The 57,671-nt window shown below is 57.3% G+C and carries 52 protein-coding genes (2 of these 52 running past the window's edge); 34 read left to right on the forward strand and 18 right to left on the reverse strand.

Translation table 11 applies throughout. The annotated features are described in order from the left end of the window. From murC to lpxC, 6 genes are all read left to right on the forward strand, one after another. Positions 1-1,300: the 3' portion of a UDP-N-acetylmuramate--L-alanine ligase gene (gene murC, locus AC559G_RS07630; protein WP_438596726.1), read on the forward strand. Its footprint begins 176 nt before the window's first position; 1,300 of the gene's 1,476 nt are visible here — the last part of the coding sequence; its start codon lies off the left edge, out of view; its stop codon occupies positions 1,298-1,300. Further along, positions 1,293-2,213 carry a D-alanine--D-alanine ligase gene (locus tag AC559G_RS07635; protein WP_498912089.1) on the forward strand — a complete coding sequence of 307 codons (921 nt, stop codon included), beginning with the start codon at positions 1,293-1,295 and terminating at the stop codon, positions 2,211-2,213. Before murC ends, AC559G_RS07635 begins: the two co-directional genes overlap by 8 nt. A 1-nt stretch (position 2,214) precedes the next feature. After that, positions 2,215-3,084 (forward strand): cell division protein FtsQ, encoded by an 870-nt coding sequence (ftsQ, locus tag AC559G_RS07640; protein WP_438596728.1) that lies wholly within the window; start codon positions 2,215-2,217, stop codon positions 3,082-3,084. Further along, positions 3,081-4,337 carry a cell division protein FtsA gene (gene ftsA / locus AC559G_RS07645; RefSeq protein ID WP_095845982.1) on the forward strand — a complete coding sequence of 419 codons (1,257 nt, stop codon included), beginning with the start codon at positions 3,081-3,083 and terminating at the stop codon, positions 4,335-4,337. Before ftsQ ends, ftsA begins: the two co-directional genes overlap by 4 nt. Positions 4,338-4,413: 76 nt before the next feature. Further along, positions 4,414-5,568: a cell division protein FtsZ gene (gene ftsZ, locus AC559G_RS07650; RefSeq protein ID WP_095845981.1), complete on the forward strand. Its 1,155-nt coding sequence runs from the start codon at positions 4,414-4,416 to the stop codon at positions 5,566-5,568. A gap of 103 nt (positions 5,569-5,671) precedes the next feature. Further along, the gene (lpxC, locus tag AC559G_RS07655) at positions 5,672-6,589 is read left to right on the forward strand and encodes a UDP-3-O-acyl-N-acetylglucosamine deacetylase (RefSeq protein ID WP_438596729.1); all 918 of its coding nucleotides are present in this window, start codon (positions 5,672-5,674) and stop codon (positions 6,587-6,589) included. Between the two features lie 20 nt (positions 6,590-6,609). On the opposite strand, the gene AC559G_RS07660 is transcribed toward lpxC, so the two are convergent. After that, positions 6,610-7,137: a DUF721 domain-containing protein gene (locus AC559G_RS07660; RefSeq protein WP_462615141.1), complete on the reverse strand. Its 528-nt coding sequence runs from the start codon at positions 7,135-7,137 to the stop codon at positions 6,610-6,612. A 26-nt stretch (positions 7,138-7,163) separates the two neighbouring features. On the opposite strand from AC559G_RS07660, the gene secM reads away from it, so the two are divergent. The 3 genes from secM to mutT all read left to right on the forward strand — a co-directional run bounded on the left by secM (position 7,164) and on the right by mutT (position 11,219). Then, a complete protein-coding gene (gene secM, locus AC559G_RS07665) occupies positions 7,164-7,697 on the forward strand; it encodes a secA translation cis-regulator SecM (protein WP_498912090.1) in 534 nt (177 codons plus the stop codon). 90 nt (positions 7,698-7,787) lie between these two features. Further along, entirely contained in the window at positions 7,788-10,499 is a 2,712-nt protein-coding gene (gene secA / locus AC559G_RS07670) for a preprotein translocase subunit SecA (protein WP_498912091.1), read from the forward strand. A gap of 315 nt (positions 10,500-10,814) precedes the next feature. After that, positions 10,815-11,219, forward strand: a complete 405-nt coding sequence (gene mutT / locus AC559G_RS07675; protein WP_498912092.1) for a (deoxy)nucleoside triphosphate pyrophosphohydrolase — start codon at positions 10,815-10,817, stop codon at positions 11,217-11,219. A gap of 37 nt (positions 11,220-11,256) precedes the next feature. Here the strand turns inward: mutT and yacG are convergent, their stop codons facing one another. From yacG to coaE, 3 genes are read right to left on the reverse strand one after another with little or no spacing between them, the layout of a single operon-like run. Beyond that, positions 11,257-11,448: a DNA gyrase inhibitor YacG gene (gene yacG / locus AC559G_RS07680; protein WP_279028202.1), complete on the reverse strand. Its 192-nt coding sequence runs from the start codon at positions 11,446-11,448 to the stop codon at positions 11,257-11,259. Positions 11,449-11,499: 51 nt separating this feature from the next. Beyond that, positions 11,500-12,252 (reverse strand): cell division protein ZapD, encoded by a 753-nt coding sequence (gene zapD / locus AC559G_RS07685; protein ID WP_438597672.1) that lies wholly within the window; start codon positions 12,250-12,252, stop codon positions 11,500-11,502. Next, positions 12,249-12,872, reverse strand: coding sequence for a dephospho-CoA kinase (coaE, locus tag AC559G_RS07690; protein WP_498912093.1), 624 nt, complete (start codon positions 12,870-12,872; stop codon positions 12,249-12,251). The genes zapD and coaE overlap by 4 nt, the downstream gene beginning before the upstream one ends. Positions 12,873-13,209: 337 nt before the next feature. Here coaE and AC559G_RS07695 point away from each other — a divergent pair, with 337 nt between their 5' ends. After that, the gene (locus AC559G_RS07695) at positions 13,210-14,253 is read left to right on the forward strand and encodes a GMP reductase (protein ID WP_462615144.1); all 1,044 of its coding nucleotides are present in this window, start codon (positions 13,210-13,212) and stop codon (positions 14,251-14,253) included. Positions 14,254-14,297: 44 nt separating this feature from the next. Here the strand turns inward: AC559G_RS07695 and hofC are convergent, their stop codons facing one another. The 5 genes from hofC to nadC form a co-directional block, all read right to left on the reverse strand. Beyond that, positions 14,298-15,497, reverse strand: coding sequence for a protein transport protein HofC (gene hofC, locus AC559G_RS07700; RefSeq protein WP_498912094.1), 1,200 nt, complete (start codon positions 15,495-15,497; stop codon positions 14,298-14,300). Beyond that, a complete protein-coding gene (gspE, locus tag AC559G_RS07705) occupies positions 15,497-16,927 on the reverse strand; it encodes a type II secretion system protein GspE (RefSeq protein ID WP_498912188.1) in 1,431 nt (476 codons plus the stop codon). Before gspE ends, hofC begins: the two co-directional genes overlap by 1 nt. Continuing rightward, positions 16,927-17,367 (reverse strand): prepilin peptidase-dependent pilin, encoded by a 441-nt coding sequence (ppdD, locus tag AC559G_RS07710; RefSeq protein WP_498912095.1) that lies wholly within the window; start codon positions 17,365-17,367, stop codon positions 16,927-16,929. Before ppdD ends, gspE begins: the two co-directional genes overlap by 1 nt. Positions 17,368-17,637: 270 nt before the next feature. After that, positions 17,638-18,999, reverse strand: coding sequence for an esterase-like activity of phytase family protein (locus tag AC559G_RS07715; protein WP_498912096.1), 1,362 nt, complete (start codon positions 18,997-18,999; stop codon positions 17,638-17,640). 153 nt (positions 19,000-19,152) lie between these two features. Beyond that, a complete protein-coding gene (gene nadC / locus AC559G_RS07720) occupies positions 19,153-20,052 on the reverse strand; it encodes a nicotinate-nucleotide diphosphorylase (RefSeq protein ID WP_498912097.1) in 900 nt (299 codons plus the stop codon). 275 nt (positions 20,053-20,327) lie between these two features. On the opposite strand from nadC, the gene ampE reads away from it, so the two are divergent. Beyond that, positions 20,328-21,182, forward strand: a complete 855-nt coding sequence (ampE, locus tag AC559G_RS07725; protein ID WP_498912098.1) for a CobD/CbiB family protein — start codon at positions 20,328-20,330, stop codon at positions 21,180-21,182. Positions 21,183-21,224: 42 nt separating this feature from the next. On the opposite strand, the gene hemL is transcribed toward ampE, so the two are convergent. After that, positions 21,225-22,514, reverse strand: coding sequence for a glutamate-1-semialdehyde 2,1-aminomutase (gene hemL, locus AC559G_RS07730; protein ID WP_498912099.1), 1,290 nt, complete (start codon positions 22,512-22,514; stop codon positions 21,225-21,227). A 267-nt stretch (positions 22,515-22,781) separates the two neighbouring features. Here hemL and erpA point away from each other — a divergent pair, with 267 nt between their 5' ends. Then, on the forward strand, positions 22,782-23,129 hold the full coding sequence (gene erpA, locus AC559G_RS07735; protein ID WP_095845965.1) for an iron-sulfur cluster insertion protein ErpA: 348 nt from the start codon (positions 22,782-22,784) through the stop codon (positions 23,127-23,129). An 86-nt stretch (positions 23,130-23,215) separates the two neighbouring features. Here erpA and btuF read toward each other — a convergent pair whose 3' ends face one another. Then, positions 23,216-24,061, reverse strand: coding sequence for a TroA family protein (gene btuF, locus AC559G_RS07740; RefSeq protein ID WP_498912100.1), 846 nt, complete (start codon positions 24,059-24,061; stop codon positions 23,216-23,218). Position 24,062: 1 nt separating this feature from the next. After that, the gene (gene mtnN / locus AC559G_RS07745; protein WP_498912101.1) at positions 24,063-24,764 is read right to left on the reverse strand and encodes a 5'-methylthioadenosine/S-adenosylhomocysteine nucleosidase; all 702 of its coding nucleotides are present in this window, start codon (positions 24,762-24,764) and stop codon (positions 24,063-24,065) included. Between the two features lie 130 nt (positions 24,765-24,894). Between mtnN and dgt the strand changes: the two genes are divergently transcribed. Beyond that, positions 24,895-26,412, forward strand: a complete 1,518-nt coding sequence (gene dgt / locus AC559G_RS07750) for a deoxyguanosinetriphosphate triphosphohydrolase (RefSeq protein ID WP_498912102.1) — start codon at positions 24,895-24,897, stop codon at positions 26,410-26,412. Between the two features lie 194 nt (positions 26,413-26,606). Further along, complete coding sequence (gene degP, locus AC559G_RS07755; protein ID WP_498912103.1) at positions 26,607-28,043, forward strand: Do/DegQ family serine endoprotease; 1,437 nt, start codon at positions 26,607-26,609, stop codon at positions 28,041-28,043. 94 nt (positions 28,044-28,137) lie between these two features. On the opposite strand, the gene barA is transcribed toward degP, so the two are convergent. Further along, positions 28,138-30,894, reverse strand: a complete 2,757-nt coding sequence (barA, locus tag AC559G_RS07760) for a two-component sensor histidine kinase BarA (protein ID WP_498912104.1) — start codon at positions 30,892-30,894, stop codon at positions 28,138-28,140. Positions 30,895-30,968: 74 nt separating this feature from the next. Here barA and rlmD point away from each other — a divergent pair, with 74 nt between their 5' ends. The 6 genes from rlmD to queE all read left to right on the forward strand — a co-directional run bounded on the left by rlmD (position 30,969) and on the right by queE (position 39,637). Then, positions 30,969-32,318 carry a 23S rRNA (uracil(1939)-C(5))-methyltransferase RlmD gene (gene rlmD, locus AC559G_RS07765; protein WP_498912105.1) on the forward strand — a complete coding sequence of 450 codons (1,350 nt, stop codon included), beginning with the start codon at positions 30,969-30,971 and terminating at the stop codon, positions 32,316-32,318. Positions 32,319-32,332: 14 nt separating this feature from the next. After that, complete coding sequence (relA, locus tag AC559G_RS07770) at positions 32,333-34,567, forward strand: GTP diphosphokinase (protein WP_095845958.1); 2,235 nt, start codon at positions 32,333-32,335, stop codon at positions 34,565-34,567. 63 nt (positions 34,568-34,630) lie between these two features. Then, positions 34,631-35,425, forward strand: coding sequence for a nucleoside triphosphate pyrophosphohydrolase (gene mazG / locus AC559G_RS07775; protein WP_438596516.1), 795 nt, complete (start codon positions 34,631-34,633; stop codon positions 35,423-35,425). A gap of 337 nt (positions 35,426-35,762) precedes the next feature. Further along, entirely contained in the window at positions 35,763-37,400 is a 1,638-nt protein-coding gene (pyrG, locus tag AC559G_RS07780) for a glutamine hydrolyzing CTP synthase (protein WP_438596398.1), read from the forward strand. 82 nt (positions 37,401-37,482) lie between these two features. Beyond that, complete coding sequence (eno, locus tag AC559G_RS07785; protein ID WP_279029811.1) at positions 37,483-38,781, forward strand: phosphopyruvate hydratase; 1,299 nt, start codon at positions 37,483-37,485, stop codon at positions 38,779-38,781. Positions 38,782-38,965: 184 nt separating this feature from the next. Then, complete coding sequence (gene queE / locus AC559G_RS07790; RefSeq protein WP_498912106.1) at positions 38,966-39,637, forward strand: 7-carboxy-7-deazaguanine synthase QueE; 672 nt, start codon at positions 38,966-38,968, stop codon at positions 39,635-39,637. 30 nt (positions 39,638-39,667) lie between these two features. Here the strand turns inward: queE and queD are convergent, their stop codons facing one another. Next, positions 39,668-40,030 (reverse strand): 6-carboxytetrahydropterin synthase QueD, encoded by a 363-nt coding sequence (queD, locus tag AC559G_RS07795; RefSeq protein WP_498912189.1) that lies wholly within the window; start codon positions 40,028-40,030, stop codon positions 39,668-39,670. A gap of 411 nt (positions 40,031-40,441) precedes the next feature. On the opposite strand from queD, the gene cysJ reads away from it, so the two are divergent. From cysJ to AC559G_RS07810, 3 genes are all read left to right on the forward strand, one after another. Then, positions 40,442-42,247, forward strand: a complete 1,806-nt coding sequence (gene cysJ, locus AC559G_RS07800) for a sulfite reductase flavoprotein subunit alpha (RefSeq protein WP_498912107.1) — start codon at positions 40,442-40,444, stop codon at positions 42,245-42,247. Then, positions 42,247-43,962 carry an assimilatory sulfite reductase (NADPH) hemoprotein subunit gene (gene cysI / locus AC559G_RS07805; RefSeq protein WP_498912108.1) on the forward strand — a complete coding sequence of 572 codons (1,716 nt, stop codon included), beginning with the start codon at positions 42,247-42,249 and terminating at the stop codon, positions 43,960-43,962. The genes cysJ and cysI overlap by 1 nt, the downstream gene beginning before the upstream one ends. Positions 43,963-44,494: 532 nt before the next feature. Further along, positions 44,495-45,229 (forward strand): phosphoadenylyl-sulfate reductase, encoded by a 735-nt coding sequence (locus AC559G_RS07810; RefSeq protein ID WP_438599930.1) that lies wholly within the window; start codon positions 44,495-44,497, stop codon positions 45,227-45,229. 36 nt (positions 45,230-45,265) lie between these two features. Here AC559G_RS07810 and AC559G_RS07815 read toward each other — a convergent pair whose 3' ends face one another. Next, positions 45,266-46,330, reverse strand: coding sequence for a Zn-dependent exopeptidase M28 (locus AC559G_RS07815; protein ID WP_498912109.1), 1,065 nt, complete (start codon positions 46,328-46,330; stop codon positions 45,266-45,268). A 340-nt stretch (positions 46,331-46,670) separates the two neighbouring features. Here AC559G_RS07815 and cysG point away from each other — a divergent pair, with 340 nt between their 5' ends. The 5 genes from cysG (at position 46,671) to AC559G_RS07840 (ending at position 51,514) form a co-directional block, all read left to right on the forward strand. Beyond that, entirely contained in the window at positions 46,671-48,101 is a 1,431-nt protein-coding gene (gene cysG / locus AC559G_RS07820) for a siroheme synthase family protein (RefSeq protein ID WP_498912110.1), read from the forward strand. Between the two features lie 10 nt (positions 48,102-48,111). Next, a complete protein-coding gene (cysD, locus tag AC559G_RS07825) occupies positions 48,112-49,020 on the forward strand; it encodes a sulfate adenylyltransferase subunit CysD (RefSeq protein ID WP_498912111.1) in 909 nt (302 codons plus the stop codon). 11 nt (positions 49,021-49,031) lie between these two features. Beyond that, a complete protein-coding gene (gene cysN / locus AC559G_RS07830; RefSeq protein ID WP_498912112.1) occupies positions 49,032-50,468 on the forward strand; it encodes a sulfate adenylyltransferase subunit 1 in 1,437 nt (478 codons plus the stop codon). Position 50,469: 1 nt separating this feature from the next. Further along, on the forward strand, positions 50,470-51,099 hold the full coding sequence (gene cysC, locus AC559G_RS07835) for an adenylyl-sulfate kinase (protein ID WP_498912113.1): 630 nt from the start codon (positions 50,470-50,472) through the stop codon (positions 51,097-51,099). Between the two features lie 97 nt (positions 51,100-51,196). After that, complete coding sequence (locus AC559G_RS07840; RefSeq protein ID WP_438599174.1) at positions 51,197-51,514, forward strand: DUF3561 family protein; 318 nt, start codon at positions 51,197-51,199, stop codon at positions 51,512-51,514. 54 nt (positions 51,515-51,568) lie between these two features. On the opposite strand, the gene AC559G_RS07845 is transcribed toward AC559G_RS07840, so the two are convergent. The 3 genes from AC559G_RS07845 to AC559G_RS07855 all read right to left on the reverse strand — a co-directional run bounded on the left by AC559G_RS07845 (position 51,569) and on the right by AC559G_RS07855 (position 53,909). Next, positions 51,569-52,291 (reverse strand): amino acid ABC transporter ATP-binding protein, encoded by a 723-nt coding sequence (locus AC559G_RS07845; protein WP_438599175.1) that lies wholly within the window; start codon positions 52,289-52,291, stop codon positions 51,569-51,571. Then, positions 52,275-53,042 carry an amino acid ABC transporter permease gene (locus tag AC559G_RS07850; RefSeq protein ID WP_498912114.1) on the reverse strand — a complete coding sequence of 256 codons (768 nt, stop codon included), beginning with the start codon at positions 53,040-53,042 and terminating at the stop codon, positions 52,275-52,277. The genes AC559G_RS07845 and AC559G_RS07850 overlap by 17 nt, the downstream gene beginning before the upstream one ends. Before the next feature lie 96 nt (positions 53,043-53,138). Next, the gene (locus AC559G_RS07855; protein ID WP_095845940.1) at positions 53,139-53,909 is read right to left on the reverse strand and encodes a basic amino acid ABC transporter substrate-binding protein; all 771 of its coding nucleotides are present in this window, start codon (positions 53,907-53,909) and stop codon (positions 53,139-53,141) included. 262 nt (positions 53,910-54,171) lie between these two features. On the opposite strand from AC559G_RS07855, the gene ftsB reads away from it, so the two are divergent. The 6 genes from ftsB to AC559G_RS07885 form a co-directional block, all read left to right on the forward strand. After that, positions 54,172-54,489 carry a cell division protein FtsB gene (ftsB, locus tag AC559G_RS07860; RefSeq protein WP_279024848.1) on the forward strand — a complete coding sequence of 106 codons (318 nt, stop codon included), beginning with the start codon at positions 54,172-54,174 and terminating at the stop codon, positions 54,487-54,489. Positions 54,490-54,492: 3 nt separating this feature from the next. Next, the gene (ispD, locus tag AC559G_RS07865) at positions 54,493-55,200 is read left to right on the forward strand and encodes a 2-C-methyl-D-erythritol 4-phosphate cytidylyltransferase (RefSeq protein ID WP_438599176.1); all 708 of its coding nucleotides are present in this window, start codon (positions 54,493-54,495) and stop codon (positions 55,198-55,200) included. 120 nt (positions 55,201-55,320) lie between these two features. Then, complete coding sequence (ispF, locus tag AC559G_RS07870; RefSeq protein ID WP_095845937.1) at positions 55,321-55,794, forward strand: 2-C-methyl-D-erythritol 2,4-cyclodiphosphate synthase; 474 nt, start codon at positions 55,321-55,323, stop codon at positions 55,792-55,794. A gap of 4 nt (positions 55,795-55,798) precedes the next feature. Then, a complete protein-coding gene (gene truD, locus AC559G_RS07875; protein ID WP_498912115.1) occupies positions 55,799-56,845 on the forward strand; it encodes a tRNA pseudouridine(13) synthase TruD in 1,047 nt (348 codons plus the stop codon). After that, complete coding sequence (gene surE / locus AC559G_RS07880) at positions 56,826-57,587, forward strand: 5'/3'-nucleotidase SurE (protein ID WP_438599179.1); 762 nt, start codon at positions 56,826-56,828, stop codon at positions 57,585-57,587. Before truD ends, surE begins: the two co-directional genes overlap by 20 nt. Beyond that, positions 57,581-57,671, forward strand: the 5' end (the start) of a protein-coding gene (locus tag AC559G_RS07885) for a protein-L-isoaspartate O-methyltransferase (protein WP_498912116.1). It continues 536 nt past the right edge of the window; the window shows 91 of its 627 coding nt (coding positions 1-91); it begins with the start codon at positions 57,581-57,583; its stop codon lies beyond the right edge, outside the window. Before surE ends, AC559G_RS07885 begins: the two co-directional genes overlap by 7 nt.

Below are 57,671 nucleotides of genomic sequence, written 5' to 3' on the forward strand. Positions count from 1 at the left end.
GTTGAGCGAACTGGGGGCGACGATCTATTTCCATCACCGCCCGGAGAACGTTCAGGACGCTAGCGTGGTGGTGGTTTCCACGGCGATCCCGGCGGACAACCCGGAAATCGTCGCCGCCCGCGAGGCGCGTATTCCGGTGATCCGCCGCGCTGAAATGCTGGCCGAGCTGATGCGTTTCCGTCATGGCATCGCCATCGCCGGGACGCACGGCAAAACTACTACCACGGCGATGGTGTCGAGCATTTATGCCGAGGCCGGGCTGGACCCGACCTTTGTCAACGGTGGGCTAGTGAAGGCCGCAGGCACCCATGCGCGCCTGGGCTCCAGCCGTTACCTGATTGCGGAAGCGGATGAGAGCGACGCGTCGTTCCTGCATTTGCAGCCGATGGTGGCGATTGTCACCAACATTGAAGCCGACCATATGGATACCTACCAGGGCGACTTCGAGAATTTGAAGCAGACGTTCATTAATTTTCTGCACAACCTGCCGTTTTACGGCCGTGCGGTAATGTGCGTGGACGATCCGGTGGTGCGTGAACTCCTGCCGCGCGTGGGGCGCCATATCACCACCTACGGTTTTAGTGAAGATGCCGATGTGCGCGTAGAAGGCTATCAGCAAATTGGGCCGCAGGGGCACTTTACCCTGAGCCGTCAGGATAAGCCGCTGTTGACGGTGACGCTGAATGCGCCGGGCCGCCATAACGCGCTGAACGCCGCCGCTGCGGTGGCGGTGGCCACCGAAGAAGGGATCGACGACGACGACATCCTGCGTGCGCTGGCGGGGTTCCAGGGCACCGGGCGCCGCTTCGATTTCCTCGGCGAGTATCCGCTGGAGTTAGTGAATGGCCAACCGGGCAGCGCGATGCTGGTGGATGATTATGGCCACCACCCGACTGAAGTTGATGCGACGATCAAAGCGGCGCGCGCCGGCTGGCCGGAAAAACGGCTGGTGATGATTTTCCAGCCGCACCGTTACACGCGTACGCGCGATCTGTACGACGATTTCGCTAACGTGTTGTCGCAGGTGGATGTGTTACTGATGCTGGATGTGTATCCGGCGGGCGAAGCCCCGATCCCGGGCGCCGACAGCCGCTCGCTGTGCCGCACTATCCGCAACCGCGGCAAGCTGGATCCGATTTTGGTTTCCGACGCGGCGACTGTGCCGGAAACGTTGGCGCAACTGCTGCAGGATGACGATCTGGTATTGGTGCAGGGGGCGGGCAACGTCGGCAAAATCGCGCGTAAGCTGGCCGAGCAGAAGCTGCGGCCGATAAAAAACGAGGAGGCGAGCCATGGCTGACAAAGTTGCCGTTTTGCTGGGCGGCTCCTCCGCTGAACGCGACGTGTCGCTTCAATCCGGCGCGGCAGTGCTGGCGGGCTTGCGCGAAGCGGGTGTTGATGCCCACGGCGTCGATCCGCAGGATTTTCCGGTAACCGAGCTGAAAGCGCACGGTTTTACCAAAGTCTTTATCGCCCTGCACGGGCGCGGCGGTGAAGACGGCACTCTGCAAGGGGCGCTGGAGTTTCTCGGCCTGCCCTATACCGGCAGCGGCGTGATGGCTTCGGCGCTGACCATGGATAAATGGCGCAGCAAGCTGGTATGGCAAGCGCTGGGTTTGCCCATCGCGCCGTATGTGGCCCTGCAACGCCAGGCCTTCACCGGCGCGGCCCGGGAAGCGCAGTTGGCGGCTATTGCGGCGTTGGGGCTGCCGCTGATAGTGAAGCCGAACCGTGAAGGTTCCAGCGTCGGGATGAGTAAGGTGAGCGAGCCTGAGGCGCTGGAAGCGGCCTTGGCCGCGGCTTTCCAGCACGACGACGATGTGCTGGTGGAAAAATGGCTCAGCGGCCCGGAATACACCGTGGCGTTTTTGGGGGAGCAAATGCTGCCTTCGATTCGTATTCAGGCGGCCGGGGTATTTTACGATTACCAGGCCAAGTACGTAGCCGAAGATACGCAGTACTTCTGCCCAAGCGGCCTGAATGCCGAACAGGAAGCCGAACTGGCCGCCCTGTCGCAGCGCGCGTACCGTGCGTTGGGCTGCAGCGGCTGGGGCCGGGTTGATGTAATGCAAGATAGCGATGGCCGCTTCTATCTGCTGGAGGTAAATACTTCGCCAGGCATGACCAGCCATAGCCTGGTGCCGATGGCGGCGCGCCAATATGGTTTGAGTTTTCCGCAGTTGGTAGCGGAAATTTTGGAATTGGCCGACTGATATGTCGCAAGCTGCCCTGAATGTGCGCGAGCGTGAGGCGGATAACAACCCACGCCGCAGCAATGGAACCCAGTTGGCCGGAATTATTTTCCTGCTGATGGTGTTAGGAACAATTTTGTGGAGTGGTTGGGCGGTGGTTGGTTGGATGAAGGACGCAAGCCGCCTGCCGCTGTCACGGTTGGTGGTGACCGGCGAACGCCATTACACCACCAACGATGATATTCGCCAGGCGATCCTGGCGCTGGGATCGCCGGGGACGTTCATGACGCAGGATGTCAACGTCATCCAGCAGCAGATTGAACGGCTGCCGTGGATTAAGCAGGCCAGCGTGCGCAAGCAGTGGCCGGATGAGCTGAAAATCCACCTGGTGGAATATGTCCCGGCGGCGCGTTGGAATGACTTGCACATGGTGGATGCCGAGGGCAAGTCGTTCAGCGTCCCGGCAGAACGTGTCGGCAAGCAGAAATTGCCGTTGCTCTATGGTCCGGAAGGGAGCGAGCAAGACGTTCTGGAAGGCTATCGGACCATGAGTAGCGTGTTAGCGGCCAACAGGTTTTCGCTGAAAATGGTGGCGATGAGCGCCCGCCATTCCTGGCAGTTGGCTTTGGATAACGATGTTCGGCTGGAACTGGGACGTGACGATCGCATGGGGCGTCTGCAGCGCTTTATCGGGTTATATCCGGTATTGGTGCAGCAGGGGCAGGCAGAGGGCAAACGCGTCAGCTATGTCGATCTGCGCTATGAATCAGGCGCCTCGGTTGGTTGGTCTCCGCTGCCGCTGGATCAACAGCAGCAAACGGATGGCTCGGCGACGCGCGATCGGCAAAACAGTAATCAGCAACAGAATCAGGCACAGGCAAAACAACAATGATCAAGTCGACGGACAGAAAGCTGGTAGTTGGACTGGAGATCGGTACGGCAAAAGTCGCCGCATTGGTAGGGGAAGTTCTGCCCGATGGCATGGTCAATATTATCGGTGTGGGTAGCTGCCCGTCCCGCGGGATGGACAAGGGGGGCGTAAACGACCTGGAATCGGTAGTGAAGTGCGTACAGCGCGCGATCGACCAGGCGGAGCTGATGGCGGATTGCCAGATTTCCTCGGTTTATCTGGCGCTTTCCGGCAAGCATATCAGCTGCCAGAACGAAATCGGCATGGTGCCGATTTCCGAAGAAGAAGTAACGCTTGAAGATGTTGAGAACGTGGTTCATACCGCCAAGTCGGTACGCGTTCGCGATGAGCATCGCATCCTGCATGTGATCCCGCAGGAATATGCGATCGACTATCAGGAAGGCATCAAAAACCCGGTAGGGTTGTCCGGCGTGCGTATGCAGGCCAAGGTGCACCTGATTACCTGCCATAACGATATGGCGAAAAACATCGTGAAAGCGGTTGAACGTTGTGGTCTGAAAGTTGACCAACTTATTTTCGCCGGTCTGGCCGCCAGCTATGCGGTGCTGACCGAGGATGAGCGCGAGCTTGGCGTTTGTGTTGTGGACATTGGCGGTGGCACCATGGATATGGCGGTGTACACCGGCGGCGCGTTGCGCCACACCAAAGTGATCCCATACGCCGGCAACGTGGTCACCAGCGATATCGCCTATGCCTTCGGCACGCCGCCGACAGATGCGGAAGCGATCAAAGTTCGGCACGGTTGTGCGCTTGGATCGATTGTTAGCAAGGATGAGAGTGTAGAGGTGCCTAGCGTCGGGGGCCGCCCTCCGCGTAGTCTGCAAAGACAGACACTGGCTGAAGTGATTGAGCCGCGCTACACCGAACTGTTGAATCTGGTCAACGACGAGATTTTGCAATTGCAGGAGCAGCTACGTCAGCAGGGGGTGAAGCACCATCTGGCAGCGGGTATTGTGCTGACCGGTGGCGCCGCCCAGATTGATGGCCTGGCAGCCTGTGCGCAACGGGTGTTTCATACCCAGGTACGCATCGGCCAACCCTTGAACATCACGGGTCTGACGGATTATGCGCAGGAGCCTTACTATTCGACCGCGGTCGGGCTGCTGCACTATGGAAAAGAGTCTCACCTTAATGGCGAGACGGAAGTAGAAAAACGCGCCTCAGTGGGCAGTTGGTTTAAACGTATCAATAGCTGGCTGAGAAAAGAGTTTTAATGTTTCAACAAAGAGATCATGCTGATTTACATCTTCTTATGATCTCGCAGCGACAGGCACAAAACGGAGAGAAACTATGTTTGAACCAATGGAACTAACCAATGACGCGGTGATTAAAGTCATCGGCGTCGGCGGTGGCGGCGGCAACGCCGTTGAACACATGGTGCGCGAGCGCATCGAAGGTGTCGAATTCTTTGCCGTTAACACAGACGCTCAGGCGCTACGTAAAACGGCTGTGGGCCAAACCATCCAGATTGGTAGCGGTATTACCAAAGGGTTGGGGGCTGGCGCAAACCCCGAAGTAGGGCGTAATTCCGCGGAAGAAGACCGCGAAGCCCTGCGCTCTGCGCTGGAAGGCGCGGACATGGTCTTTATCGCAGCCGGCATGGGCGGCGGCACCGGTACCGGCGCTGCGCCAGTGGTAGCCGAAGTGGCGAAAGATCTGGGTATTCTGACAGTGGCCGTGGTTACCAAGCCTTTCAACTTCGAAGGCAAGAAACGCATGGCGTTCGCTGAGCAGGGTATCGCTGAGCTGTCCAAACACGTGGACTCCCTGATCACCATCCCGAACGATAAACTGTTGAAAGTTCTGGGCCGTGGCATCTCTCTGCTGGACGCGTTCGGCGCGGCCAATGACGTGCTGAAAGGCGCTGTGCAGGGTATTGCCGAACTGATCACCCGTCCGGGCCTGATGAACGTCGACTTTGCCGACGTGCGCACCGTGATGTCCGAAATGGGCTACGCGATGATGGGTTCCGGCGTGGCCTGTGGCGAAGATCGTGCGGAAGAAGCGGCGGAAATGGCAATTTCCAGCCCGCTGCTGGAAGATATCGATCTGTCTGGTGCGCGCGGCGTGCTGGTTAACATCACGGCTGGCTTCGATCTGCGTCTGGACGAATTCGAAACCGTGGGTAACACCATCCGTGCATTCGCTTCCGACAACGCGACCGTGGTTATCGGTACATCTCTGGATCCAGAGATGAACGACGAACTGCGCGTTACCGTTGTTGCGACTGGTATCGGCATGGACAAACGTCCTGAAATTACCCTGGTGACCAACAAACAGGCCAGCCAGCCGGTAATGGATCATCGTTATCAGCAGCACGGTATGTCGCCGCTGCAACAGGAAGTGAAGCCTGCTGCCAAAGTGGTCAACGATCAGAACGCGCAGCCAAACAAAGAGCCTGATTATCTGGATATTCCTGCGTTCCTGCGTAAGCAGGCGGATTAAGAATATCCTGAGAATTTGGTATCTCCGCTCTTTGTGCTAAAATGTCCCACCGGTCATGCTGTATCATTGGCCGGTAGGATGAATAACATTGCGAGATAACACGATGATCAAACAAAGGACATTAAAACGTATTGTTCAGGCGACGGGTGTCGGTTTGCATACCGGCAAGAAAGTCACGCTGACAATGCGCCCAGCGCCGGCGAATACCGGGGTCATCTATCGTCGCACTGACTTGAATCCACCGGTTGATTTCCCGGCTGATGCAAAATCCGTGCGAGATACCATGCTCTGTACTTGTCTGGTGAATGAGCATGATGTGCGTATTTCTACCGTTGAGCATCTGAATGCGGCTTTGGCCGGGTTGGGCATTGACAACATCATTATTGAAGTCGACGCCGCCGAAATCCCGATCATGGACGGCAGCGCTAGCCCATTCGTTTTCCTGCTGTTGGACGCAGGGATTGAAGAACTGAGCTCAGCGAAGAAATTCTTGCGCATTAAAGACACCGTGCGCGTAGAAGATGGCGACAAGTGGGCAGAACTGTCCCCGCATAACGGGTTCCGCCTCGACTTTACCATCGACTTCAACCACCCGGCGATTGATGCCAGCTCACAACGTTATCGTCTGGATTTTTCCGCCGATTCGTTCGTGCGCCAGATCAGCCGTGCGCGTACCTTCGGTTTCATGCGTGACATCGAGTACCTGCAGTCGCGTGGTTTGGCGCTGGGCGGCAGCTTTGACTGCGCCATCGTGGTGGATGACTACCGCGTGCTGAACGAAGACGGCCTGCGCTTTGAAGACGAATTCGTTCGCCACAAAATGCTCGACGCCATCGGCGATCTGTTCATGTGCGGCCACAACATTATTGGTTCGTTCACCGCATATAAATCTGGTCATGCGCTGAACAACAAACTGTTGCAGGCTGTGCTGGCAAAACAGGAAGCCTGGGAATACGTTACGTTCCAGGACGAAGCCGAAATGCCGCTGGCATTCAAGGCACCGTCGACCGTTTTGGCATAAGCTTGGCCTGATATCGCTGATTATTGATCGCGACTGGTAGTTTTGGCACTCTCTCCGGCCAACGCTGCCAGTCGTTCCAACGTTTTGCGCAATTTTTCCGGGCTGCGGCTCGCTAATCCCCTCAACTGTTCCGCACTTTCCTGGCTCAAATGCCGCAACGGCGCAGCTGGTTTTTCGCCGCCTGGTTTTTTCTTCGCCGCATCGGCCTGTTGATTACTGCCTTTTACCATCAGCGCGGGATTAATCCTGATGTCGATCGACGACAATGATGGTAGAATTTGCCCCCGTAGTGCAGATAATAAATTAGGCTGTTCGTAGCGCAAGCGCATCATCCAGCTGGCATTTGCCGTTTCTAGCACTAAAATACCCTGTCTGAAGTTTGCGACACGGCACCAGGGGTGCAACTGGGCTGGCAATAGCCCCTTCACTGCCCGGTTGAGTTTCAGCAGCGCGATAGCGCGTTGTTGAACATCGTGTAGCGGCCCTTTGTTCGCTGCGGACGCCTCAGTAAACAGGAAATCTAATAATTGTGGACGGCTATCGCGCATGATGAGCTCCGGCGGATTATAAACTCGTGATCGGTATTCTAAATCGTTGGCGACAATTTGGCAGACGTTATTTTTGGCCTCATCTCCTGCTGGGGATGGTAGCGGCCACGCTTGGCGTCCCGCAAAATTTGTCTGGCTGCCCTGAGCAGGCCGCGTTACCGAGCAATTCGTCCAGCGTTAACCGCCAGAACTCCGCCAGCGGTGCCTTTAACAGCCTGGCGTTGCTGCAGGATGTGCATCGTCGCCCTACCTTTGGCGTCGACTACTGGCACCAGCATGCGCTTCGCACCGTCATTCGTCACCTTTCTTTTGCTCTGGCGCCGCAGGTTGTCTATGCGCGTGCGCAGGAAACCGAAGCGCAAGCCGCCGAGCCGTTACAGGTAGCCCAGGCCCAACTGGCGCTGCTTTCCACCCTGAATGCGCTGCTGACGCATGAGCCCAAACCGCCAACCATCGTTCGCGATACCCGCCATGCGGTGCTGCCACCCTTCGCGCAGCACCAGGCCGGCTTGTGGCTGGCGCAGGTGCAGGGGATCCGCGCTGGGCCTGCTGCAGCCTGATCATCTTTGCCCGCGTGGGCGACCCTATCCTTAATGAACAACGGTAATTGATGGCCCGTTATGGCCGTCATTCAAGAGACAGTAAACATCATGTTAGTGAAATTATTGACCAAAGTTTTTGGCAGCCGCAACGACCGTACGCTGCGCCGTATGCGTAAAGTGGTTGAGCAGATTAACCGTATGGAACCGGACATGGAAAAGCTGTCCGATGAACAGTTAAAAGCCAAGACCAGTGAGTTCCGTGAGCGCCTGAAAAAAGGCGAAGTGCTGGAGAATCTGTTGCCGGAAGCATTCGCCGTGGTGCGCGAAGCCAGTAAACGCGTGTTCGGCATGCGCCACTTCGACGTACAGCTGCTGGGCGGCATGGTGCTCAACGATCGCTGCATTGCGGAAATGCGTACCGGTGAAGGTAAAACCCTGACGGCGACCCTGCCGGCATACCTGAATGCGTTGAGCGGCCGCGGTGTACACGTGGTTACCGTCAACGACTACCTGGCCCAGCGCGATGCGGAAAACAACCGCCCGCTGTTTGAATTCCTCGGCCTGACCGTGGGTATCAACCTGCCGGGCATGCCAGCGCCAGCCAAACGTGAAGCCTACGCCGCCGATATTACCTACGGCACCAACAACGAATACGGCTTTGACTATCTGCGCGACAACATGGCGTTCAGCCCGGAAGAGCGCGTGCAGCGCCCGCTGCACTATGCGCTGGTGGATGAGGTCGACTCCATTCTTATCGATGAAGCGCGTACTCCGCTGATCATCTCCGGCCCGGCTGAAGACAGCTCTGAGATGTACATCAAGGTCGACAAACTGATCCCTAAACTGATCCGCCAGGAAAAAGAAGACTCTGACACTTTCCATGGCGACGGCCACTTTTCGGTGGATGAAAAAGCGCGCCAGGTGCACTTGACCGAGCGCGGTTTGATTCTGATCGAAGAGCTGCTGGTGGGCGCCGGCATTATGGATGAAGGCGAATCGCTGTATTCCCCGGCCAATATCATGCTGATGCACCATGTTACCGCCGCATTGCGTGCTCACGTGTTGTTTACCCGCGACGTTGACTACATTGTGAAAGATGGCGAAGTCATTATCGTTGATGAACACACCGGCCGTACCATGCAGGGCCGCCGCTGGTCTGACGGCCTGCACCAGGCGGTGGAAGCTAAGGAAGGGGTGGAAATTCAAAATGAAAACCAGACCCTGGCTTCGATCACCTTCCAGAACTATTTCCGTCTGTACGAGAAGTTGGCCGGGATGACCGGTACCGCAGACACCGAAGCGTTTGAGTTCAGCTCGATCTACAAGCTGGATACCATCGTGGTGCCGACCAACCGCCCGATGATCCGTAAAGACATGCCGGATCTGGTCTACATGACCGAGAAAGAGAAAATCGCGGCGATCATCGAAGATATTCGTGAACGTACCGCCAAAGGCCAACCGGTGCTGGTAGGTACTATCTCGATCGAGAAATCCGAAGTGGTTTCCCGCGAACTGGCGAAGGCCGGTATCGACCATAAAGTGCTGAACGCCAAATTCCACGCCATGGAAGCGGATATTGTGGCTCAGGCCGGCCAGTCCGGTGCGGTGACCATCGCCACCAACATGGCAGGGCGTGGTACCGATATTGTGCTGGGTGGCAGCTGGCAGAGCGAGATTGCGCAGTTGGAAGCTCCAACCGAAGAGCAGATCGAAGAGATCAAGCAGGCGTGGAAAGTGCGCCATGACGCCGTATTGGCGGCAGGCGGCCTGCACATTATCGGTACCGAACGCCACGAATCACGCCGTATCGACAACCAGCTGCGTGGCCGTTCCGGCCGCCAGGGCGATGCCGGTTCTTCCCGCTTCTATCTGTCGATGGAAGATGCCCTGATGCGTATTTTTGCCTCCGATCGCGTGTCCAACATGATGCGTAAGCTGGGGATGAAAGAAGGCGAAGCAATTGAGCACCCATGGGTGACCAAGGCGATCGCCAACGCACAGCGTAAAGTAGAAAGCCGCAACTTTGATATCCGTAAACAACTGCTGGAATACGATGATGTGGCCAACGACCAGCGTCGCGCCATATACAGCCAGCGTAATGAATTGCTGGATGTGTCCGACGTCAGTGAAACCATCAACAGTATCCGCGAAGACGTCTTCAAGGCGACGATTGATAACTACATTCCGCCGCAGTCGCTGGAGGAAATGTGGGATGTGAAAGGGCTGGAAGATCGCCTGAAGAAAGATTTCGATTTGGCACTGCCGCTTGCCGAGTGGCTGGACAAAGAGCCGGAGCTGCATGAAGAAACGCTGCGTGAGCGTATTCTGGATAAGGCCAAGGAAGAATATCTGCGCAAGGAAGAAGTGGTCGGCAGCGAAATGATGCGCAACTTTGAAAAAGGCGTGATGCTGCAAACCCTGGATTCGTTGTGGAAAGAGCACCTGGCCGCGATGGATTACCTGCGCCAGGGCATCCATTTGCGTGGCTACGCGCAAAAGGATCCGAAGCAGGAATATAAACGTGAATCCTTCGCCATGTTCGCCGCGATGCTGGAATCGCTGAAGTATGAAGTGATCAGCGTGCTCAGCAAAGTTCAGGTGCGGATGCCGGAAGAGGTTGAGGCCCTGGAACAACAACGCCGCAGCGAAGCGGAACGCTTGGCCCAGCAGCAACAGCTGAGCCATCAGGATGAAAACTCGCTGGCCGTTGATGAACCCAATACGCCAGCCGTCGCTGAACGCAAGGTTGGCCGTAACGATCCTTGCCCATGCGGTTCAGGCAAAAAGTACAAGCAGTGCCACGGTCGCCTGCAGAAATAAGGCCGGCGCTGCGGTAAAAAGACGGGCGGCATCCGGCAACGGGTGCCGGCCAAACGCAAGGGGATCAGCATGCTGGTCCCCTCTTTTTGGGGATGCTAACCGGCACCCTGCGTTTATACCCTTCATACTTCAAGTTGCAGGTGTGTTGGCTCCCCAGTCACTTGACTTCGGTAAGCGCCTGGGGATTTGCTGCGTTGCCGCATGATTCGGCCATACGGCCGCACCCCTTCGGGGCCAGCGCTAGCGCTGTTCAAAAACGCTTTTGCGTTTTTGTCCTGCAACTCGAATTATCTTGGGTTTATATCTGGAGACGCGATGAAACAGTTGAATATTGCCGTTGGCATTATCCGTAATACCCGGCAAGAAATCTTCCTCACCCAACGTGCTGCCGATTCGCATATGGCGGGGTTTTGGGAGTTTCCCGGCGGCAAGATAGAAGACGGGGAAACGCCCGAGCAGGCGTTAACGCGCGAGCTGCAGGAAGAAACCGGTATTGACGTGCAGCAGGCTACCCCGCTGGAAGTGATTGAGCACCGTTTTGATGATCGGATCGTGACGCTGCATTTCTATCTGGTAGAGCAGTGGCGCGGTGAGCCGTATGGCCGGGAAGGCCAACCGATGCGCTGGGCCAGGCAGGCCGATTTGCAGGCGGCTGATTTCCCGCCGGCTAATGCCACGATTATTCAACTGCTGGTGGCGCAGGCTAACCCGGCGGTGTGAACTGTGCCAGTCTGGCGTTAGCGCGCCAGGCCATTTCTTACTCCTTGTCTTCTTCGCTCCACTCTTCGCTTTCCGTCAGATCGCTCTGGCTGGGTATCCGTTTTTCCTCCGCCGCCCATTCGCCAAGATCGATGAGCTGGCAGCGTTTGCTGCAGAACGGGCGAAAGGGGCTGACTTCTCCCCAGACCACGCCTTTACCACAGGTTGGGCACTTCACTACGGTCGTCATTACTTTTCCTTACCCCCGCGGCTTGGCGAGGGCGTATTTTTTTCTGATGAATTAACAACAGGCCAGGGCGAACGTCAACCGTTCGGCAACCTTGCCGTGCTCGCTGTCCAGCGGCAGGAAGCGGATGGCATAGCGCGTTTTATGGCCGGAAATTTGCGGGTAGAGCTGATATTCCAGGTTGATACGCAGGCGCAGCAGATCGGCCCCTTCGGCATTGTCCTGGAAAAAGCCATTCAGGCTGATCTGGTTTTGGAACTGGCCGGATTTACGGATCAGATCCAACACCATCGACAGGGCGTGGCTGAGCGGCTGCAGCGTTTCCAGCCAGGCGCCGACATCGCGATCGCGCTGGTGCTGCGGGATATGCATCCACATATGCAGCGTGGGCAAATCGAAACTGCAACAGCCGCCGGGGATGCTCAGGCGCTGGCGCACCAACGCAATCAGGCGATCCTCGCGCAAAGCCTGCCCCAGCCGCGGGGCGGCCATCAGTGAGGACGCGCACTGTTTGAGTTGGTCACGCAGTTGGTTGACCAGCGTCATGTCCACGCCCGGCACGTCCGCCCACTGCAGCAGTTTCTGCTGCTGGCGTTCCAGCTCTTTGAGCAGTTCGGTACGCACTTCGCCGCGCTCCAGCACATCCAACAGATCGGCGACGGCGCGGAAAAACGTCAGGGCAATAGCGGTATTGTCCAATGCCTGCTGCTGATACAGCTGCTGTAAAAGAAACTCAATGCGCAGCCAGGTGCGCATTTTTTCATTCAGCGGGTGTTCAAAAAGAACGGTAGGGGAAACATCGCTCATTCGGTGTAATCCTGTTGGGGCGCGGATGCCGCCAATTCTAGATAGCGTTGATGTAATAGTGCGACAGCGGGTTCAATATCCCGCAGGTTGCCGCTGTTATCAATGACGTCGTCGGCCACCGCCAGGCGTTGGTGGCGCGTGGCCTGGGCCGACAAGATATTGAGCGCCTGCTCGCGGCTGCTGCCGTCGCGGGCCATGGTTCTGGCCAGTTGCGTCTCGCGATCGGCATCGACCACCAGCACCCGGTCGGCGCGCGTATGCAGATCGTTTTCCACCAGCAGCGGCACTACCCACAGGGCATAGGGGCGGCTGGCCAGGGCCAACTGGCGCTGCGTTTCCTGATGGATCAGCGGGTGGAGGAGCTGATTCAGCCAGGCTTTTTCCGCCGGGTGGTTGAAAATAAGCTGGCGCAGCCTGGCGCGGTCCAGTGAACCGTTCGCCTGTAATATTTCATTACCAAAATGCGCGGCGATTGTCGCCAACGCAGGGGTGCCCGGCTCGACGACCTGGCGGGCTATCACGTCGGCATCGACGATGGTGGCGCCAAAGCGCGCAAAAGCGTTGGCGACGGTGGTTTTGCCGCTGCCGATACCGCCTGTCAACGCAACAATGTAGGCCATGGTTTAGGCGCACCCTGAGTTCACGAAAAGAATAGAGGAATCATAAAGCGCTGGCGCAGAAGTGCAAGCCGGTAGCAACGCGGGCTGCATTTGCCGTAAGGCGTGACGGGCCAACCTGAAAGGAGATCCGGTGCCGGATCGTACTGGTAAACTGCGATGATTGTAGCGCACATTCAGGCACAATCGCAGTCTTGCCGCGTGATTATTCGCGCGTATGATAGTTTTACTGGAACTGGCATCAACGGGCTGCCGTTGCTGGCCGCACTTCGGCTCATGCAGCGTTGTAACCCATTTGTCCCATCGCGCACCGTCGCCATTAACCAGGAAATCATTCGCTATGCGTATTGAGGAAGATTTGAAGCTGGGCTTTAAGGATGTGTTGATCCGCCCAAAACGCTCTACGCTGAAAAGCCGCTCTGAGGTTGAGCTGGAACGTCAGTTTACCTTTAAACATTCCGGCAGCAGTTGGTCTGGTGTGCCGATCATCGCCGCTAATATGGATACCGTGGGTACGTTCCGCATGGCCGAGGCGTTGGCCGCGTTTGATGTCCTCACCGCCGTGCATAAACACTACACCGTGGCGCAGTGGGAGGCATTTATCCAGCGGGTGCCGGAATCAGTTTTGCGCCATGTCATGGTATCGACCGGCACTTCAGCAGCCGATTTTACCAAGTTAACGCAGATCCTGGCGCTTTCCCCGGCGCTGAAATTCATTTGCATTGACGTCGCCAATGGTTATTCCGAACATTTCGTCAATTTCTTACAGAAAGCGCGTGAAGCCTGCCCGGATAGCGTTATCTGCGCGGGCAATGTGGTCACGGGGGAAATGGTGGAAGAACTGCTGTTGTCTGGGGCGGATATCGTCAAAGTAGGGATCGGCCCCGGCTCGGTCTGCACCACGCGGGTGAAAACCGGCGTCGGCTACCCGCAGCTTTCCGCGGTGATCGAATGCGCTGACGCGGCGCACGGCCTGAGCGGGCAGATCGTCAGTGACGGCGGCTGCTCGGTGCCTGGCGATGTGGCGAAAGCATTTGGCGGTGGCGCCGACTTTGTCATGCTGGGCGGTATGCTGGCCGGGCATGATGAATGTGAAGGCACCATCGTGGAAGAAAACGGCGAGCAGTTCATGCTGTTTTACGGTATGAGCTCGGCTTCCGCCATGGAACGCCACGTCGGCGGCGTGGCGGAATACCGCGCGGCGGAAGGCAAAACCGTCAAGCTGCCCCTGCGGGGCGAAGTGGCGCTGACCGTGCGCGATATTCTGGGGGGCTTGCGTTCCGCCTGTACCTACGTGGGGGCGAGCCGTTTGAAGGAGCTGACCAAACGCACTACCTTTATTCGCGTGACGGAGCAGGAAAACCGCGTCTTTACCAACCGGTAACCGGCGCGTAGTGAAGCGGAACCTGTGCTATTGCGGGGTTGCGCTTAGCTTAAGATGTTCCCCATTTGGAAGATGGGTAAATACATGGCGATCACCAGGGTGCCGACGATAGCGCCGACCACCAGCATTAGCATCGGTTCCAGCGTTTGCGCCAGGGTATCGGCCAATTCATGTGTTTGCTGTTCATGCCATTGAGCCAGTTTGCCCAATAGGGTATCCAGCGAGCCCGATTCCTCCCCAACCCGTACCAGTTGTTGGCATAACGGCGGAAATAGCGCCTGTTGTGCCAGCGCATGCTGGAAGGTTGATCCCTGCGCCAACTGCTGTTGGATCGCGCCGAGCGCCTGGCGGAAGAACAGGTTGCTCACACTCGCCGCCGCCGCATCCAACCCTTCGACCAGCGTTAACCCGGCGAGCTGGGTCATGTGCAAGATATGGAAAATCTGGCTGAGGCAGCCGCCGCTAACCAAACGGGAAACCAGCGGCAGCCGCAGCAAAGCCCGCTGCTCACGCCGCCGCCAGTGCGGCAATGGGCGCAGCTTACGCAGATAGAACAAGCTCAGCAGAGCCGCCGATATCGCCAGATAAGGGCCAACGTGGATCAGCAGCGTGGAAAGGTTTAATAGCCATTGGGTGAAGCTGGGGAGCGGGGCATTGAACGATTGATATACCTTGGCGAATTCAGGTAACACCATGGTTAGCATCAGAATACTGACCAGCATGGCCACGGCGCAGATAAATAGCGGGTAACGCAGGGCCTTGGCGACCTTCTTGTGCAATTTTTGCTGTTGCTCCTGCTGCTGAGCAAGTTTGGCGCAGCAGCCGTCCAAATTGCCGGTCAACTCGCCGATGGCAATCAGCTTTGAGTAAAGTACCGGAAAAACATGCGGATAGTGGGCGAGTGCGGCGGAAAACGCTTGCCCCTGAGCAACCTGCTCGGCAACACCGCGCAGTAGGCAGCGCCAGGCCGGCGAGGGGTGTTCGCGCGCCAGCAACTGCAACCCGTGGATCAGCGGCAGGCCAGCTTGCAGCAGCGTGGCTAACTGGCGGGTAAACTGAATCAGCGGCTCGCCACGCCAGTGGCGCGTAAAGATCCACCTGCCGCTGGCGATTCGGTATGGCTGTAGCCCCTGCTCGATCAACTGTTGGCAGACATGCTGCTTGCTGATGTGCAGCGTTTCGCCCTGGCATAACTCCCCGTGGCGATCAATTGCTTGCCACAGAAACAAGCGTTGCTTCCCCATCAGCGCGTTTCCGTACCAGCAGCGACACCGAGTACCCGATACACTTCTTCCAGCGACGTGATGCCCTGTGCCGCCTGTTCCAGCCCGGCCTGCAGCAAGGTTTTTTGCCCTTGTTGCTGGGCAATCTGCGCCAACTGCCCGGTGGTGGCATTTTGTATCAGGCCCTCTTGCACTTCCGGCGTTATTGCCAGCAGTTCGTAAATGCCAATCCGGCCGTAATAGCCGCTAAAGCAGTGTTCGCACCCTTCGGCGCGCCAGGGCGTCAGCGGTTCTGGCCACAGGGCGGTGGGGAACGTGGCCATCTCGCTTAGTGGGTAACGGCAGTGGCGACACAGGCGGCGCAACAGGCGCTGGGCGATCACCAGCTTCAGGCAGGCGGCGAGCAGGTAGCCCGGTATCGCCATTTGCGCCAGGCGCGCCAACGTTTCGCAAGTGGAGTTGGTGTGCAGCGTTGAGAGCACCAGATGGCCGGTTTGCGCGGCTTTCACCGCGATCTCGGCCGTTTCCCTGTCGCGGATCTCGCCGATCATGATCACGTCAGGATCCTGGCGCAGCAGGGCGCGCAGTACACGCGAGAAACCCAGTTCGGCCTTGCTGTTGATCTGCGTTTGGTTGATGCCGAATACCGGGATCTCTACCGGATCCTCCACGCTGCACAGGTTGGTTTGGCTGTCATTAAGCTGCCGCAGGCCGCTGTAAAGCGTAACGGTTTTACCGCTGCCGGTGGGGCCGGTCACCAGGATCAACCCCTGCGGATGACCCAGCGCGTTGGCATACAGATTCAATGCTTCCTGGCTCATGCCGAGCTGGGCCAGCGGCAGTTCCTGGCGCTCGCTCTGCAAGATTCGCAGGACGATCTTTTCACCGTGCAACGTGGGCAGGGTGGCGATGCGCATTGAGTAGCGGGTGTTGTCCAACTGCACGCTGAGTTGGCCATCCTGGGGCAGGCGGCGTTCGGCAATATCCAGCCGCCCCATGATCTTCAAGCGTGCCGCAATGCGTGCGGCCATTGGGAACGGCGGGGAAGGGACGGTTTGCAGCACGCCGTCGATGCGCAAGCGGATCCGCAGCATTTGCGGATAGGGCTCAAAATGAATGTCGGACGCCCGGCGTTGAATGGCGGCGCGCAGCGTCTGGTTGATGAACTGCACCACCGGGGCTTCGCTGTCTTCGTCCAGTGAGGGAACGCCCTGCGCTTGCGTTTCTGGCTCGCCCTGCTGCTGGCGTGTATTTTGCGCCTGTTCCAGGCGCGCTGCCGCCCATTGCTGCACGTTAATCTGCTTACCGGTGGCGAAGCGTAATGCATCCAGAAGATCGGCAGGGATCGCCTGGTGTGCGGCTATGGTGAGCTGCTGTTCGTCTTCGCTAACGGCAAGCACCTGATAGCGCTGGCAGAGTGCATGGATTTCATTGCTGATAGCCACGGCGATCACCCCGCCGCATCATCAAAGCGGAACACGCTCTGGCAGCTTTCCTGCAATGCGCTGTTTTCACTGTTGCAGCGGCGCGTCCAGCGTGTCAGGCCTGTGCTATCCTGCACCGGGGTCAGCATCACCGTCAGGCTTTGCAGCGTTTGGCTGCCGGTCAGGGTAATGATGCCTTGGCTGACGGCGATATTGCTGACGTAACGTGATGTCGTAGCGTTAGGGATCCCTTGGCTGCCAGTGTTGCAACCGCTGGCGGTGCCGCCATTTTCCAGCAGGCATAGCTCCACCGCCATTTTGTAAGGCACCATCGCCTGCAGCATATCGGTCAGCGACGCCTTTTGCAGATAGCGTTGATAAGCGGGAATGCCGATGGCGCTCAGGATGGCGATGATGGCGATCACCACCATCAACTCGATTAGGGTAAAGCCGCGTTGCGTTTCCATATGCCACGTTCTCCATAGTGATGTGAAGAGCAACATAATGCGCTTTCCTGCAGGGAGCGAGGGGCTTTGGCCAACGGTGCGTGCGGCTACGGTAGCAAGGGCTCACCGTTGCATCGGGCTGGAAAAAAATGCGTTATGTTTCGCAATATTGATGGCCTGGCCGCGTTGCTCGATGTTGAGCGCGGCCAGGCGGCGGCGAGTATATGTGGTGTATACAGCGGTGGAATAGGCTGCCGGTAAAACGTTAGCGTTCAGTGCCCGGTTATCCGGTTATGGTAAAGGCGAAGGCAGTGTAATCAACCACAGTTCGTTGTTAGCCTCCGGTTTTTGCAACGGCACCACTTCCAGCGTGGTGTTGGTGGCAGTACCGTCCCGCATCAGTTTACCGTCCGGGCCGGTTTGGTAATCGCTAACCTTGTCTTTTGCCTTCACCGGGGATTTCAACGTGGAACGCAGGCCGAAATCGTTATCGTTGATGACCGCCAGCGTGTGTTTATCAACCATGGCCAGGCCTTCAACCTTCTCCTGTTGCCAACCCAGTTTACGCAGATCAACCAGTTCGCGTTTTTGCGCCAGGCGAATGCCGCGTTTGGCCAACTGTTCGCTATCGTCAAATTCCGGCGCTTTGCCATCCGCATCAAAGGGGGTCAGATCGGTCGCCTGGCTCATGTCCACCAGATAGATGCGGTTCTGCATCTGCTTATCTTTGTCTGCGCCTTGTTCCACCAGCAGGATACGCTGGTTATCCAGCGCGACGATATCGCCGATCTTGGCGTCTTTGGCTTTTTTATAACGATCAATATTGATGGGATAACCCACCATCTGGCTGGCGCCGGTGTCCGGGTTGAACATCACCAGGCGGGTGAACTGCGCTTTGTTCTTACTTTTTCCGTTAATATCCAACGTGCTTTGCACTGCCATCACTAGGATGCCGTTTGGCAACCGGGTCAACCCCTCAAAGCCGCGGTTGGGCTGGCGCCATTTAATAATGGCTGGCAGACCGGTTGCGACGGACTGCTCGGCGCCGCTGGGCGTTGGGCCAAATTTTTTTAGTATTTTCCCTTGTGCATCAATATGGATCAGGAACGGGCCATATTCGTCGCACAGCCAGAAACCGCCGTTGCCATCGGGCGTGATCCCTTCGGTATCTAGGCCACGTTGGCTGGTGCTCAGAGGAAGCAGGGCATCATTCAACGCCGCTTCATTGGTGGAGCCGATGAAATTTTCCGGCAGCGGCAGGCCTTTTATCGGGCCTTGCTCATCGTGCAACAGGCGTGGGTTGACGGCCTGCGCCGCCTTGGCGCTGACTTTGATGTCCATAATTAACGGGGTGTAGCCGGGGTTGGCGAAGATCTTGGCTTCTTTATCGCCCACCGGCGGCGCATCGGCATTGGGGCCGCGATCGGTCAGCGTGGTGAACCATAAATCGTCGCCCTGTTTCCCCATAAAAGAGAGGCCGGAACCGATGCCTACCGGCAGGCCATGAGGAAAGTGGCCGGCGAATTTCCCTTGATAAGCCACGTGCTCCCCGGCGGGAAACGCCACCACATAGCGGGTGGTTTTTTCACCTTCCGCCAGGGCGTTTAAAGATATCAACCCGGTAAGTAATAGCGGTAATAGCTTATATTTCATCGTATTACACTCTTGTATGCCCTGCCGGCAAGGCAGAAGGCGTGTGCGTTTCTGATTAGGAAGACAGCAGCTTAAATAACGGGTGTGTCATTTACATGACGGCCGCCATGCAAGATAACGGCCGTACGGGCGGGCAGGTTGGGGCAGCGGTGGTCAGTGGGGCGCGTCGAAGCGTAGCGACAGATCGAGCGCGGTCACGTTCTTGGTCAACGCCCCGACGGAAATATAGTCAACGCCGGTTTGCGCATATGCGCGCAGCGTGTTGCGGGTGACGTTGCCGGAAATCTCCAACTGAGAGCGCCCCTGGGCCAGGGTGACGGCCTCGCGCATCATGTCAATGCTGAAATTATCCAGCATCACGATGTCCGCGCCGGCATCAAGCGCCTGCTGCAGCTCATCCAATGATTCGACCTCGACTTCTACCGGCACATCGGCATGTAACCAGAAGGCCTGTTCAACGGCCTTTTTTATCGATCCGGCGGCGATAATGTGGTTTTCCTTAATCAGGAACGCATCGGAAAGCCCCAGGCGGTGATTGCCGCCGCCGCCGCACAGCACGGCGTATTTCAGCGCGGTACGCAGCCCTGGCAGCGTTTTTCGCGTATCCAGCAGGCGGGTTTGGGTGCCTTCCAGCAGCGCAACGTAGCGGCTGACTTCCGTGGCTACACCAGACAGCGTCTGGATGAAGTTCAGCGCCGTGCGTTCGCCGGTCAGCAACGTGCGCGCCGGGCCGCTCAGTTGGCACAGTGGCTGATTCGGCACCAGCGTATCGCCGTCGGCAACCAGCCAGGTGGTTTTGACCTTATTACCCAACTGAATGAAGACCTCATTCAGCCAGCGTTGCCCGCAGAACACACCGGCTTCCCGGGTGATCAGGGTAGCGCTGGCCTGCTTGTCTGCGGGCAGTAACTGTGCGGTGATATCGCGATCTGCATCCACTTCGCCGCCCAAATCTTCACGCAGGGCCTGGGCAACGGTGTAGGGGATATCGCTTTCAATGCGTTCGAGCAGCTCGGTGCGGCGGCTGTCGGCACTGTAACGGCGTGTCGGCATAGGAAACTCCGAAATGGGCGGTAAGGGGATTGTGGAACATGCTACTCTGTTGCCAGGGCAAGTACCACTTATGCCTTAACCGTTTCTTTTGATAGCGGATTGCTGTGGCGGCTCATCATTTCGGCAACGTTATTATCCGGTAGGCAACCATACCGGTTCCTGCCGATCAGGGGGCTGGCCTGTTATTAGATGGGCATTGATATGTGTATCTCTGGAATCATGCGATAAATCCCGCAGCACAACGCCGGGAGTAAATAAAAGGAGAGGGCTGGCTTATGACGCTGTTTACGTTGTTACTGGTTCTGGCATGGGAACGTTTGTTTAAGCTGGGTGACCATTGGCAGTTGGATCATCATATTGTCGGGGTGTTCCAGCGTCTGCGTCGCTTTTCACTGCCGCAGACGCTGGCGCTGGTGATTGTCTGGATGGCCGTGGTGTGGGCGATTCTGGGGATCAGCCACGGCCTGTTTTTTGGCGTGGTGACCCTGCTGTTATGGATTGTGATTGGCCTGCTGTGCATTGGCGCCGGGATTATTCGCAAGCACTATCGCGCCTATCTGAAGGCGGCCAGGCAGGGCGACGCCGACGCCTGCGCCCAGATGTCGGAAGAATTGGCGCTGATTCACGGCTTGCCGGTGGAGTATAGCGAGGAAGAACGGCTGCGGGAGTTGCAAAACGCCTTGCTGTGGATTAACTACCGCTATTATCTCGCCCCGTTGTTCTGGCTGGTGGTCGGCGGCCCGTATGGGCCGATTGCGCTGGCAGGCTATGCGTTCCTGCGTGCTTACCAAACCTGGCTGGCGCGCCACCATACCCCGTTGCAACGTTCGCAGTCGGGCATCGACTGGCTGCTGCACTGGGTTGATTGGATCCCGGTGCGCCTGGCCAGTCTGGCGTATGCGATGTTTGGTCACGGCGAGAAAGCCTTGCCGGCGTGGTTTGCTTCGTTGGGGGATATCCGCACCTCGCAATACCAGGTACTGACTTCACTAGCTCAGTTTTCGTTGGCGCGCGAGCCCCATGGCGATACGGTGCAGACCCCACGGGCTGCGGTGACGTTGGCGCGTAAAGTAACGATGATTATTGTGGTTGTGGTCGCGATATTAACGATCTATGGGGCGCTGACCTAAGCCGAAGCAGGGCCGCGTGATTGCGGCCCTGCTATGCGGTGATTACAGTTGGCTAAAGCAGCGGCGTGCGGCATCAATGGTGCGTTGGATATCCTCTTTGCTGTGCGCCACGGACATAAACCCGGCTTCGAAGGCGGAAGGCGCCAGATAGACGCCTTCATCCAACATCAGGTGGAAGAAGCGTTTGAAACGCTCAACGTCACACTGCATCACGTCTTGGTAGCAGGTAATGGCATCGGCATCGCTGAAGAACAGCCCGAACATGCCGCCAACGTGGTTGACGACCAGCGGAATGTTCTCCTCGCGCGCTGCGTCCAATAACCCCTGCGCCAGCATTTCCGTCAGCTCGGTCAAGGTTTGGTGCACGCCGGGTTGCGCCACTTCACTCAGGCAGGCGTAGCCTGCGGCCATAGCGATAGGGTTGCCGGAAAGGGTGCCGGCCTGATAAACCGGCCCGGTGGGCGCCAGCGCCGCCATCACCTCGCGGCGGCCGCCGAATGCCCCCACCGGCATGCCGCCGCCGATGATTTTGCCCAGGCAGGTCAGATCCGGCACCACGCCATAGTAAGCCTGGGCGCCGGCCAGCGCCACGCGAAAACCGGTCATGACTTCATCGATAATCAACAGCGCCCCGTACTCATCGCACAGCGCGCGCAGGCCCGGCAGGAAGCCCTGTAGCGGCGGCACGCAGTTCATGTTGCCGGCCACCGGCTCAACGATGATGCAGGCGATGTCAGCAGGGTACTGTTCGAATGCGCTGCGTACCGAATCCAGATCGTTATAGCTGCAGGTCAGGGTATGTTTGGCGAAATCCGCCGGCACCCCTGGCGAATTCGGCTGCCCAAGGGTCAGGGCGCCGGAGCCGGCCTTAACCAGCAGGCAGTCGGCATGGCCGTGGTAGCAGCCTTCAAACTTGATGATTTTGTCGCGGCCGGTATAGCCGCGCGCCAGGCGGATGGCGCTCATGGTGGCTTCGGTACCGGAGTTGACCATGCGCACCATGTCCATGGTTGGCACCAGTTCGGTCACCAGCGCCGCCATTTTCACTTCCATTTCGGTCGGCGCGCCGAAACTCAGGCCGCGTTCGGCCGCTTCAATAACGGCGTTGCGAATGGCCGGATGGTTGTGGCCCAGCACCATCGGGCCCCAGGAGCCGACGTAATCAATATAGGCTTTACCATCAGCATCATAGAGATAAGCGCCGTCAGCCCGTTCAATGAACAGCGGCACCCCGCCGACGCCGGTGAATGCACGCACCGGGGAGTTAACCCCGCCGGGGATTAACTGCTGCGCCTGGGCGTACAGACTTTCGGACTTGCTGTGTAAGCTCATAAATCGGCTCCTGGATTTTCAATAAATGGTTCGACGCAGGCTATTCTAGAGAAGTGTGCGCCGTTATGAAACGGTTAACCGAGGCAGGGCATATTGGTACCGGCGCCATTTTTCGCCGGCTTTGCGGGCGAATTGTTTAAAAGGTGCCAATAAAATGCGCCTAATGCGGCGAATACTTGAACACAGCACTGGGGTATTGGATAATTAAAGGCATTAATCAGGCTGCCGTTGTAGTAACCTGATGCTGAACAATGTTGGGAGTTAAGTATGAGTGATGAAACAGCAGCACTGCCCCTGCAATTTACCGAGGCGGCAGCAAACAAGGTGAAATACCTGATTGCTGATGAAGAAAACCCAAACCTGAAACTGCGGGTCTACATTACCGGCGGCGGCTGCAGCGGATTCCAGTATGGCTTCACGTTTGACGATAAGGTTAATGAAGGCGACATGACCATTGAGAAACAGGGCGTTGCGCTGGTGGTCGATCCGATGAGCCTGCAATACCTGGTGGGCGGTTCGGTGGACTACACCGAAGGGCTGGAAGGCTCACGTTTTGTGGTCACTAACCCGAACGCCAAAACCACCTGCGGCTGTGGTTCTTCGTTCAGTATCTGATCCTGCCTAATTAACCACCGCTGGCCGGTGGTCGTTGCTTCCCCCGCGTTTGTTGTTGCCGGTGCGGGGGGAGAAGCCCCGTGTAATCAATTTCCTCTGCGCATTGCGCGCCCGTCGGCACCGGGCCCGCGTATGTCCGCCAGCCGGCTACACAGTTGCTGCGCTGCCAGCATGATGCGTGGCCCAGGGCGGTTAAACCAGTCTGCATCCAACGCGATGATTGGCACCTGCAACTGCGGCGCCCAGAATGCTTTGGCATTGGCCAACTCTTGCGCACCGCCGCTGATCACGATCGCCTGCGGCTGGCGCGCCAGCACCTGTTCGCGGCTGACCTGCGGCCAGGGGATACGGCTGTCGGCAAAGATATTCTGCGCGCCGCACAGCGCCAGCAACTGGCTTTGCAGCGTCGCTCCCGAACTGGTAAACAGCGGCTGGGTGCCGAATTGCAACAGCACCCGTATCGGCGGCTGATGTACGTATTGGGCTTGCAATTGTGCGGCCTGCCGGCGGATATGTTCGGCGGCCTGATGCGCGGTTTCGGGATGGGGGCTGTATTGCGCCAGATCGTCCAGTTCCTGGGCGACCTCGTCAATGCGTTTGGCATCGGCATAGAAAACCGGGATGCCGAGGGCGGCAAGCTGATCCAGCACCCGCTGCGGATTGCCGCTGCGCCAGGCCAGAATAAGATCCGGTTTTAGCGCCAACACCCGTTCCAGATTAATCCCTTGCCATGAAGCCACCTGCTCCAACTTGCGTGCGGCGGGTGGGTAATCGGAAAAGGCGCTGGCCGCCACCAACACCCCGCCCATGCCGGCGGCATAGGCCAGTTCGGTGGTGCTGGGGGCCAGGCTTATCACCCGTTGGGCGCCGAAGGCCGGCAATGCCAGCCACAGCGCCAGGCCCCACAGCAGGAGCGCAAGCCGGCGCTTCACCTTAATGGCGTTTCGCCAGTGCCTGCAGCATGGCGTTAACCATCAGGGTGGACTGCTTGGCGGCGACGCTGAGGAATTCTTCAAAACTCATGTGCGATTTGTGGTCGGCCACATCGGAAATGGCGCGCACCACCACAAACGGCGTTCCAAACAGGTAGCAGACGTGGCCGATAGCGGCGGCTTCCATCTCAACTGCGGCCACTGTTGGGAAGGTGGCGCAGATGCGTGCCAGCGGCTCGGCGCCGTTGATGAAGGCATCGCCGCTGCAGATCAGGCCGCGCACTGCGTGCATATCCAACTGCTTGATGCAGCTTTCCGCCAGGGCAATCAGCGCTTCGTCTGCGCTAAACGCCGCCGGGCAACCGGCCATCTGGCCCGGTTGATAACCGAAGGCGGTTACGTCGGCATCGTGATAGCGCACTTCGCTGGAAACCACGATATCACCCACTTTCAGCGTTGGCGCCAGGCCGCCGGCGGAGCCGGTGTTAATCACCACATCCGGCTTGCAGTGTTCCAGCAGCAGGGTGGTGCCCATTGCCGCCGACACTTTACCAATGCCGGATTTCAGCAGTGCCACGTCAACGCCGTTCAGTTGGCCGGTATAGATTTCGCAACCCGCGCGTACAAGGGTCTGGCGGTTCTGGATTTGCTCGCGCAGCAGGGTGACTTCTTTTTCCATTGCGCCGATGATGCCTACTTTCATAACTAACACTCGCTGATTGGGGTGAACATTGCGCCATAGTCTATCATGGCTCTCAATGAGAGATAATCCGTTGCATCTGCTGCCGGGAATTGCTATCACGGGGGCTGGTGCGCAACGGTAGGGGAAACAGATGTCCGGGATCGACTTTAAGCAAAAAATCAGCTTCCAGCGGCCATTCAGCAAGCCGATCGTGGCTGAGGAAGAGTACGAGATTATCCGTCAGTTTGAGAGCGATCGCGGGCGTATCGTCAATTCAGCCGCTATCCGCCGATTGCAGCAGAAAACCCAGGTTTTCCCGCTGGAGCGCAACGCCGCCGTGCGCAGCCGCCTGACCCATTCCATGGAAGTACAACAGGTGGGGCGGCATATCGCCAAAGAGATCCTCAACAGTTTCAAACAGCAAAAGCGTGTGGATGCGCTGGGTTTGGTCCGGCTGCTGTCGCCTTTTGAAAGCATCGTTGAAATGGCTTGCCTGATGCATGATATCGGCAACCCGCCATTCGGCCATTTTGGCGAGTCGGCGATCAATGACTGGTTCCGCCAGCGGTTGGATCCGGCCAACGGCGGCCGCGAGCCTAACGGCCAGGATGGCTGCCAGGTCGCGGTGTTGCGCCTGCAGGAAGGGCAAAGCGATCTTAACCAACTGCGTAGCCGCATCCGCCAGGATCTGAGCAATTTTGAAGGCAACGCGCAGGCGATCCGCATGGTGCATACCCTGCTGAAGCTGAATCTGACCTATGCACAGGTGGGTTGTATTCTGAAATATACCCGTCCGGCGTATTGGTCCGGCGACATTCCGGCCAGTCATAACTATTTAATGAAAAAGCCAGGTTTTTATCTGGCAGAAGAAGCCTTTGTCGACAGGTTGCGCCGGGAATTGAATATAGGTGAATTCGAACGTTTCCCATTAACTTATATTATGGAGGCGGCCGATGATATTTCTTATTGTGTGGCCGACCTGGAAGATGCGGTGGAAAAAAACATTTTCACCGTTGAGCAGCTTTATCAACATTTAATCCAGGAATGGGGCGAAGTAAAAAGCGGCGATCTGTTTGATAAAACCGTCGCCAGCGCCTTTCGCAAGCTCGATCGCGGGGGCGCCCGGCGCAGCGCGGAAGATCACTTCTTCATGTACCTGCGGGTATTCACCGTGGCTCGCCTGGTGCCGCACGCGGCGCAGCGCTTTATCGATAACCTGGAGAGCGTCTATCAGGGCACCTTTAACCAGGCGCTGTTGGAGGACTCCAGCCCCGAGTTCCGCCTGCTGAAAATTTTCAAGAATGTCGCTTCAAAACATGTGTTTAATCACCCGGAAGTGGAGCAGCTTGAGCTGCAGGGTTACCGGGTTATCAGTGGGTTGCTGGATATTTACAGCCCGCTGTTGGCCATGCCGCTGGCCGCGTTCAGCCAGTTGGTGCGTGAAGACACTCACCGCGGTTACCCGATTGAAACGCGCTTGTTCCATAAGCTTTCCACCAAACACCGCCTGGCCTATGTGGAAGCGGTGGAAGGGCTGCAGCGCCTTTCACCTGAACAGCTGGCGGTGAGTGAATATTATTTCCGCGCGCGTTTGTTGCAGGATTATATCAGCGGCATGACCGATCTTTATGCCTATGACGAATATCGGCGATTAATGGCGGCGGAATAATTAATAGGCAAAGCAACCCGTTATTTTGGCGCTGACGTTCCTGCGGGGGGGATTATTTCGAGTTTTGTAAAGACGGACAATATTTGTTTACTATTGCGGCGTGCATTGTCCTGAACTTCGGGCGATAAATAAACTCTGATTAGGCACACAAGAATGCAATCTTTCCTTGAATGACTTTTCTAAGAGACACACAGATGAAAAAAACCGCATTAGTTTTGAGCGCCCTGGCATTCAGTATTGGTATGGCTGTAGGGCCGGTTACGGCCAGTGCGGCGGATGTGGTTGCACCCAGCGCCACGTCGCAGCAGTTGCCAAGCCTGGCTCCCATGCTGGAAAAAGTGATGCCTTCCGTAGTGAGCATCAACGTTGAAGGCAGCACCACGGTGAATACGCCGCGTATGCCGCAGCAGTTCCAACAGTTCTTCGGCGAGGATTCTCCTTTCTGCCAGGACGGTTCGCCGTTCCAGGGTTCGCCAATGTGCCAGGGCGGCGGCCAGGGCCAGGGTGGGCAAAGCACGCAGGAGAAATTCCAGGCGTTGGGCGCCGGGGTGGTGATTGATGCGGCCAAAGGCTACGTGGTGACCAATAACCACGTGGTGGATAACGCCAACAAGATCCAGGTGCAACTCAGCGATGGCCGCCGTTTCGATGCCAAGGTGATCGGTAAGGATCCGCGTTCTGATATTGCGCTGATCCAACTGAAAGACTTCAAAAACCTGACGGCCATCAAGATGGCGGATTCCGATCAGTTGCGCGTGGGTGACTATACCGTGGCTATCGGTAACCCGTATGGCCTGGGGGAAACCGCCACCTCGGGTATCGTTTCCGCGCTGGGGCGCAGTGGGTTGAACATCGAAAACTACGAGAACTTTATTCAGACCGATGCCGCCATCAACCGCGGTAACTCCGGTGGCGCGCTGGTGAACCTGAACGGCGAGCTGATCGGTATCAATACCGCAATCCTGGCGCCGGACGGCGGCAATATCGGTATCGGCTTTGCGATCCCAAGCAACATGGTGAAAAACCTGACATCGCAGATGGTGGAATATGGCCAGGTCAAGCGCGGCGAATTGGGTATCATGGGGACCGAGCTGAACTCTGAGCTGGCCAAAGCCATGAAAGTCGATGCCCAGCGTGGCGCCTTCGTTAGCCAGGTGATGCCGAAGTCTTCCGCCGCCAAAGCCGGTATTAAGGCAGGGGATGTGATCGTCACCATGAACGGCAAAGCGATTTCCAGCTTCGCGGCATTCCGCGCTGAAATCGGTACGCTGCCGGTCGGTAGCAAAATGAGCCTAGGCATCATCCGTGATGGCAAACCGGTAACCGTTGACGTCACGCTGGAGCAAAGCACCCAGACGCAGGTGGATTCCGGCAACATCTACACCGGTATCGAAGGAGCCGAACTGAGCAATACCCAGGTCGGCAACCAGAAAGGCGTGAAGGTGGATAATGTGAAAGCCGGCAGCGCGGCGGCGCGTATTGGCCTGAAGAAGGGCGATGTGATCCTTGGGGTGAACCAGCAGCCGATTCAGAACCTGGGCGAGCTGCGTAAAATCCTCGACAGCAAACCGAGCGTTCTGGCGCTGAACATTCTGCGCGGCGATAGCGAGCTGTACCTGCTGATGCAGTAATATCCCGCCGGCGTTTATCGAAACATGGCCCCCTTATTTTAGGGGGCTTTTTTATTCCTGCTGAACGGCTAGCGCCGCCGGTGTGGCGGCGCGGTTACTTCGCGGCCAAATGGGTTTTTGCCGCCTGGTTGACCAGCTCAATTTCATCCAGCAGTTCCAGCCATTCCGGCTCTAAATCTTGTTGGCTGGCGCCCTGGCGTAGCTGCTGTTCGATATAGAAGCACAGTTGCTTGAGCCGCGGCACGCCACTGTAGCTGCAACTGCCGTGCAGTTTGTGGATCAGATCCAGAATACCGTCATCTTCTGCACCATCCAGCAGCGCCTGTACCCGTTCGCTAACCTGTGGCAGGAAATCCACCAGCATCTGCAACAGATCCTGCGCCAGATCGGCTTTGTTGGCCGCCTGGCGCAGTGCCAACGGCCAGTCCAGGGACAGCAGCGGTTCACCGCTGGCCGTGCCGCCGCGCGGCACCACCGTGACGGTATCGGCGTGGCCGCTACTGTGATAGCGGGAAAGTACCCGCGTCAGCATGGCTTCATCGATAGGTTTCGCCAGGTAGTCATCCATCCCGGCCTGGAGCAGGTGTTCACGTTCGCCGCTGATGGCGTGGGCGGTCACGGCCACGATCGGTGTTGACGTGTGGTGTGGCATCTGGTGGATCAGCTCGCTGGTGCGAATGCCGTCGATATTGGGCATCTGAATATCCATCAGAATCAAATCCAGTACGTTGTCGCGTGCCAGGGCAATGGCCTCTTCACCGCTTTCGCACAGCAGGGTGTGCTCAACCTGCTCCGCTAACAAAGTGCCAATCAGCTTCAGATTGGCCGGGTTGTCGTCCACGGCCATCACGGTCAACGGCAGGCGTTTATGCGCGGCCTGCGGCTGGGGCGTGCACGGCGTTTCGGCGCGCAGCAGTGGGAACAGGCGGTTACTGGTGACGGGCTTGGTCAGGCAGCCGATAGCGCCCTGTGCTTTAAGCTGTTCGGCATCAAGCTGTGATTGGCTCGGCAGCGCCAGGATCACCCGCCGCGCATAGCGCAGGGCCGCGATTAGCATATCGGTATGCTGCGCCATATTGTCACGGAAGGGGATCGGCACCCCCATCAGCAGGAAGTCGTAATCATTTTTCGGCAGTTGGCCGAGCGTCGGGGAATGGGTCACCACCAGTTGGGTGACGCTCAACATATTGAGCGTCGCCTGGGCGGCGATCGGGTTAGACTCGATATACGCCAGGGTTTTCCCGCGCAGATCCGGCAGGCTCGGCGGCAGTGACAGCATGCTTTCGTTCAGATCGAGCGTAATGTGGAACCAGAAGGTGGAGCCCCGGTTTAACTGGCTGTGGAAACAGATGTCGCCGCCCATCTCTTTCACCAGTTTCTGCGTGATCACCAGCCCGAGGCCGGTGCCGCCATGGCGGCGCGAAATACTGGCGTCTGCTTGACGGAAAGCCTGGAACAGCTGTGATTGCTGGCGCTCGGAGATACCGATGCCGGTATCGTGGATCTGCACTTCCAGCTCCACCTGGTGAGCCAGTTGGTTGCGCTGCTCAATGCGGATGTCGATGTTGCCGGTTTCGGTAAATTTCACCGCGTTGCCCAGCAGGTTGGTGATCACTTGCTGCAGGCGCAGTGAGTCGCCGATCACCTGATCGGGCACGTCGTTGTGCACGTCCAGGGTGAGCTCCAGCCCTTTTTCATGTGCACTGGGCGCCAGCAGCACGATCACTTCATCGAGGGTGTCGCGCAGCGAGAACGGAATATGTTCTAGCACCAGCTTGCCGGCCTCCAACTTGGAGAAATCCAGCACATCGTTGATGATCGATAACAGGTTGTTGGCCGAGCGTTCGATGGTTTGCAGATAGTCGGCCTGGGTGACGCTCAGTTCGGTTTTTAGCATCTGGCGGGTAAAGCCAATCACCCCGTTGAGCGGGGTGCGCAGTTCATGCGACATGTTCGCCAGGAATTCGGACTTAATGCGCGCCGCTTCCTGGGCGCGCTTTTTGGCCAGATCCAGCTCGACGTTCTGGATCTCCATCTGTTCCAGGGTTTCCCGCAGATCCGAGGTGGCCTGATCGATATTCTGCTGCATCTCTTCGTGGTAGGCGGTCAATGACATCGCCATCGAGTTGATGCCGTTTTTCAACATTTGCAGTTCGCCGAGCATGAAACCCTCTACCCGGCTATCCAGTTGGCCGCGGCGGATGCGATCGACGGTATTCACCATGTTGCGAATCGGGCCCGTCACGTCACGCATCAGGCGGTAGGCGAACAAAATGGCGATGCACATGCACAGCAGCAGCAATAACGTGGAGACGAACACTTCTTTATATTGCTGCAGGCGCATCGACTGCAGATCCAGTTCGATCGCCACATAGCCAAGATTGTTATCCTGATCCTGCTGGACATCCGTGCTGGTGGCCTCGTCCGGGTAGTGGTTTTCAGGCAGGATCGGCGTGCGCAGGATCAGGGAATCGCCGCGGCGCGTCAGCATCAGTTCGCTGGGGACTGGCACACCTTTGGGCAACTGCAGCCGGGAGACGTTATGGTGATAATTCGAGGTGACGAACAGATTATTTTGCGCATCAAACACCGTGATTGAACGTACAATGTCTGAATGGCGGCGGTGCAGCAGGCTGACCAGTTGCCTGACCGATTCACGGCTGTGGAACGTCATGCCATATTCGCTGGCGACGGCGAGCGGTTCGATGATGCTGACGCCGGCATCCACCAACTGTTCCTGCAGCTCGTTGTAACGGTGCACAACGAAGAAAGTACTGAGCAACAAACCTATCAATAACGTTGGCGCCAGGATCAGTATCATCATGCGCGCGCGCAGGCTGTATTTGGTCATGAGGTTCCAATGTGGGAGAATTGAGGCTAATCCTAGCTTCCTAAGCTTACAAACCAGCACATAATTGATAAATAATGGCGCAATTCTACTCTCCCAAACGCCGCGTGACGACCCGGCAGGCTTCACAAATATTAACCGTAGCGGTAGCGGATCTCGATCCGTTCGGCCAGGGTGTGGCGCGCCACAACGGTAAAGCGGTGTTTGTGCCGGGCGTATTGCCGGGCGAACAGGCGGAAATTCAACTGACGGAAGATAAGCGCCAGTTCGCCAAAGGCCGGCTTAAAAAGCTGCTAAACCGCAGCCCGCAGCGGGTAGAACCACGTTGCCCACACTTTGGCGTATGCGGCGGCTGCCAACAGCAGCATGCCGATGAGGCGCTGCAACAGCACAGCAAGGCCGCCGCACTGCAGCGTTTGATCGGCCGTGAAACCGGTGTGGCGGTGCAGCCCGAAGCGGTAATCGCCGGCCCGGCCTATGGCTATCGCCGCCGTGCCCGGCTGGGGCTGGCTTGGCAACCCAGGCAGCAGCAGTTGCAGATGGGGTTCCGCCAAGCGGCGTCGAGCGAGCTGGTGAACGTCAGGCAATGCCCGGTGCTGGTGCCCGAGCTGGAACAACTACTGGCACCGCTGTACCGCTGCCTGGCGGGGCTGGACGCCGCCCGGCATCTCGGCCATGCGGAACTGGTGCAGGCCGACAACGGATCGGTGCTGGTGCTGCGCTGCATGGTGTTCTTGCAGGAGAAGGATCGCCAGGCGCTGTTGGCGTTCGCCCGGCAAAACGCGCTGACGCTTTATTTGGCGCCGGACAGCGAACGCCTGGATAAACTGTGCGGTGAAGCACCGTATTATCAGGTTGACGGTCTACGCTTAACCTTCAGCCCGCGCGATTTCATCCAGGTGAACGATGCCGTCAATCAGCAAATGGTGGCGCAGGCGATGGCGTGGCTGGATATCCAGCCAACCGACCGGGTGTTGGATCTTTTCTGCGGCATGGGTAACTTCACGCTGCCGTTGGCCCGGCGCGCCAGGGCGGTTGTGGGCATTGAAGGTGTTGCCACGCTGGTGGCGAATGGGCAGTATAATGCACATCAGAATTCGCTGGAAAATGTCGCGTTCTTCCATGAAAACCTGGAAGCGGACATTGAGCAGCAGCCTTGGGCAGCACAAGGGTTTGATAAAGTGATGCTGGATCCCGCGCGCGCTGGCGCAGCCGGGGTGATGTCACATATTGTAAAACTGGCACCAGAGCGGGTGGTTTACGTCTCCTGTAACCCAGCCACGCTGGCCCGCGACAGTAAAGTGTTGCTGGATGCCGGTTATCGTCTTGCTCGTGTACGGATGCTGGATATGTTCCCGCACACAGGGCATCTTGAGTCAATGGCGCTGTTTATTAACGGTAAGACGCCGGCGGCCGCTGCAAAGTAGGGAGAAGTCAAGTTATGGTTGCGGTAAGAAGTGCACATCTGAATAAGGCCGGAGAGTTTGCACTGGATGCGTGGATTGCCAGCTTGGGGCTATCCAATTCACAGTCTTGTGAGCGGTTGGCCGCAACCTGGCAATATTGTGAGCAGCAGACCAAGGGCCACCCGGATGCGGCACTGCTGCTGTGGCGTGGCCTGGAGATGGTGGAAATCCTCTCGACGCTGAGCATGGATAACGACAGCATGCGCGCGGCGCTGCTGTTCCCGCTGGTGGATGCCGGCGTGGTGCAGGAAGCCGCGCTGGATGAAGCCTTCGGCAAGCACATTACCAGCCTGGTGCATGGCGTGCGCGATATGGATGCTATCCGCCAGTTGAAAGCCACCCATAACGATTCCATGGGCTCGGAGCAAGTGGATAACGTGCGGCGTATGCTGCTGGCGATGGTGGAAGATTTCCGCTGCGTGGTGATCAAGCTGGCGGAGCGTATTGCCCACCTGCGTGAAGTGAAAGACGCGCCGGAAGACGAGCGCGTGCTGGCGGCGAAAGAGTGCTCGAATATCTATGCGCCGCTGGCCAACCGCCTGGGCATCGGCCAACTAAAGTGGGAGCTGGAGGATTTCTGCTTCCGCTACCTGCACCCGGAAGAGTACAAACGTATCGCCAAGCTGTTGCATGAGCGGCGTATCGATCGTGAACAGTTTATTGATGACTTTGTGGCCTCGCTGCGCAAGGCGATGGCGGATGAAGGCATCAAGGTCGAAATCTATGGCCGGCCAAAGCATATCTACAGCATCTGGCGCAAAATGCAGAAGAAGCACCTCGCTTTTGACGAGCTGTTTGACGTGCGAGCGGTGCGCATTGTGGCCGAGCGTCTGCAGGATTGCTATGCGGCGTTGGGCATCGTCCATACCCACTTCCGCCATTTGCCGGATGAGTTTGACGACTATGTCGCCAACCCCAAACCCAACGGCTACCAGTCGATCCACACCGTGGTGCTTGGCCCGCGCGGCAAAACGGTTGAGATCCAGATCCGCACCCGCCAGATGCACGAAGACGCCGAGCTGGGCGTGGCCGCACACTGGAAATACAAAGAAGGCGTGGGCGTCGCGACGGTGCGTTCCGGCTATGAAGAACGCATTGCGTGGCTGCGTAAACTGATCGCCTGGCAGGAAGAGATGGCGGATTCCGGCGAGATGCTGGATGAAGTGCGCAGCCAGGTTTTCGACGACCGCGTGTACGTGTTTACTCCGAAAGGGGACGTGGTGGATTTGCCCGCCGGTTCCACGCCGCTTGATTTCGCCTACCACATCCACAGCGATGTGGGGCATCGCTGCATCGGCGCCAAGATTGGCGGGCGTATCGTGCCGTTCACCTACCAGTTGCAGATGGGCGATCAGGTGGAAATTATTACCCAGAAGCAGCCGAACCCCAGCCGCGATTGGCTGAACCCCAACCTGGGCTATGTCACCACCAGCCGTGGGCGTTCGAAGATCCACAACTGGTTCCGCAAGCAGGATCGCGATAAAAACATCCTCGCCGGGCGGCAGATGCTGGATAACGAACTGGAACATCTGTGCATCAGCCTGAAAGAAGCCGAGAAACTGCTGATCCCGCGTTACAACATGAACTCGCTGGATGAAGTGCTGGCGGCGATCGGCGGTGGCGATATCCGGCTGAACCAGATGGTGAACTTCCTGCAAAGCAAGCTCAACCAGCCAAGCGCCGAAGAGCAGGATCGCGAAGCACTGCGCCAACTGGTGCAGCAGAAAGCGCCGCCGGCTACGCGTAAAAAAGACGACGGCCGCGTGGTGGTGGAAGGGGTCGGCAACCTGATGCACCACATCGCCCGCTGCTGCCAGCCTATCCCGGGCGATGATATCGTCGGCTTTATTACGCACGGGCGTGGTATCTCGATCCACCGCGCGGATTGCGATCAGTTGGCGGAGCTGCAAGAGAATGCGCCGGAGCGTATTGTCGACGCGGTGTGGGGCGAAAGCTATTCTAGCGGTTATTCGCTGGTGGTGCGGGTGATCGCCAACGATCGCAGCGGCCTGCTGCGCGACATCACCACCATCCTGGCCAATGAAAAGGTCAACGTGCTGGGCGTGTCCAGCAGGAGCGACACCAAAAAACAGTTGGCCACCATCGATATGGATATCGAGATCTACAATCAGGTGGTGCTGGGGCGGGTGATCGCCAAGCTGAACCAACTGCCGGATGTGATCGACGCCAAACGCCTGCACGGCAACTGATCGCTCTTTTTCTTTCCATGCTAAGCCCGGTATACCGGGCTTTTATTTGTTCAGGATTTACCCATGACCCAAGTGACATCACTGCAACGCTTGTTGACCATCATGAAAAAGCTGCGTGATCCGCAGACGGGCTGCCCGTGGGATCGCACGCAGACCTTTGACAGCATCGCGCCTTACACACTGGAAGAAACCTACGAAGTGCTGGATGCTATTCAACGGCAGGACTATGACGATCTGCGCGATGAACTGGGCGATTTGTTGTTCCAGGTGGTGTTTTACGCCCAGATGGGCCAGGAGCAGGGGCTGTTTGATTTCCAGGATATTTGCCACGCCATCAGCGATAAGCTGGAACGCCGCCATCCGCATATTTTTGGCGATGCCAGTGCGGCTGATACCGCCGCTGTTGCCGCGCGCTGGGAAAAGATAAAAACGCAAGAGCGCGCCGAGAAGGCGCTGCATTCTGCACTGGATGATATTCCCCAGGCGCTGCCGGCGTTAATGAAGGCACACAAAATCCAAAAGCGCTGTGCGGCGGTCGGCTTTGACTGGAACACGTTGGGGCCGGTGGTGGACAAGGTGTACGAAGAAATCGACGAAGTGATGCATGAGGCGCGTCAGGCGGTGGTGGACGAGAAAAAGCTGGAAGAGGAACTGGGCGATCTGCTGTTCGCCACGGTCAATCTCACCCGCCACTTGGGCCATAAGGCGGAAAACGCGCTACAGGCGGCGAACCGCAAGTTTGAACGCCGTTTTCGCCAGGTTGAGGCGATTATCGGGCAGCAGGGCCTGAGCATGAACGACGCCACGTTGGATCAAATGGAAGCGGCTTGGCAACAGGTCAAACAGCAGGAAAACTGATTGTTTGATCGGCGACAATATTCATCGTAGCTGAAACGGTTAAGCTACGCGACAGGATTGGTTACGGCGCCAGTGCAAGGTGTGTAAAGAGCAACAAACTGAAATGTAAGATGTTTTTTTGCCGCAGAAGGCCGCTAAAAGAGAAGTTTTAACGCTAACCTGTTGTTTTACAAATATTGTATGGGCGATATTGATGGGGTTAACCCGGATGAACCCACGGTGGTGGCAGAGATGATGGATGGCAAAACGATCGTTTGTAGGTCAAGGCGGGTTCGGGTATACTACTTTCCCGTCTTGGTTCTTCCATCGTCTTTAAACCTAAACTCTCAGGTTCAGCATGACAACTAATTATATTTTTGTGACCGGCGGGGTCGTATCCTCTCTGGGTAAAGGCATTGCCGCAGCCTCTCTGGCGGCTATTCTTGAAGCCCGTGGCCTCAACGTTACCATCATGAAACTGGACCCGTACATCAACGTGGATCCGGGCACCATGAGCCCGATCCAGCATGGGGAAGTTTTCGTCACCGAAGACGGCGCAGAAACCGATCTGGACCTGGGCCACTACGAGCGCTTCATTCGCACCAAAATGACGCGTCGCAACAATTTTACCACCGGCCGCATCTACTCCGACGTTCTGCGCAAAGAACGCCGTGGCGACTATCTGGGCGCGACCGTTCAGGTTATTCCGCACATCACCAACGCCATCAAAGAGCGCATTATTGAAGGCGGCGAAGGCCATGACGTGGTACTGGTTGAAATCGGCGGCACCGTCGGCGATATCGAATCCCTGCCGTTCCTGGAAGCCATCCGCCAGATGGCGGTAGAAGTTGGCCGCGAGCATACGCTGTATATGCACCTGACTTTGGTGCCGTATATGGCTGCCGCCGGCGAAGTGAAAACCAAGCCTACCCAGCACTCGGTAAAAGAACTGCTTTCAATCGGTATCCAGCCGGATGTGCTGATTTGCCGTTCAGATCGCGCCGTGCCGGCCAATGAACGTGCGAAGATCGCGCTTTTCTGCAACGTGCCGGAAAAAGCGGTTATCTCCCTGAAAGACGTTGATTCTATTTATAAAATCCCTGGCCTATTGAAATCCCAGGGGTTGGACGATTATATTTGTAAACGATTCAGCCTGAACGCGCCGGAAGCGAACCTGGCCGAATGGGAACAGGTTATTTACGAAGAAGCCAACCCGGGCGGTGAAGTGACCATCGGCATGATCGGCAAATATGTTGAACTGCCGGATGCTTACAAATCCGTGATCGAAGCGCTGAAACATGGCGGCCTGAAAAACCGCCTGACCGTAAATATCAAGCTGATCGATTCGCAGGATGTGGAAACCCGCGGCGTCGAAGTTCTGAAAAATTTGGATGCTATCCTGATCCCAGGTGGTTTCGGCTACCGTGGCGTTGAGGGTAAGGTGATGGCCGCACGCTATGCGCGCGAGAACAAAATCCCTTACCTGGGCATTTGCCTGGGGATGCAGGTTGCGCTGATGGAATTTGCCCGCAACGTGGCCGGAATGGAAAACGCCAACTCCACCGAGTTTGTGCCCGACTGCAAGTACCCGGTGGTGGCGTTGATCACCGAATGGCGTGATGAAGACGGCAATGTCGAAGTCCGTACGGAAGAGAGCGATTTGGGCGGGACCATGCGCGTTGGCGGCCAACTGTGCCATCTGACGGATGACAGCCTGGTGCGCCGCATGTATGGTACTGCAACGATTGTTGAACGCCATCGTCACCGCTATGAAGTCAACAATATGCTGTTGAAGCAAATTGAAGCGGCGGGGCTGCGCGTAGCAGGCCGCTCTGCCGACAACAAGCTGGTTGAGATTGTTGAATTGCCTGACCATCCGTGGTTTGTCGCTTGTCAGTTCCACCCGGAATTCACCTCGACGCCGCGTGATGGACATCCGTTGTTCGCCGGTTTCGTCAAGGCGGCGGGTGAGCACCAGAAACGTCAGGTAAAGTAAGCGTTTAGTGAGCAACGCGCGGTGAAAACCGCGCGTTGTTGTCTGGAGTTTTAGTTTAACTTGTGACTTGAGGAAAACCTATATGTCCAAAATTGTTAAAGTCATCGGCCGTGAAATCATCGACTCACGCGGCAACCCTACCGTTGAAGCTGAAGTGCATCTGGAAGGTGGTTTCGTAGGCCTGGCTGCTGCGCCATCAGGTGCTTCCACCGGTTCCCGTGAAGCACTGGAACTGCGCGACGGTGACAAGTCTCGTTTCCTGGGTAAAGGCGTACTGAAAGCGGTTGCTGCGGTAAACGGCCCAATCGCTGAAGCCGTACTGGGTAAAGATGCTAAAGACCAGGCTAACATCGATAAAATCATGATCGATCTGGACGGCACTGAAAACAAATCCAAATTCGGCGCTAACGCTATCCTGGCTGTTTCCCTGGCTGCTGCCAAGGCTGCTGCGGCTTCCAAAGGCATTCCTCTGTACGAACACATCGCTGAACTGAACGGCACCCCAGGCAAATTCTCTATGCCTCTGCCTATGATGAACATCATCAACGGCGGTGAGCACGCTGACAACAACGTTGATATTCAGGAGTTCATGATTCAGCCAGTTGGCGCGAAAACCCTGAAAGAAGCAGTTCGCATCGGTTCTGAAGTGTTCCACAACCTGGCTAAAGTACTGAAAGCCAAAGGCATGAACACCGCAGTGGGCGACGAAGGTGGCTATGCGCCAAACCTGGAATCCAACGCCGCTGCGCTGGCTGCAATCAAAGAAGCCGTAGAAAAAGCAGGCTACGTGCTGGGTAAAGACGTTACCCTGGCGATGGACTGTGCTGCTTCTGAGTTCTACAACAGCGAAACCGGTAACTATGAGCTGAAAGGCGAAGGCAAAACCTTCACTTCTCAGGAATTCACGCATTACCTGGAAGGCCTGACCAAAGAATATCCGATCGTGTCCATCGAAGATGGCCTGAACGAATCTGACTGGGATGGCTTCGCATACCAGACCAAAGTGCTGGGCGACAAAATTCAGCTGGTGGGCGACGACCTGTTCGTCACCAACACCAAGATCCTGAAAGAAGGTATCGAAAAAGGCATCGCTAACTCCATCTTGATCAAATTCAACCAGATCGGTTCCCTGACCGAAACGCTGGCTGCTATCAAGATGGCGAAAGACGCTGGCTACACTGCGGTTATCTCTCACCGTTCCGGTGAAACCGAAGATGCAACCATCGCTGACCTGGCGGTAGGTACTGCTGCTGGCCAGATCAAAACCGGTTCTATGAGCCGTTCTGACCGCGTTGCTAAATACAACCAACTGATCCGTATCGAAGAAGCGCTGGGCGACCGCGCACCATTCAACGGCCGTAAAGAAATCAAAGGCCAGTAATCACGCCTTTTGTTTCGTTGGTAGATAAAACCCGCTGCGGCGGGTTTTTTTTCGCCTGTGGTTTGTGCCGCGATGATGGGGCCGTGCATGAGATATCGCCCGTGCGGCTGCAGGAAGATGCAATTTGGTGGCGGCGGGGGAATCTGCGATAATCGCGCTTTAAATTTACCGAATTGAGAAACAGATGCAGTACCCGATTAACGAAATGTTCCAGACTTTGCAGGGTGAAGGCTATTTCACCGGCGTTCCTGCGATTTTTATCCGCCTGCAGGGGTGCCCGGTTGGCTGTAGCTGGTGCGATACCAAACACACCTGGGAGAAGGACGCCAATCGGGAAGTGGATCTGCAGCGGATCCTGGTGAAAACGCAGGAGAGCGCCGCGTGGGGCAGCGCCAGCGCCGAGCAGTTGCTGGCGGTGGTGCGCCAGCAGGATTATACCGCACGTCATATTGTCATCACCGGCGGCGAGCCCTGTATATACGATCTGGCCCCGTTAACAACTCTGTTTGAACAGCACGGCTTTTCCTGCCAGATAGAAACCAGCGGCACGCATACCATCCTGTGTTCACAGGGCACCTGGGTGACGGTATCGCCGAAAGTGAATATGCGCGGCGGCCTTAAGGTGTTGCCCACGGCTCTGGCACGCGCCGATGAGATAAAGCATCCGGTGGGGCGGCAGCGCGACATTGAGGCGCTGGATGCGCTACTGGCGATGTTGCACGATGATAAACAGCGGGTGATTGCCCTGCAGCCGATTAGCCAGAAAGAAGAGGCGACGCGCCTGTGTATCGAAACCTGCATTGCGCGCAATTGGCGGCTTTCGATGCAGACGCACAAATATTTGGATATTGCCTGAAATAAGGGCGCTGTTACAGCGCCCTTATCGTTAACTTTTGTAGATGCAGCCTGCGGTGCACGTTTCCTTAACCATGACGGCGGAAAGCAGCGGCAGGCGCGGTTTCATTTGGCGCCAGATCCAGGCGGCCAGCACTTCGCTGGTGGGGTTTTCCAACCCTTCCACCTCGTTGAGGTAGTGGTGATCCAGCTGTTCCCAGACGGGTTTAAATGCCGCTTTAAGCTCAGCGAAATCTATAACCCAGCCGGTATGGGGATCCACTTCACCGGTGACTTCCAGCCGTACCATGAAAGAATGCCCATGCAGCCGGCCGCATTTATGCCCTTCAGGCACGTGCGGGAGCAGGTGTGCGGCTTCGAACGTAAAATCTTTAAACAGCGTGGTTGCCATTATAACGGCCTCATTGACTCAAAAACCGCCGCATAGTACCGGAAAGCAGCGCTGCATGCCATTTATACCGCGTTTGTTGCCGCACACTGCCGCGAGGTGTTGCTTAACAGTTTTTTTGTTTGGTCTGACCTCTGCTTACCCGTACAGCAAGTTAGCCGCAAATGCGATTCATTCAAAAACAGGATTTAAAACCCCTTTTATTTCAAATAAATAAAAATAATTATTTAGTGATTTAACCGCTATCCATTACCAGAAAAACAGCTTAGTCATTTTGGTTATTATTTATTGCTATCCCTTATTTATTTGTTGTTATTCTGCTCTGTAACCTTACAAACTCACCTGATCTTTTCAGGACACGGAACACAACGAAAAGCCAGCATCCAGTACTGGTTACGTATAGGAAACATGTGCGCAATGACGACTCAGGCTCCTCCAACTTCTTTGCTCCCACTGTCGCCCGAACAGCTGTCACGCTTACAGACGGCGATAGGCGATTATTCACCGACGCAGCTGGCTTGGCTGTCGGGCTATTTCTGGGGAATGGTCAACCAGCAACCCGGCGTTGCCGCCACGGCGCTCACCCCGCCTTCGGCCACGGCGGCCGGTATCACCCTGATTTCGGCTTCACAAACCGGCAATGCGCGCCGCCTGGCGGAACAGCTGCGTGATGAGCTGTTGGCAGCCAAACTGGATGTCACCTTAGTGAACGCCGGCGATTATAAATTCAAGCAGATTGCGCAAGAGCGGCTGCTGATTATTATCGCCTCCACTCAGGGGGAAGGGGATCCGGCGGAAGAGGCTGTGGCGCTGCATAAATTCCTGCATTCGAAAAAAGCGCCCAAGCTGGATAACACCGCGTTTGCCGTCTTTGGCCTGGGCGATACCTCGTATGAGAATTTCTGCCAGTCCGGCAAAGATTTCGATGCCAGGCTCGCCGAACTGGGCGCCGAGCGGCTGGTGGAGCGCGTTGATGCCGATGTGGAATACCAAGAGCTGGCGGCGGCCTGGCGCCGGCAGGTGGTTGAGGTGCTCAAATCGCGCGCCCCGGCGGAAAACGCCGCCCCTGGCGTGCTGGCCAGCGGCGCTATCGATCAAATAGACAGCAGCCCGTACAGCAAAGAACAGCCGCTGGCCGCCACGCTGTCGGTCAACCAAAAGATCACCGGCCGCGGCTCGGATAAAGACGTGCGCCATATCGAAATCGATCTGGGCGACGCCGGCCTGCGTTACCAACCCGGCGATGCGCTGGGCGTGTGGTTTGAAAACGATCCGGCGTTGGTGGATGAGCTGGTGCAACTGCTTTGGCTGAAGGGCGATGAGCCGGTTGAAGTGGAAGGCAAAACCTTGCCGTTGGCGCAGGCGCTGCGCAGCCACTTTGAACTGACGCAGAACACTACGCCAATCGTTGAAAAGTATGCCGCGCTGGCACGCGACGAGAAGCTGATTGAGCTGTTGGCCGATAAAGCCAAATTGCAGCACTACGCCCGTAATACGCCGATTGTCGATATGGTGCGCCAGGCGCCGGTGGATCTCAGCGCCGAGCAACTGGTCGGTTTGCTGCGCCCGCTCACGCCGCGCCTGTATTCCATCGCCTCTTCACAGGCGGAAAACGAAGACGAAGTGCACATCACCGTTGGCGTGGTGCGCTATGAGATTGACGGCCGCCCGCGTGCTGGCGGTGCATCCAGCTTCCTGGCCGATCGCTTGGAAGAAGATGGCGAGTTGCGGGTGTTCATTGAACATAATGAGAACTTCCGCCTGCCAGCCAACCCGGATACGCCGGTGATCATGATTGGCCCAGGCACCGGCATCGCCCCGTTCCGCGCCTTTATGCAGCAGCGTGAAGCCGACGGCGCCACGGGCAAAAACTGGCTGTTCTTCGGTAACCCGCACTTTACCGAAGATTTTCTTTACCAGGTTGAATGGCAGCGCTACGTCAAAGATGGCCTGCTGAGCCGTATTGATTTGGCCTGGTCGCGCGATCAACAACATAAAGTCTATGTACAAGACAAATTGCGTGAACAGGGTGCGGAAGTGTGGCGCTGGATTCAGGAAGGCGCACACATTTACGTCTGCGGCGATGCCAATCGCATGGCGAAAGACGTTGAGAACACATTACTGGAACTGGTGGCCGAGCACGGTGGCATGGATACCGAGCAGGCAGATGAATTTTTAAGTGAGCTGCGCCTTGAGCGCCGTTATCAGCGAGATGTTTACTGATGAGTGATAAACACACCGGGCCTCTGGTGGTAGAAGGCAAACTGGCTGATGCCGAACGCATGAAGCGCGAAAGTAACTTCCTGCGCGGCACCATCGCCGAAGATTTAAACGACGGGCTGACCGGCGGCTTCAACGGTGATAACTTCCTGTTGATCCGTTTTCACGGTATGTACCAGCAAGATGACCGTGATATTCGCGCTGAGCGCGCCGAACAGAAGCTGGAGCCGCGCCATGCGATGATGCTGCGCTGCCGCCTGCCAGGCGGTGTAATGACGCCGCAGCAGTGGTTGGGCATCGATAAATTCGCACAGGAAAATACGCTGTATGGCAGTATCCGCCTGACCAACCGCCAGACCTTTCAGTTCCACGGCATCCTGAAGCGCGATCTGAAATCAGCACACCAGTTACTGAACCAACTGGGACTGGATTCACTGGCGACCGCCAACGATGTGAACCGTAACGTGCTTTGTACCTCTAACCCGGTGGAGTCCGAGCTGCATCAGGAAGCCTATAAATGGGCGAAGAAGATTTCCGAGCACTTGCTGCCGCGCACCCGCGCCTATGCGGAGATCTGGCTGGATCAGGAAAAAGTGGCTACCACCGATGAAGAGCCGATCCTGGGGCCGAATTACCTGCCGCGCAAGTTCAAGACCACGGTAGTGATCCCGCCGCTGAATGATGTTGATCTGCACGCCAATGACATGAACTTTGTCGCCATTGCCGACAACGGCAAGCTGGTCGGTTTTAACCTGCTGGTTGGCGGCGGTTTATCCATCGCCCATGGCGACAAGAAGACCTATCCGCGCAAGGCCAGTGAGTTTGGCTATATTCCGCTGGAACATATCATGGCGGTGGCGGAAGCGGTGGTGACCACCCAGCGCGACTGGGGCAACCGTACCGATCGTAAAAACGCCAAAACCAAATATACCCTGGAACGCGTGGGTATCGACGTGTTCCGCGAGGAAGTGGAAAAGCGCGCCGGCATTAAGTTTGAACCGATTCGCCCGTATGAGTTTACCGATCGCGGCGATCGTATCGGCTGGGTGAAGGGCGTGGATAACCACTGGCATCTGACGCTGTTTATTGAAAACGGGCGTTTGTTGGATTATCCAGGCCGGCCATTGAAAACCGGTGTGGCTGAAATCGCCAAGATCCATAAAGGGGACTTCCGCCTGACGGCCAACCAAAACCTGATCGTGGCCGGCGTGCCAACGCGGCAAAAGGCCAAGATCGAAGCGCTGGCGCGCAAGTATGGCCTGATTGACGACGACGTGACGGAACAGCGCAAAAACTCGATGGCCTGCGTATCATACCCGACCTGCCCGCTGGCGATGGCGGAAGCCGAACGTTTTCTGCCGGAGTTTGTCTCCAAAGTGGAAGCGATTATGCATCAGCACGGCGTGGGTGACGAGTATATCGTGCTGCGCGTCACCGGCTGCCCGAACGGCTGTGGCCGCGCGCTGTTGGCCGAAATTGGTCTGGTGGGCAAAGCCATTGGCCGCTATAACTTGCATTTGGGCGGCAACCGTGAGGGCACGCGGATCCCGCGGATGTACCGTGAAAATATTAACGAAGAAGAAATCCTGAAAGAGATCGATCACCTGGTCGGCCGCTGGGCGAAAGAGCGCCAGGCGGGTGAAGGGTTCGGCGATTTCACCGTGCGTTCCGGCATTATCAAGCCGGTGGTGGATTCCGCACGTGATTTCTGGGATTGATTACCGGTGCCCGCTTGCCCTCACCCCGCCCCTCTCCCACAGGGAGAGGGAGTAACCGGCGCCCGGAATAGGCTTTGTGAAAGAAGACACAGGGCCGGCAGTATTAGCACGAACGATCCCCTCTCCCATTGGGAGAGGGAGTAACCGGTGCCCGGAATAGGTTTTGTGAAAGAAGACGCAGGGCCGGCAGCATTAGCACGAACGATCCCCTCTCCCTGTGGGGGAGGGCTAGTGTGAGGGGGCGTTCCCCGGTAGATTAAGGTATCCCCATATCCCCTCTCCCTATGGGAGAGGGGTAGGGTGAGGGGCGTTCCCCGGTAGGTAAGGTACCCCCATATCCCCTCTACCTGTGGGAGAGGGTTAGGGTAAGGGGCGTTCCCCGGTAGGTAAGGTACCCCCCATATCCCCTCTCCCTTGGGAGAGGGTTAGGGTGAGGGGCGTTCCCCGGTAGGTAAGGTACCCCCCATATCCCCTCTCCCTTGGGAGAGGGTTAGGGTGAGGGGCCATCATCAAGCATCTGGAGGCCGGACATATGGCTGAATTCGATCTGGCGGCGCTGAGCGCGTTGCCCAAGCCCGAGCAAGAACAGGCACTGGCGGCCGTTAATGCGCAGTTGGAAACCCTGTCGGCGGAACAGCGCGTGGCATGGGCGCTGGAACATCTGCCCGGCGAGTTTGTGCTGTCATCCAGTTTTGGTATCCAGGCTGCCGTGTGCCTGCACCTGGTGACGCGTATCAAACCGGATATCCCGGTGATCCTCACCGATACCGGCTATCTGTTCCCGGAAACCTACCAGTTTATCGATCAACTGGTGGACCAACTGCAGCTGAACCTGAAAGTGTTCCGCGCCGAGCTGTCACCGGCCTGGCAAGAAGCGCGCTACGGCAAGCTTTGGGAACAAGGGGTGGAAGGCATTGAGAAATATAACCTGATCAACAAGGTTGAGCCGATGAACCGCGCTTTGCAAACGCTCGGCGCCCAAACCTGGTTTGCCGGCCTGCGGCGCGAACAGTCCGGCAGCCGCGCCAACTTGCCGGTGCTGGCGGTGCAGCGCGGGGTTTTCAAACTTCTGCCGATTATTGAGTGGGACAACCGTAAAATCTATCAGTACCTGACCGAACACGGGCTTGGCTATCACCCGCTGTGGGAGCAAGGCTACTTGTCGGTTGGCGACACTCATACGACCCGTAAATGGGAACCGGGCATGAGTGAAGAGGAAACCCGCTTCTTCGGCCTTAAGCGTGAATGCGGGTTGCACGAAGGCTAACCGTAGCAGGGCCCGTTAACCGTGCCATTACCTCGCCTAGCCCTTAGCTGATTTTGCCGGGTGTGCCTGCGCCAGCTCTTTGATCAACGGCAGCAGAATCTGCACGCTTTCACGGCTGCGTTTATCAATGCGCCCTGGCATATAGCGTTCCAGATATTGCAGGTTGTCATACTGCGGCCGGTGCCGCGTCAGCCCCTGCGGGAAGTGCGGGCTGATTGCACGCTGCAAATCCTCATCTTTATTCCCCAACCGCCAGTTGGCCGCTTCCATCGTCAACGTGGGGAATTTTGCCTGATCAAAGGCATCATCATCCGCGCTTTCCCTGCCGGTTTTTTTATTGCCCGGGGGAATGGCGGCGGCGATCCCATAGCGGCGGGCAATACTCAACGCACGATCGCGTGTGGCTTTGGCCACATCCGCAGGCGTATTACGCCCGGCGGAGAGGTAGAGGCGATCGCCGGCGATCAGGCTATCGAGATTGATCACCAACACGGTATTCGCCTTCTCGTCCTCGCTCATGCGCTGCAGGTAATTTTGCGCGCCGAGCGCGCCAATCTCTTCTGCGCTGGTCGCGATAAAGCGCAGGCCGTAGTGGGTGGGGATGTCTTTCATCCGTTCCGCCAGCTCAAGCATCACGCCGACGCCAGAGGCGTTATCGTCCACGCCCTGTAACGTCAGGCCGCCGAGGTTGTGATCCAGATCGGCATCGCTCTGCGGCAGATAGGTGTCAAAGTGGGCGACGATCAGGATTTGTTTTGGCGTCTCGCCGGGCTTGGCGGCAATCACCGAGCTGGCGGTGACGTTGTTCCAGTTTTGTTTGCCGTCTTTACTGGTATAGAGATAGCGGGTGTTGAAACTGCGAACGTCGCTTTGGTAACCCATGTTGATGAACTGCTGCTTCAGGTAGTCTGCGGTAAGCAATTCCGCCGGGCTGCCGGCCATTCTGCCGGGGAAATAGGTCGCGATGTGGCGGATCTGCCTGGCGGCAAATTGGCCCAACGGCATTTCTTTTGCCGCATGCGCTGTGGTAGCGGAAACGTTCAAAACGGCACCAAAGGCTGCCGCGAGCAGACCGGCCTTCAGGTAAAAACGGGAAAACATATCGGAAAATCCTTCTCTGATATCGGCACTGCAGTTATTTTTTGTGGTGTTCAGTATGATGCCGCTCCCCTGATTACACAATTTCACTTGCTCTTAATTTTTGCCCGAATGTGCAAAATTTTATTTACCACTTTTGTGCTTGGCGGTGTGCTTTCCCCCTGATTTACCTATGGATAACCCCTTGAGGGGCAAATAGCCATGCGCTGGCTTGTCGTCCGGCTTGGTTTCGTGTTGTGTTCTTTATTCCATAAAGGAACTAGTCATTCCTTTTCGTCATTTCAGGGGCTAAATAACAGCCCGTATAGTCACACTATCTTTCTGTTATATGACAAAGGCTGTTGTGGACTATCTACCTATTTTTGCCGATCTGAAACAACGTCCGGTACTGGTCGTTGGCGGCGGTGAAGTGGCTGCGCGCAAAGTCTCCTTTCTTCAGCGCGCTGGGGCTGAAATACGGATAGTTGCGCAGTCGCTTTCAACCGAGTTGGAGCATCTTCGCCAGCAGGGGAACATTCACTGGCTGGGGCAGGCTTTTTCCCCGGAACAGCTGGATGACGTTTTTCTGGTGATTGCCGCCACCAATGATCCGGCATTAAACGCCGCGGTATTCGCCGCAGCTGATAAACGCCGCGTGCTGGCTAATGTGGTTGACGATCAGCCGAGCTGTTCATTTATTTTTCCTTCGATAGTCGAGCGCGCGCCACTGATGGTGGCCATCTCTTCCAGCGGCCAGGCACCGGTGTTGGCGCGTATGCTGCGTGAAAAACTGGAAGCGCTGTTGCCGGCCAGCCTGGGCGCCATGGCTGAACTGGCCGGCGGTTTTCGCCAGCGCGTGAAGCAAGCATTGCCCAGCGTTGATCAACGTCGCCGCTTTTGGGAAAGAACCTTTAGTGGGCGTTTTACTACGTTGGTGGCTAATGGCCAGGCCGAACAGGCTGCACAGGATGTGGAACAGGATTTAGCCGCCTTTGCCGCCGGTGATGAACGCACGCAGGGCGAAATTGCGCTGGTGGGCGCCGGGCCGGGCGATGTTGGGTTGCTGACGTTGCGCGGCCTGCAGGTGATACAGCAGGCCGACGTGGTGCTTTACGATCACTTGGTGAGCGAAGACGTGCTGGAACTGGTGCGCCGCGATGCGGAACGGATCTGCGTGGGTAAACGCGCGGGCGCGCATTCGGTGATCCAGGAGGAAACCAACCGCCTGCTGGTGGAACTGGCGCAGCAGGGGAAACGCGTGGTGCGCCTGAAGGGGGGCGATCCGTTCATCTTTGGCCGCGGCGGCGAAGAGCTGCAGGTGGCCGCCGCCGCGGGGATCCCGTTTCAGGTGGTGCCGGGCGTGACGGCCGCGGCAGGGGCGACGGCTTATGCCGGCATCCCGTTGACGCACCGCGATCATGCCCAGAGCGTGACTTTTATCACCGGCCACAGCCGTTCCGACGGCGAAGGGTTGGACTGGGCGGATTTAGCGCGCGCCCGGCAGACGCTGGCTATTTATATGGGCACCATGACGGCGGCGGAGATCAGCCAGCGGCTGATAGCCCATGGCCGCGCGGCGGAGACGCCGGTGGCGGTGATCAGCCGTGGTACCCGCCCCGATCAACAGGTGCAAATCGGCACGCTGCAGCAGCTTGAACAATTAGCGCAACAGGCGCCGCTCCCGGCCTTGCTGGTGATCGGCGAGGTTGTAGCGCTTCATCATCAAATTGCCTGGTTTGGGCAGCAATCGCAGGCGGCGGGGCAGGTGCGCCCGGCCGTCGTAAATTTGGCGTAAGGATCTGTATATGGACGAAAAACGACTCACTCACTTGCGGCAATTGGAGGCGGAGAGTATCCATATTATCCGTGAAGTCGCCGCTGAGTTTGCTAACCCGGTGATGCTTTACTCGATTGGTAAAGACTCCTCCGTCATGCTGCATTTGGCGCGTAAAGCCTTTTACCCGGGCACCTTGCCGTTCCCGCTATTGCATGTGGATACCGGCTGGAAATTCCGTGAAATGTACCAATTCCGCGATCGCACGGCCAAAGAGTACGGCTTCGAACTGCTGGTGCATAAAAACCCCGAAGGGGTCGCTATGGGGATCAACCCCTTTGTGCACGGCAGCGCCAAGCACACTGACATCATGAAAACCGAAGGCCTGAAACAGGCGCTGAACAAGTACGGTTTTGATGCCGCCTTCGGCGGCGCGCGGCGTGATGAAGAGAAATCGCGCGCCAAAGAACGCATCTATTCCTTCCGCGATCGCTTCCACCGTTGGGATCCGAAAAACCAACGCCCGGAGCTGTGGCACAACTACAACGGCCAAATCAACAAGGGCGAAAGCATACGCGTGTTCCCGCTCTCGAACTGGACCGAGCTGGACATCTGGCAGTACATCTTCCTGGAAAAGATCGATATCGTGCCGCTGTATCTGGCCAAGCCGCGCCCGGTGCTGGAGCGCGACGGTATGCTGATGATGGTGGACGACGATCGTATTGATCTGCAGCCCGGTGAGGTGATCCAACAACGCATGGTGCGTTTCCGCACCCTCGGCTGCTGGCCGTTGACCGGCGCGGTGGAATCCACGGCGAAAACCTTGCCGGAGATCATCGAAGAGATGCTGATCTCCACCACCAGCGAACGCCAGGGCAGAATGATCGACCGCGATCAGTCCGGCTCCATGGAGCTGAAAAAGCGTCAAGGGTATTTTTAAGGAGCCGCCGGATGAACAACGTTATTGCACAACAAATTGCCGAGCAGGGTGGCGTAGAAGCCTACCTGCACGCCCAGCAACACAAAAGCCTGCTGCGCTTTCTGACCTGCGGCAGCGTCGATGACGGCAAGAGCACCCTGATCGGCCGCTTGTTGCACGATACCCGCCAGATCTATGAAGATCAGCTCTCCACGCTGCATACCGACAGCAAGCGCCTGGGCACGCAGGGCGAAAAACTCGATCTGGCGCTGCTGGTGGACGGCCTGCAGGCCGAACGCGAGCAGGGCATCACCATTGACGTGGCGTACCGCTATTTCTCAACCGAAAAGCGCAAATTTATCATTGCCGATACCCCGGGGCATGAGCAGTACACCCGCAACATGGCCACCGGTGCTTCCACCTGCGATCTGGCGATCCTGCTGATCGATGCGCGCAAGGGGGTGTTGGATCAAACCCGGCGCCACAGCTTTATCGCCACGCTGCTTGGCATCCGCCATTTGGTGGTGGCCGTGAACAAGATGGACCTGGTGGATTACAGCGAAGCGGTTTTTGAACAGTACCGCGAGGATTATCTGGCCTTTGCGCAGCAACTGCCCAACGATCTGGACATCAAGTTTGTGCCCCTGTCGGCGTTGGATGGCGATAATGTGGCGGCGCAAAGCGCAAAAATGCCGTGGTACAACGGCCCAACGCTGCTGGAAGTGCTGGAAACCGTGGATGTCATCAGCGAGCGTGAACAGCAGCCGCTGCGCTTCCCGGTACAGTACGTTAACCGCCCGAACCTGGATTTCCGCGGCTATGCCGGCACGCTGTCCGCCGGTGTGGTGCGCGTCGGCCAGCGGGTGAAGGTGTTGCCTTCCGGCGTGGAATCGGCCGTCGCGCGCATCGTCACCTTTGATGGCGATCTGCAGGAAGCAGTGCCCGGTGAAGCGATCACCCTGGTGCTGAAGGACGAAGTCGATATCAGCCGTGGCGATTTACTGGTCGCCGCCGATGAAACGCTGCAACCTGCGCAAAGCGCGTTGGTGGACGTAGTGTGGATGGCGGAGCAAACCCTGCTGCCGGGGCAAAGCTACGATATCAAAGTGGCCGGCAAGAAAACCCGCGCACGGGTGGTGGGCATCCGCCATCAGGTTGAGATTAACTCTCTGACCCAGCACGAGGTGGACACGTTGCCGTTGAATGGTATTGGGCTGGTGGAACTGACGTTTGACGAGCCGTTGGTGCTTGATAGCTATCAGCGCAACCACGACACCGGCGGCCTGATCTTTATTGATCGCCTGACCAACGTGACCGTGGGCGCCGGGTTGATCCGCGAAACGCTGCAGGATACTCCCGCCGCGGCCGGCGAATTCAGCGCGTTTGAGCTGGAGCTTAATGCCTTGATCCGCAAACATTTCCCGTACTGGGGTACGCGCGATCTGCGTGATTTGCTTGGGGGAAAATAAGGTGGCCGATGCACAACACCGGCTGACCGGGCCGGATGATGAAAACGTGGTCTGGCACCCGCACGCGGTGACGCGTGCCGATCGCGAAGCGCGTAGCGGCCATCAGGGCGTGGTGCTGTGGTTTACCGGGCTTTCCGGCTCGGGGAAATCCACCGTTGCCGGCGCGTTGGAACAGGCGCTGCACGCCAACGACGTCAGTACCTATTTGCTGGACGGCGACAATGTGCGCCACGGTTTGTGCCGCGATCTGGGGTTCTCTGACGATGACCGGCGCGAGAACATCCGCCGGGTGGGGGAAGTGGCCCGCTTGATGGTCGACGCCGGGTTGGTGGTGCTGACGGCGTTCATCTCGCCGCATCGCGCAGAGCGGCAGATGGTACGTGAAATGTTGGACGACGGCCGGTTTATCGAAGTGTTTGTCGATACGCCGCTGGCGATTTGCGAGGCGCGCGATCCCAAAGGCTTATACAAAAAAGCCCGCGCCGGCGAACTGCGTAACTTCACCGGCATCGATTCCGTTTATGAGGCGCCGAAGGCCCCGGATATTCACCTGGATGGCGAACAATTGGTAACAAATTTGGTTGTGCAATTGTTAGACGTGCTGCGTAGTAAAGTTATTATCAAATCCTGAAGTTAAGCAAAGCAGAGGGTGTTTTCGGCGCCCTCTGTTTTTCGCATTCAAGCCGCCGCAGAGCGTGCTGACAGAAGGCGAGTAATCAGGAATCACTATGCAGAACGTTACCCCCATCTTGGCAGGCGCAAAACAGGAAAAAGAAGAGCCCTCATCCTCTTTCCTGGGCGGCGTTAGCGGCTTTGTTTTTTATTGGCTGGCCTTTGCCGTGCCGTTTTTGGTATATGGCCCCAACACGCTGTTTTTCCTGCTCTATACCTGGCCCTTCTTCCTGGCGTTGATGCCTCTTTCCGTGTTGATCGGCATCACGTTCAGCATGATATTGCGTGAGCGCCAACTGTTGACGCTATTGCTGACCGGTGTGGCGGTAATGTGTTTATTCTGGCTGGTGTTCAGCAGCCTGAGCGGGTGGTGAACTGCCAGGCGCCAATCGCAGGCGCCCGGCAGGATTGCAAAGCCGTGCTGAAAGTTACAAAACTTTGCTTAGAAATGCCTGCGTACGCGGATTGGTCGGGTTGGTAAAGATCTGCTGCGGCGCGCCTTCTTCCTGAATAATGCCCTGATCGATAAACATCACCCGATCGGCCACTTCGCGGGCAAACCCCATTTCATGCGTGACGACCACCATCGTCATGCCCTCATGCGCCAGCGCTTTCATCACCGCCAGCACTTCCCCCACCAGTTCGGGATCCAGCGCCGAGGTGGGCTCATCAAACAGCATGATTTTCGGTTCCATTGCCAGCGCGCGGGCAATGGCGACGCGCTGCTGCTGCCCGCCGGACAGGCTGTTTGGGTAGGCATCGGTTTTATCCAGCAGCCCGACTTTGCGCAGCAGCTTTTCCGCGCGCAGCGTGGCCTCGGCGCGCGACAGCTTTTTCACATCCATCGGCGCCATGATGATGTTTTCCAATACCGTCATGTGCGGGAACAGGTTGAACCGCTGGAACACCATGCCGACGCTCTCACGCATTTTGTTGAGATCGGTACGCTGATCGTGAATGGCGAAGCCGTTAACGTCTATTTCGCCGCCGGAGAGCGTTTCCAGCGCGTTGATGCAACGCAGGAAGGTGCTTTTCCCTGAGCCGGATGGCCCGATAATGCACACCACTTCATTCGGCGCGATGTCACAGGAGATGCCGCGCAATACGTGGCTCTCACCAAATTGTTTTTGCAGATTATGTACGTGAATCACTTTTGCCGAACCTCTTTTCCATATGTTGCACCAGCAGCGAAAGCAGGAAGGTGATGACCCAATAAACCAGTGAAATGGTCAGGTAGGGTTCCCAGTAGGTAGCGTAAGCGCCAGAGACGGTACGGGCGGCATAGGCCAAATCGGCCAGCCCGATGGCGGAGGCCAAAGATGAATCCTTGACGATGGCAATGGCGTTGTTGCCCAGTGGCGGCAACATGCGGCGGAACGCCTGCGGCAGGATCACCCGGCGCAGGGTTTTGCCATAGCCCATTCCCAGTGAGCGTGATGCTTCCATCTGCCCACGATCCAGCGACTGAATACCGGCGCGGAAAATTTCCGAAACGTAAGCGCCGGCATTGAGCGTAATCGCCACCACGCAGGACAGGAAGGCGCCGTAGTCGGAGCGCAACATGCGGGCGAAGTCGCTGCTCATCAGGCCGCTGGTGACCAAAATACCGTCACGCGGGTTGATAAACAGCGGCACCAACGCAAAGTGCACCACCATGATCTGGACGAACAGTGGCGTGCCGCGAAAGGCGCTGATATAGATGCGCACCGGCCATTGCACGCCGTAGCGCAGGATGGGTTTCCAGATGCCGTGCGGTGCCTGCGCCAGGCGGCCCAAACCGAGGAGCAGGCCCCAGGTGGTGCCCAGCAGCACGCAGATAATGGTGCATTTGATGGTCATCCAGGCGCCTTGGGCAAACAGCGGCGCATATTCCTGGATGATTTCCCAGCGGAAAGCAGACAAGTTCAGTTCCTTACAGATAAAAAGCGGCAATCAGGCAGGCCCGATTGCCCACAACAAGATACAGCCCCTTCCCATAGCGGGCGGAAGGCGCTGGGATTATTCAGCCGGCAGCGTCGGGACGTTGCTGTCGAACCAGGTTTGGTAAATTTTGGCATAGGTGCCATCGGCAAGGATTTTTTTCAGGCCGGCGTTAATCTTATCGCGCAGTTCTTCGTTGCCTTTCGCGACGGCAATGCCGAAATACTGGCGTTCAAATTTGGCGTCGGACACCAGTTTGAACTGTTTTTCCGGGTGGGTTTTGATATAGAACTTGGCGACGCCCACATCGCCTACGGCGGCGCTGATGCCGTCTTCATACAGCTCCTGTAGCATCAGCGGCGTGTTATCGAAGCGTTTGATCGCGGTGTTGTTTTTGCCCAACACGTCGGACACCACGATATCACCGGTGCTGGAGTTAACCACGCCAACCTTCAGCGTTTTCAGCGCGGCGATGGAATCGACGCTGGAGTCATGCGGCACCACGATCGCCTGTTCCGCCGGGAAGTACGGGGCGGAAAAATCCACCATCTGCTTGCGTTTATCGGTGATGGTAATCCCCGAGATGATAATATCGCGATCGCCGGAGTTCAGCGTGGCGAAAATGCCCTCCCACGGCGTATTCACCAGCTTAACCTGAAAGCCTTCGGCCTTGGCGATAGCCTTGATGATATCAATATCAAAACCTTCCAGCTGTTTGTTGCTGTTTTCGTATTCGAACGGGCGGTAAGTGCCGCCGGCGCCGACGGTATAGGTGGCTTCAGCCGCAAAGGCGGCGGCGGATAACGTGGCGGCCAGGCAGGCGCCAATAATAACCAGACGTTTTAGCATTATGTTTCCCTGTGATTAATTAACGGTCATAAAAATTATTTATGCATTTTGACTGCATAAAAGTAAGGGGTAATGCCAGGGAATGCAACCGTGTGCCATCGACATGGCAAAAGTCACTTTTTTTGTCGCTTTCGCGACGGATTTAGCGGATAAACACGGGAAATTGTTATCCGTATTCTGAATCTGGCGCTGAAATGCCGTGCTCGGTGTGGAGTCCAACCAAAAGTTGTGGGATGATTGTGCGGTTTTTCAGGGGGCGGGGATGGGAAAACTTACGCTACTATTGTTGGCATTGCTCGGCTGGTTACAGTATTCGCTGTGGCTGGGTAAAAATGGTATTCACGATTATGTGCGCGTCAATGACGATGTTGCTGTCCAACAGGGCAATAACGCGAAGTTGAAAGCACGTAACGATCAGTTATTCGCTGAAATCGACGATCTCAACGGGGGTCAAGAGGCGATAGAAGAGCGTGCGCGCAATGAACTGGGCATGATTAAGCCCAATGAAACTTTCTACCGTTTGGTGCCCGACCAATCCAGGCGTACGGCCACGTCCTCTTCACAAAACAACGTAAAATAACGCATGAATCACTCCGCAAATGCCTTTCCACAGGTGATTGCCGTGCTGCCTGCGGCGGGCATCGGCAGCCGCATGCAGGCGCATTGCCCGAAGCAATACCTTACCATTGGCGATAAAACCATTCTGGAACATGCGATCCACGCGCTGTTGCGTCATCCGCGCATCCCACAGGTGATTGTCGCTATCAGCCCGGCCGATCGGCAGTTCCAACAGTTGCCGATCGCGCAGGATCCGCGTGTGCGTGTGGTCACCGGCGGCGAGCAGCGTGCCGACTCTGTCATGGCCGGCCTGCGTCTGGCCGGCGGTGCCGAGTGGGTGCTGGTGCATGACGCTGCGCGCCCGTGCCTGCACCGCGACGATCTCGATCGCCTGTTGGCGATCACCGAACACAGCAAGGTTGGCGGTATTCTGGCAGCACCGGTACGCGATACCATGAAGCGTGCGGAAACCGGGCAATGTGCGATTTCCCACACCGTTGAACGCCAGGATTTGTGGCATGCCCTCACGCCGCAGCTGTTCCCGCTGGAATTGCTGAAACTGTGCCTGCAGCGTGCGCTGGATGAGGGGGCGGCGGTGACCGATGAAGCCTCGGCATTGGAGCATTGCGGTTATCATCCGCTGTTGATCTCGGGGCGTTCAGATAATATTAAAGTAACGCGGCCAGAGGACTTGGCGCTGGCGGCGTTTTATCTAACTCAATTAAACAGGTAAGAACCTATTTGAATAGGCACCAGCGTTGCGGGCTGCGCCGGTAGCGGCGCTTGCGCGTGGGCGCTGCCACGGTTTGCCGGCGCATACGCCTATTGGAATGGGTTCTGAGGAGAACAAATAATGCGTATTGGTCACGGTTTTGATGTGCATAAATTTGGCGGCGAAGGCCCGTTGGTGATCGGCGGTGTGCGCATCCCTTATGAACACGGCCTGCTGGCGCACTCCGACGGCGACGTTGCGTTGCATGCGGCCACCGATGCGTTGCTGGGTGCGGCGGCGTTAGGGGATATCGGCAAGCTGTTCCCGGATACCGATCCTGCGTTTAAAGGCGCAGACAGCCGCGCACTGTTGCGTGAAGCGTGGAAACGTATTCAGGCCAAAGGCTACCGGCTGGGCAACCTGGATATCACCATTATTGCCCAGGCGCCGAAGATGGCGCCGCATATTCCGCAGATGCGGGTTTTCCTGAGCGAAGATCTGGGCTGCCATCTCGACGACGTCAACGTGAAGGCGACCACCACCGAGAAGCTCGGTTTTACCGGGCGCGGCGAAGGCATTGCCTGTGAGGCGGTCGCCTTGTTGATCAAGGAGTAAGCGAATGGACATGGTGAATCTGAGCTGGCTGCACGGTAAACCGCGCGGCAGCGGTGTGTTGAAAGCCAACCCTGAAGATTTCGTGGTGGTGGAAGACCTGGGCTTTGAGCCGGATGGCGAAGGTGAGCACCTGCTGGTCAACATCCGTAAAAATGGCTGCAATACGCAATTTGTGGCCGAGAATCTGGCGCGCTTCGCCGGTATTCATGCCCGCTCCGTCAGCTATGCCGGCCTGAAGGATCGCAATGCCGTCACAGAACAGTGGTTCTGCCTGCATCTGCCGGGCAAAACCGATCCCGATCTCAGCCAGTTTGCTTTGGCGGGCTGCGAAGTGCTGCGCGCGGCACGCCACCGGCGCAAGCTGCGCATTGGCACGCTGAAAGGCAACGCGTTTACCCTGGTACTACGCCAAATCAGCGATCGCCAGGAGGTTGAACAACGGCTGGGGGCCATCGCCGCCCAGGGCGTGCCGAATTATTTTGGCAGCCAGCGCTTCGGGCATGGCGGCAATAATCTGGTGATGGCGAAGCGCTGGGCCAATGACGAAATTCGCGTCAGGGAGCGCAACAAGCGCAGCTTTTACCTCTCCGCCAGCCGCAGCGCGCTGTTTAATCAAGTGGCGAGCGCACGTCTGGCCGATGGCCTGCAGGCCACCGTGCTGGCAGGTGATGCTTTGCAACTGACCGGCCGGGGCAGTTGGTTTGTGGCGCAGACGGATGAACTGCCCAGCCTGCAGCAGCGGGTTGATGCCGGGGAGTTGCGGGTGACGGCGCCGCTGCCGGGCGATGGCGAACCCGGCACGGCCGATGCCGCGTTGCAGTTTGAGCAGCGGTGCTTGGCGGAACAGCCAGAATTGCTTACGCTTCTAAAGCGTGAACGGGTTGAGCCGGCGCGCCGGGCGCTGCTGTTACAGCCGCAAAATATGCGGTGGAGCTGGTGGGACGACGTTACCGTTGAGCTGCGCTTCTGGTTGCCTGCGGGGAGTTTTGCCACCAGCGTAGTTCGCGAAATTATGCTGCAGGATAACGGCGATGCGGATATTACTGAGTAACGATGACGGCGTTTCCGCTCCGGGTATCCAGGTGCTTGCCGAGGCGTTGCGCCGCTTTGCCGAGGTGCAGGTGGTGGCGCCGGATCGCAACCGTAGCGCCTCTTCCAATGCGTTGACGCTGGAAGCGCCGTTGCGCACGTTGACGTTGCCGAACGGCGATATCGCCGTGCAGCAGGGCACGCCAACCGACTGTGTCTATCTTGGCGTTAATGCGCTGATGCGGCCGCGGCCGGATATTGTGATTTCAGGTATCAATGCCGGCCCGAATCTGGGCGATGATGTGATCTATTCCGGCACCGTAGCAGCGGCGATGGAAGGGCGCCACCTGGGGTTCCCCGCGCTGGCCGTCTCGTTGAATGGCCAGCGGCATTATGACACTGCGGCGGCGGTCACCTGCCGCCTGCTGCGCGCTTTGCAGCGCGAGCCGCTGCGCACCGGGAAAATTCTCAACGTTAACGTGCCGGATTTGCCGTTGGCTGAAATCAAAGGCATCCGCGTGACGCGCTGCGGCAGCCGCCATCCGGCCGAAAAAGTCTTTTGCCAGCAGGATCCGCGCGGGCAGAATCTCTACTGGATTGGGCCGCCGGGTGATAAATTTGATGCTGGGCCGGATACAGACTTTGCCGCGGTGGAGCAAGGCTATGTAGCGGTGACGCCGCTGCAGGTGGATTTAACCGCTTATGCGGCGCGGGATGTGGTAAAAACGTGGTTGACCAAGGCAGAGGTTAGCGGGGAATGGTGAACAAACGTATGCAAACATTATTGGCCCAGTTGCGGCAGCAGGGCATCCGGGATGAACGCTTGCTCAAAGCGATCGAAGCCGTGC

It is taken from the genome of Gibbsiella greigii (assembly GCF_039540155.1).
GTDB classification, from domain to species: domain Bacteria; phylum Pseudomonadota; class Gammaproteobacteria; order Enterobacterales; family Enterobacteriaceae; genus Gibbsiella; species Gibbsiella quercinecans.

Bases quoted from the DNA above. Each gene is read 5' to 3' on its own strand.
- ispF (WP_095845937.1), top strand. From the start codon at position 55,321: ATGCGTATTGGTCACGGTTTTGATGTGCATAAATTTGGCGGCGAAGGC.
- hofC (WP_498912094.1), bottom strand. From the start codon at position 15,497: ATGGGGAAGCAACGCTTGTTTCTGTGGCAAGCAATTGATCGCCACGGG.
- surE (WP_438599179.1), top strand. From the start codon at position 56,826: ATGCGGATATTACTGAGTAACGATGACGGCGTTTCCGCTCCGGGTATC.
- lpxC (WP_438596729.1), top strand. From the start codon at position 5,672: ATGATCAAACAAAGGACATTAAAACGTATTGTTCAGGCGACGGGTGTC.
- ftsZ (WP_095845981.1), top strand. From the start codon at position 4,414: ATGTTTGAACCAATGGAACTAACCAATGACGCGGTGATTAAAGTCATC.
- AC559G_RS07715 (WP_498912096.1), bottom strand. From the start codon at position 18,999: ATGAAATATAAGCTATTACCGCTATTACTTACCGGGTTGATATCTTTA.
- cysJ (WP_498912107.1), top strand. From the start codon at position 40,442: ATGACGACTCAGGCTCCTCCAACTTCTTTGCTCCCACTGTCGCCCGAA.
- mutT (WP_498912092.1), top strand. From the start codon at position 10,815: ATGAAACAGTTGAATATTGCCGTTGGCATTATCCGTAATACCCGGCAA.
- ispD (WP_438599176.1), top strand. From the start codon at position 54,493: ATGAATCACTCCGCAAATGCCTTTCCACAGGTGATTGCCGTGCTGCCT.
- secA (WP_498912091.1), top strand. From the start codon at position 7,788: ATGTTAGTGAAATTATTGACCAAAGTTTTTGGCAGCCGCAACGACCGT.
- barA (WP_498912104.1), bottom strand. From the start codon at position 30,894: ATGACCAAATACAGCCTGCGCGCGCGCATGATGATACTGATCCTGGCG.
- ftsB (WP_279024848.1), top strand. From the start codon at position 54,172: ATGGGAAAACTTACGCTACTATTGTTGGCATTGCTCGGCTGGTTACAG.
- AC559G_RS07695 (WP_462615144.1), top strand. From the start codon at position 13,210: ATGCGTATTGAGGAAGATTTGAAGCTGGGCTTTAAGGATGTGTTGATC.
- ftsQ (WP_438596728.1), top strand. From the start codon at position 2,215: ATGTCGCAAGCTGCCCTGAATGTGCGCGAGCGTGAGGCGGATAACAAC.
- queE (WP_498912106.1), top strand. From the start codon at position 38,966: ATGCAGTACCCGATTAACGAAATGTTCCAGACTTTGCAGGGTGAAGGC.
- yacG (WP_279028202.1), bottom strand. From the start codon at position 11,448: ATGACGACCGTAGTGAAGTGCCCAACCTGTGGTAAAGGCGTGGTCTGG.
- pyrG (WP_438596398.1), top strand. From the start codon at position 35,763: ATGACAACTAATTATATTTTTGTGACCGGCGGGGTCGTATCCTCTCTG.
- AC559G_RS07810 (WP_438599930.1), top strand. From the start codon at position 44,495: ATGGCTGAATTCGATCTGGCGGCGCTGAGCGCGTTGCCCAAGCCCGAG.
- relA (WP_095845958.1), top strand. From the start codon at position 32,333: ATGGTTGCGGTAAGAAGTGCACATCTGAATAAGGCCGGAGAGTTTGCA.
- mazG (WP_438596516.1), top strand. From the start codon at position 34,631: ATGACCCAAGTGACATCACTGCAACGCTTGTTGACCATCATGAAAAAG.
- zapD (WP_438597672.1), bottom strand. From the start codon at position 12,252: ATGAGCGATGTTTCCCCTACCGTTCTTTTTGAACACCCGCTGAATGAA.
- dgt (WP_498912102.1), top strand. From the start codon at position 24,895: ATGTCCGGGATCGACTTTAAGCAAAAAATCAGCTTCCAGCGGCCATTC.
- ppdD (WP_498912095.1), bottom strand. From the start codon at position 17,367: ATGGAAACGCAACGCGGCTTTACCCTAATCGAGTTGATGGTGGTGATC.
- hemL (WP_498912099.1), bottom strand. From the start codon at position 22,514: ATGAGCTTACACAGCAAGTCCGAAAGTCTGTACGCCCAGGCGCAGCAG.
- coaE (WP_498912093.1), bottom strand. From the start codon at position 12,872: ATGGCCTACATTGTTGCGTTGACAGGCGGTATCGGCAGCGGCAAAACC.
- cysN (WP_498912112.1), top strand. From the start codon at position 49,032: ATGAACAACGTTATTGCACAACAAATTGCCGAGCAGGGTGGCGTAGAA.
- nadC (WP_498912097.1), bottom strand. From the start codon at position 20,052: ATGCCGACACGCCGTTACAGTGCCGACAGCCGCCGCACCGAGCTGCTC.
- AC559G_RS07840 (WP_438599174.1), top strand. From the start codon at position 51,197: ATGCAGAACGTTACCCCCATCTTGGCAGGCGCAAAACAGGAAAAAGAA.
- AC559G_RS07815 (WP_498912109.1), bottom strand. From the start codon at position 46,330: ATGTTTTCCCGTTTTTACCTGAAGGCCGGTCTGCTCGCGGCAGCCTTT.
- erpA (WP_095845965.1), top strand. From the start codon at position 22,782: ATGAGTGATGAAACAGCAGCACTGCCCCTGCAATTTACCGAGGCGGCA.
- cysD (WP_498912111.1), top strand. From the start codon at position 48,112: ATGGACGAAAAACGACTCACTCACTTGCGGCAATTGGAGGCGGAGAGT.
- AC559G_RS07635 (WP_498912089.1), top strand. From the start codon at position 1,293: ATGGCTGACAAAGTTGCCGTTTTGCTGGGCGGCTCCTCCGCTGAACGC.
- AC559G_RS07660 (WP_462615141.1), bottom strand. From the start codon at position 7,137: ATGCGCGATAGCCGTCCACAATTATTAGATTTCCTGTTTACTGAGGCG.
- eno (WP_279029811.1), top strand. From the start codon at position 37,483: ATGTCCAAAATTGTTAAAGTCATCGGCCGTGAAATCATCGACTCACGC.
- truD (WP_498912115.1), top strand. From the start codon at position 55,799: ATGGACATGGTGAATCTGAGCTGGCTGCACGGTAAACCGCGCGGCAGC.
- rlmD (WP_498912105.1), top strand. From the start codon at position 30,969: ATGGCGCAATTCTACTCTCCCAAACGCCGCGTGACGACCCGGCAGGCT.
- cysI (WP_498912108.1), top strand. From the start codon at position 42,247: ATGAGTGATAAACACACCGGGCCTCTGGTGGTAGAAGGCAAACTGGCT.
- mtnN (WP_498912101.1), bottom strand. From the start codon at position 24,764: ATGAAAGTAGGCATCATCGGCGCAATGGAAAAAGAAGTCACCCTGCTG.
- ftsA (WP_095845982.1), top strand. From the start codon at position 3,081: ATGATCAAGTCGACGGACAGAAAGCTGGTAGTTGGACTGGAGATCGGT.
- AC559G_RS07855 (WP_095845940.1), bottom strand. From the start codon at position 53,909: ATGCTAAAACGTCTGGTTATTATTGGCGCCTGCCTGGCCGCCACGTTA.
- ampE (WP_498912098.1), top strand. From the start codon at position 20,328: ATGACGCTGTTTACGTTGTTACTGGTTCTGGCATGGGAACGTTTGTTT.
- degP (WP_498912103.1), top strand. From the start codon at position 26,607: ATGAAAAAAACCGCATTAGTTTTGAGCGCCCTGGCATTCAGTATTGGT.